The following is a 57,435-nucleotide window of genomic DNA, read 5'->3' as shown; positions in this document are numbered from 1 at the left end:
ATCGTAATAGCTGAGCGTCACCATCCAGAGGCCAAGTCCGAACATGGCATAGACTGCAATAGCAAATATCCAGTGCAAGCTTATGGATATTATTCCATAGCGCCGGGAGGTGTTACGCAATTGCATCAGGATTACCATTATCAAATAAACAGAGCAGTAAAAATGAACGGGAAGGAATGATATTGCAACTGAAATAAGTCGATATTGATTTTTATTTTATTTATTTCAGCGGTTTTGAAAATGATCCGCAAAGGTAATTCAATGTCTTCGTGCAAGACTTAACAAAGGGCTAATTGAGGAATTGTTCTAACTTAAGTAAATATAAAGTAATGTCAATAAATGTCAGGCAGGCTTTCAGTAAAATACAATGTAAATAAAATCAATGATGGCCAGCAGCGCCCACAATAAGATATAGAGCATCAAATGCTCACGAATATTATTGATGAGAAAACCCACAACTTTGCGCATAGCGCCCCGCAAACCGTAACAAAAAGACGGGCTCCGGAACGTCCGAAGCCCGTGGTGGATTATCCGTTAAAACGTGAAAGAGAGAAGGGCGTCAGATCAAACTGCGGTGTAATACCCTGGGCAAACTGCGCGGCAATTTCACCCAGCACCGACGCGAACTTAAAGCCGTGACCGCTCAGACCGGTGATGAGCAATGTGTTCTCATGCCCGGGCAGCGTATCGATAATAAAGTCTTCGTCCGGGGTGTTGTCGTAGGTGCATGCCGCGCCATAGAGTAAGCCACCGACGCCCGGCAGAATATTTCGCAGGAACGAGAAGGCTTCAGAGCCATCCTGTGGGTAGGCGCCAAACGGTTTACGTTCTTCAGGAGAGGAGATAATTTGTCCCCCATTGTGTTTCCCGATTTTGAGCGCGTCTTTATCCGAAGGGAAGCCGTAGAACTGATCGCCGTTGGGTAACTCGCCGGTGAACGCCGGGAATTTATTCTGCGTACTGTAACGGCCATCAGACTGGAACCAGGAGAAGACCTTGCGCACCGGCTGTACGGGCAGGTCTGGCAGCAGACGGGTTACCCAGGTACCTGCACTGATGAGCAATCGGGAGGCCGTGTACTCTCCGTCCAGGGTTGTCACCGTGACGCCGTCAGCGTCATGTTTAATGGCCTCGACCGGGCAATTGAAAAGCTGGGCGCAGCCTGCTTTCGCGGCCAGCGCTATCCAGGTTTTTATTGCTGTTTCGCAATGCAACACCCCAGAATGGGCTTCAAAGAGACCAACATAATCGTCCGGGACGGTGATTTCCGGCCAGCGCGACATGATCCCGGACGCGTCGAGCTTCTCAACGTCCAGGTTAAATGTTTTTGCGCTGCGTTCGACGCTGGCGAGAAAATCAGAGCGGGCAGGACCAAGGTTAATGATGCCCGTGCGTTCGAAAATGCGTTCCTCAGTCTGTTTTGCCAGCTCGTCCCAGAGCGCTTGCGCGCGAAGTACCAGCGGGACATAGCGCTCGCCTTCACCATAGGCGTGACGAATGAGGCGAGTATCGCCATGATGACTTCCCTCTGAATGAGGGGGAAGATGGGCATCTATCATCAGAACCTTGAGGCCAGCCTGGGTGGCATAATATCCGGCGGCAGAACCAACGGAGCCGCTACCAATAATAATCAGATCATATTTCATGGGCATCTCTTAAACTAACGCTTTGTTAGCAGAGTAATTAACATCGGGGGCTTATACAAGGGAGAAATAAATAAGGCACCCCGAGGGTGCCTGTAGAGTGAAAAGTGGGCTAAACGCTAATGCCGTTTATACTCATTTTCCTGGTAGTCGCCAGATTCTATTTTTGCGATGCCTGCTTCCAAAATAGAAATAAACTGACGGGCGACGTCTGTCGTAAGCCACAGCGTCTGTCCAACTTCCGCTTCTTCACGGTTCAGCTGATTTGGGGTCTGGTAGTGCAAACGCAGCATCAGTGCATCGTAGCTGTCTACGGTACTGATATCCCAGCCAACGAGTGGGTGGGTCTGGATGACTTCGCTATTCTTTTCCATTATAACCCCCATAATGCGTGTTAGAAGACAACGACTTCGAGGTTCAATGCATGTTTTTCTGAAGCAACTTCAGTATACAAGTAATAAGGGTTCCTAAGGGAAAAATAAACAGCTAGCAACACATTTTTCTGCTTTTTAGGATTGTTCGAACAATAAAACACCATGTTGTTCACGATTTTTAAAGAAGTTGCCGAATTAATTTGAACTTTCTGGATTTTCAGGCGAAAAAAAGCCGGGGCGACCCGGCAAAAAAACACAATGAGGGAGCAGTGTTAATCTGTGATGAACCAGTCGTCGGCGCTTTCCCACGTTTCCTGCAGGATTTCGGTGATACGCGCTTTATCTTCTTTCGCGCCGCCAATGACGGAGAGGTTGTTTGCGGCCGCGTAACGCACCGTTACGGCACCATCGTTTTCGGGAAAGGTGTTGTTAATACGACGGGATAATTCGCCTGCAAGCGCATCAAGCGCGCCGGCAGGCAGAACAGTAGTTTTGGCTATGGTGACTTCAATACGCATAAATGCCCCCTGTGTAATATACTGTTTATTTATACAGGTATATTATCGGTTTGACAACAAGGGGCACTGATTTTTTAGCGTTTTACCGTCCAGCGAACGGTTTCACCTGCCAGGAATGGGATCAGCGTGTCATCGGTCAGTGGAATGGCTTCCTCAACCTGGCTCTCTTTACGTTCCAGCTCAATGAAGGTCTCATTGACCGGCAACCCATAAAAACGGGGGCCATTGAGTGAGCAGAACGCCTCGAAATGCGGCAGGGCATTCATCTCTTCAAACACGGTTGCATAGCTGGCGAGAGCGGTTGGGGCATTAAAGCAGCCCGCACAGCCGCAGCTTGCTTCTTTGCGATGACGCGCATGAGGTGCGGAATCCGTGCCCAGAAACGCGCGGGAGAAACCGCTGGCAACCAGTTCGCGCAGCGCCTGCTGGTGAATGTTACGCTTGAGGATCGGCAGGCAGTACAGATGCGGACGTACACCGCCAACCAGCATGTGGTTACGGTTAAACATCAAATGCTGTGGCGTGATGGTGGCGGCGATAAGCTCGTTACCGTCGCGGACATACTCAGCGGCATCTTTGGTGGTGATGTGCTCGAAGACCACTTTGAGCGCGGGAAGGCGCTGACGCAGGGGCTCCATCACGGAGTCGATAAAACGGGCTTCACGGTCAAAGATGTCGATCTCGGCATGCGTGACTTCACCGTGAACCAGCAGCGGCATACCCAGTTTCTGCATACGCTCCAGCACCGGCATGATGGCATCAATGCTGGTAACGCCGTGGCTGGAGTTGGTGGTGGCATTGGCCGGGTAAAGTTTCGCAGCGGTGAATACGCCTTCGTTAAACCCGCGCTCCACTTCGTTTGGATCCAGGGAATCGGTCAGGTAGCAGGTCATCAGCGGGGTGAAATCATGGCCCGCCGGGACGGCATCCAGAATGCGCTGGCGATACGCCATTGCGGCATCGACGGTGGTGACTGGTGGCACCAGGTTAGGCATGACAATCGCGCGGCCATAAATTTCGCTGGTATAAGGCACGACGGTTTTGAGCATATCGCCATCGCGCAGATGGATATGCCAGTCGTCAGGGCGGCGGATTTTAAGAACCTGGGGTTGTGCAGTCATGGAAGCTCCGGCTTGTCAGGAATCAGTCATTCGGATGGCTGTTTTTGCCGGACACAAATCATATGCGGAAACGTTTTCGTTTGCACACTTTTCCGTAAAAAAAAGGGCGCCTCGGCGCCCTACGGATTAATCAGTGAAGGGAATAATGATTTCTCCCGGTTTCACCTCTATCCCTTTAGCATACTTTTTCGCAAGCGCTTCACCCTTGCTCTTGTCTTCACTTAAGACATAGGCTGGCTGCTGATTAAAATAGTTACGCAGCGACTGATTCAGATAAGGCATCAGGGTTTGCAGCACAGATTTCATCTTGTCCGGCGTGACTTCCGCATCGACGACTTCCATCTCCTGCAGGTAAATAGCCCCTTTCTCTTTGTTAAAGACCGGCAGCGCTTTTAGCTTCAGCTTGATATTGGCTTTCTGGTTGCCGAAGAGGGAGGTCATATCGAGGTTTGCATCCCCGTTCAGCGTCACTTTGTTTGGCTCTTCACGTCCTATCTGGCTGGTCAGGTTGCTGAGGACGATATGCGCATCGGCAAGCCCGGGCACGCCGATGTCTTTTGAAAAGTTGTTATGTTTTTCCAGCGCCTGATTAATTTCCTGTTCACTGACGGTGTATTGCGTAAGCTGGTTACAGCCCACCAGCAGACCGCTGACAATGAATGCAGCGGCAATGACAATTTTCTTCATAGTGTTCCTCAACGAAAAATCGGCGCTTCTGTCCTGTTACGTCAGTATGTCAGTGTGAAATGGCAGAAACCAGCAGAAAAAACTGAGAAGTGAGGCGGGAGCGACCTCCCGCCAGAGGGAAGGGCTACGCGCCCGGTTCGAGCATACCGCTTGCGCTGCGCTTCTGGCTGAACTGCCACCAGAGGGCCAGCAGCGTCATAAAGCCCACCGCGCCGAGCATCATCCACGGCAGTTCCGGTTGATTCAGCGCTTTGCCTGCATCAAACAGCCAGCCGCCGCCGGCGTAACCCAAAGCCCCACCAAAGGCCAGGCCGAGTCGGCTGAACCCCATATAGCTGCCGCGGGCACGTGCATCTGCAAGCGAGGCGCTCAGCGTCTCACGAGCCGGCTCGGCGATGATAGAGCCGATATAGAAGGTGCAAATCAGCGTAAACAGCTGCTGGAGAGAATTCACCAGACCGATGGGCATCATGCTCAGCGTCATTAAAAACAGCCCGGCCATCAGACGATGCTCCAGGCGAAAACGCCGTTCGCTCCAGCGGGCAATCGGATAGAGCAGCGTCAGCGAAAGCGCGGCTTCGATGGCGTACATCCATTTCACGGCGGCCGGGGTTCCCGCAATATCATTCACCATGATAGGCAGCATCAGCATCACCTGCACGGCAAGCATGTAGTAACCCGTCAGGGTCAATACGTAGGTGACAAAACGTTTGTCGTGCAGGACGCGGCCCAGCCCTTCGCGTACCGGCGCTTTCACCGTCGACAATTTCCATGCGGGCAGATACAGGCCATTAAAGAGGGCGCACAGAATAAAGAGCACCGCGCCAGCCGCGCAGACCAGACGGAAATCGTACTGCAGCAACCAGCTCCCCAGAAGCGCGCCAATTACCGCGCCCGCGCTGTCCTGCATCATCAAAATCGAGAAGAAACGTCCGCGGTGCTGCGGGCGAATTAACTTCACCACCAGCGCGGTGCGCGGCGGGTCAAACAGGGTTCCGCCGATCCCGGAGAGAAAGCAGGAGAACCACAGAAGCCAGGGCTCATGGGCAACCGCCATCGTGGCAAAGCCTGCCGCACGAAGCAGCATACCGGTCACAATCATCGGTTTCGCGCCGAAGCGGTCAGCAATGGCGCCGCCAAACACCCCAAGGCCTTGCTGGACAAACTGGCGTAACCCCAACGCGATGCCAACCATCAGCGCCGCCCAGCCCATCTGATCGACAAAGCGGATCGAGATAAGAGGAAACACGACAAAAAAGCCGAGCACGACCAGCATGTTATCGACTAGCAGGAAATATTTACCCAGGCTCCTCGCCTGTGATACGCGGGACATTTTCCCTCCAGGGAAAACAGGATGGTGAGCACGCTAACATTCTGCGGGGTTAATGCGCGTTTTCCCACCCCTGAGCGTGACAATATTTTTTTATCAAAAGAGCGCTTTGATAGAGAGTTCTCATCGAAAAATGTGAAAAGAGGTCAAAATGGTATGTCACTGTTTTCACAGACGGCGCAGGCACAGGTATAGTAAAGCTAATGGGTCAGCAGAAGTGACGGGAAGGAGTGGTATCGATGTTTGGCTATCGCAGTAATGTGCCAAAAGTGCGTCTGACAACGGACAGGCTGGTCGTTCGTCTGGTGCATGAGCGTGATGCCTGGCGTCTGGCGGATTATTACGCCGAGAATCGCCAGTTTTTAAAACCCTGGGAACCCGTTCGGGATGAGAGCCATTGTTACCCATCCGGCTGGCAGGCGCGCCTCAGTATGATTGCGGAATTTCATAAGCAGGGAAGTGCGTTTTATTTTGCGCTGCTGGATCCTGAAGAAAAAGAGATCATCGGCATCGCCAATTTTTCAAACGTCGTGCGCGGATCGTTTCACGCCTGCTACCTCGGCTACTCCATCGGTCAGAAATGGCAGGGGCAGGGGCTGATGTATGAAGCATTAACGGTGGCGATCCGTTATATGCAACGCACGCAACATATCCATCGTATTATGGCGAACTATATGCCGCATAATCAGCGCAGCGGTAATTTGCTGGCGCGTTTAGGGTTTGAGAAAGAGGGTTACGCCAAAGACTATCTGCTGATAGATGGAGAATGGCGCGACCATGTCCTCACGGCATTAACCACCCGGGACTGGACAGCGGGTCGCTAAGGAGAAGAGATGAAATATCAGTTAAGCGGTGCAGAAGCGCGCGTCGTCGGATGCCTGCTGGAAAAACAGGTCACGACGCCGGAGCAATATCCGCTCTCTGTCAACGCCGTCATGATGGCCTGCAACCAAAAGACCAACCGCGAGCCGGTAATGAACCTCAGCGAGCATGACGTTCAGGATGTGCTGGATGAACTGGTGAAACGCCATTATCTGCGCACCGTCAGCGGCTTCGGAAACCGCGTCACCAAGTACGAACAACGTTTTTGTAATTCCGAATTCGGCGACCTGAAGTTGAGCGCCGCGGAAGTGGCGGTGATCACGACCCTCTTATTGCGCGGCGCACAGACTCCCGGCGAGCTGCGCACGCGGGCTTCCCGTATGCATGAGTTTGCGGATATGCAGGAAGTGGAACAAACCCTGGAAGGGCTTGCAACCCGCGAGGATGGCCCTTACGTGGTGCGTCTGGCACGCGAACCGGGCAAGCGTGAGAGCCGCTATATGCATCTCTTCAGTGGCGAGGTGGATACCGCGACGCTGGCAACGGAACAAGAGTCCACTGTTGTCAGCGGCAGCCTGACGGCGCGCGTGGACGCGCTGGAAGAGGAGGTCGCTGGGCTGAAGCAGCGCCTGGACGCACTGCTGGCACATTTGGGAGATTAACAGTGAAAAAATTACGTGTAGGCGTGGTGGGGCTTGGCGGTATTGCACAAAAAGCCTGGTTACCGGTATTAGGCGCGGCAACGGACTGGACGCTTCAGGGCGCGTGGTCACCTACCCGCGAGAAGGCTGAACGCATCTGCGCAACCTGGCGGATACCATACGCCGCTTCGCTGTCGGATCTTGCCCGCGAGTGCGATGCGGTATTTGTGCATACCTCAACGGCAACGCACTATCAGGTGGTCAGCGAACTGCTGAATGCCGGTGTTCACGTCTGTGTGGATAAGCCCCTGGCGGAGAACGTTCAGGATGCCGAGCGACTGATAGAGCTGGCGGCACGCAAGAACCTGACGCTGATGGTGGGCTTTAACCGCCGCTTCGCTCCGCTTTATCAGCAGCTGAAGGCACAGCCGGGCGCGCTGGCCTCTCTGAGGATGGATAAACACCGTACCGACAGCGTCGGGCCAAACGATCTGCGCTTTACGCTTCTCGATGATTATCTGCACGTGGTGGACACGGCGCTCTGGCTGACAAACGGCCAGGCTCAGCTGAAAAGCGGGACCTTGATGACCAACGATCTGGGCGAGATGGTCTACGCCGAGCACCACTTTGCGCTGGAACATCTGCAGGTGACCACCAGCATGCATCGTCGTGCGGGCAGTCAGCGGGAGTTTGTCCAGGCCGTCACTGACGGTGCGCTGTATGACATCACCGACATGCGGGAGTGGCGTGAAGAGAAGGGCAACGGTGTGGTCACGCTTCCGGCGCCGGGCTGGCAGAGCACTCTGGAGCAACGCGGCTTCGCGGGATGCGCCCGTCACTTCATTAGCTGCGTGCAAAATCAGACGGTTCCGGAAACCGCCGGTGAACAGGCCATCATGGCGCAACGCATCGTGGAACGGCTCTGGCGAGAGGCCATGAGTGAATAACCCTCTGTAACATCTGCCGATAGTAATTCCCTTAAATCCGGGTAGACTAAGCGCCGATTGTTGGTTTCGCCGGGAGGCTTTTCGTCTACCCGGCCTGCAAATCCGAAGGCCTGCGCAAGCGCAACGCCGTCGGGCATTCATTACGCCTGCTCTGCAGGCGTTTTGCCGTATGGTTGTGGAAATTCATATTAATGAACTTATTAAAATCGCTGGCAGCCGTCAGCTCGATGACCATGTTTTCTCGCGTACTGGGTTTTGCGCGCGATGCCATTGTGGCAAGGGTTTTTGGTGCTGGGATGGCAACGGACGCCTTTTTCGTCGCGTTCAAACTGCCGAATTTATTGCGCCGTATTTTTGCTGAGGGGGCTTTCTCGCAGGCCTTCGTTCCAATTCTGGCGGAATATAAAAGCAAGCAGGGCGAAGATGCTACGCGGGTATTTGTCGCCTACGTCTCCGGGCTGCTGACGCTGGCGCTGGCTATAGTGACAGTCCTGGGGATGCTGGCTGCGCCCTGGGTGATTATGGTGACCGCGCCGGGGTTTGCCGACACCGCTGATAAATTTGCGCTTACCACCCAGCTGCTGCGCATTACCTTTCCTTATATCCTGCTGATCTCACTGGCCTCGCTGGTGGGGGCAATCCTCAATACCTGGAACCGCTTCTCCGTTCCGGCGTTTGCGCCGACGTTTTTGAATGTCAGCATGATTGGCTTTGCCCTGTTTGCCGCACCGCATTTCAACCCGCCGGTACTGGCGCTGGCCTGGGCGGTGACCGTGGGCGGCGTCCTGCAGCTGGCATATCAGCTGCCGCATCTGAAGAAAATTGGCATGCTGGTTCTGCCGCGCATTAATTTCCGTGATGCTGGCGCAATGCGCGTCATGAAGCAGATGGGACCTGCAATCCTCGGGGTTTCTGTCAGCCAGATCTCACTTATCATCAATACCATCTTTGCCTCTTTCCTGGTGTCCGGTTCGGTCTCCTGGATGTACTACGCTGACCGTTTGATGGAGTTTCCTTCTGGCGTACTGGGCGTCGCGCTGGGGACGATTCTGCTGCCGTCGCTCTCGAAAAGCTTTGCCAGCGGCAACCATGATGAGTATTGCCGCCTGATGGACTGGGGCTTACGCCTCTGTTTCCTGCTGGCACTGCCAAGCGCGGTGGCGCTGGGGATCCTCGCGAAACCGCTGACCGTCTCGCTGTTCCAGTACGGTAAATTTTCAGCCCATGATGCGTCCATGACTCAGCAAGCGCTGGTGGCGTACTCGGTGGGATTGATGGGGCTGATTGTTGTTAAAGTGCTGGCACCAGGGTTCTACTCCCGTCAGAACATTAAAACGCCGGTGAAGATTGCCCTGGTGACGCTGGTGATGACCCAGTTGATGAACCTGGCGTTTATTGGCCCGCTGAAGCACGCGGGTCTGGCTCTGTCTATTGGTCTGGCGGCCTGTCTGAATGCCGGGCTGTTGTACTGGCAGCTGCGTAAGCAGGATATCTTCACGCCGCAGCCGGGCTGGGCGAGTTTCCTTGTGCGACTGGTTATCGCGGTGCTGGTGATGGCAGCGGCGTTGCTCGGCATGATGCACGTGATGCCGGAGTGGTCGCTCGGCACCATGCCTTATCGTCTGCTGCGACTGATGGCCGTGGTGGGTGTTGGGGTTGTGGCTTACTTTGCCACCCTCGCCGTGTTGGGCTTCAAAGTGAAAGAGTTTGCCCGCCGTACGGCATAAACGCCAAAAGGGGAGTTCACCTTATGGTGCTCCCCACTGCTTGATTTGTCGCTTATGCTTCAAATCGAAATCTTTTTCCCGCCCGTAATACGTGCCGTCGCTGTCTGACCATCCGCACCGTACAGCCCGGTTTCTTTATGCGGCTTTAACACCTCAAGCGCTTGCTGATTACGCTCTATCTGACCTTCAAGCAGCCAGCCGTTATGCTGGTTGAGATCGCGAAGGTGCTGGGTTTTTTCTGTAATAGTCTGCCAGCGCTCAACGATATCGTCGTTAGCACTGCGCTTAGGATCCTGCTCAGCGCGACGTTGCTGCTCAAGGTAATCCAGCGTCGCCAGAAGCGAGCTTTTGTCTTCAGTAATACGCTGCAACGCGCTGCCGTTGATGTGACCGGAAGAGAGGTGCTGTTGCTCAGCGTCCATTACCGTTTTCAGGTCGTTCAGGACAACCGTCATTTGATCCAGTATTTCTGACAGTCGACTCATACGGTTAGTTACTCTGTAAGAAACTCTGCGCTTCCTGAATCAGGGCGTCAGCAATTTTGCTGGTGTCCATTTTCAGCTCGCCGTTACGAATAGCCGTTTTCAGCGCTTCAACGCGTTCCATGTTGATATCGTTGCCGCCTGGCTGCATCAGTTTTGCCTGGGCATCGCTCAGGGTTACGCTGGTGCTGTTAGACGTTGACGGTTTTTCCAGACGCGTTTTCTGCGGCGTAGCGTCATTCGTTTCGCGAGGTTGTACAGCGCTTACCGGCTTCAGGGCTGATGTACGATCAATGCTCATAGTGTTGTCCTCATCGAGGGTTCGCGGCGTGGGCGCCTGACATCATCAATAGTTGAATATTTATCGGCAGCTGCAGCGAAATCTTTAAAAAGATTATAGGTTAATCAGAATATTCCCATCAGAATCGACGGTTCCGCTAACCACCTGCCCTGAAGACATTCTGACGCGGGCATTTTGCGCCACCGCGGCATTGTTTAACGCTTTCCCTTCACTGTTGATACTGAAGCCATCTCCATTGGCCACCACCATCACCTGCTGACCCGCCTTGACGCGCCACGCCTGGCGCAGCATCGACAGCTGTATCGGCTGGCCCGGTGCGACATCACGCAGGCTGACGGCGTCCTGCGCCTGGTTAATTTCAAGCATTGTCCGTGGCGGCAGCTGATCCAGACGGCCGCGTTTCAACGTCACGCTGTTGGCCTGCAGTGCGGTACCCCGGGCAATGGGAACAGCGGCGACAACATAATTGCCTGTCGCCTGGACTGCAACCTGTAAATACCGTTTTTCGTTGGCGCAGCGTGCCAGCACGTTCACGTTCCCCCACAGTCTGGTGGTGCCGGTCACGGTAAATGACGGCTGCTCACAGGAGGGATACAGATTCGGTGGCGTGCGTACCGTGACGACAACTTCATCGCTAAAGCCCGCCAGCTTCTGGGCAAAAAAGGTGTTTAGCTGATCCTGTAAACCATCCGCCTGCACCAGGGGGCTAAAAAGCAAGAAAGTTGCCATCAGGCCACGTTTTAACGTTTGCATCGCAAGTTCCACCGTTTCCAGAATTGAGTGAATTCTACCTGCAGTGGTTTTTCATCAACGCAATAAATAGCGACGCATTTTGCGCTTATTCCGTCGATAAGGCGGATGGGTTGAGATTTAAGCTGTGAACTGAAATTTTGCCATCAGCGGAGGAGACATGCTCGATAAACTCGACGCCGCGTTACGTTTTCAGCAGGAAGCGCTCAATTTACGTGCCCAGCGGCAGGAAATTTTAGCCGCCAATATCGCTAACGCCGATACGCCAGGGTATCAGGCGCGCGATATTGATTTTTCCAGTGAGCTTAAAAAAGTGATGGAGCGTGGACGCGCAGAAGGGAGCGGTGTCGCGCTCGCGCTGACCTCCTCACGCCATATTCCCGCTCAGACGATGACCGCACCAACGACCGATTTGCTTTATCGCATTCCCGACCAGCCTTCACTCGACGGTAATACCGTGGACATGGACCGGGAGCGTACACAGTTTGCCGATAACAGCCTGAAGTACCAGACAGGCCTGACCGTTCTCGGCGGACAAATCAAAGGCATGATGAACGTCCTGCAGGGGGGCAACTGATAAATGGCCTTGCTGAATATTTTTGATATCGCCGGCTCGGCGCTTACCGCTCAGTCCAAACGTCTGAACGTAGCCGCCAGTAACCTGGCGAACGCCGACAGCGTGACCGGACCAGACGGTCAGCCTTATCGTGCGAAACAGGTCGTCTTTCAGGTCGATGCGGCGCCAGGTGCGGCCACCGGCGGTGTGAAAGTCTCTGATGTGGTTGAGAGCCAGGCACCGGACAAGCTGGTGTATGAGCCTGGCAACCCGCTGGCGGATGCGAACGGTTACGTAAAAATGCCTAACGTGGATGTGGTGGGTGAGATGGTGAACTCCATGTCGGCGTCACGCAGTTACCAGGCAAACGTCGAAGTGCTTAATACCGTGAAGAGCATGATGCTCAAAACACTCACTCTCGGCCAGTAAAGGAGACATGCATGTCCATCGCCGTAAATGTGAATGATCCCACGAACTCAGGTGTTAATGGCGCCAAAAGTTCGACGGGTTCCAACGCCCTGACGGGCAGTAACGCGTCCGATCTGCAGAGCAGCTTTCTGACGCTGCTGGTGGCGCAGCTGAAGAACCAGGATCCCACCAATCCGATGCAGAACAACGAGCTGACCACGCAACTGGCGCAGATCAGTACCGTCAGCGGCATTGAAAAACTCAACACCACCCTTGGCTCCGTTTCCGGTCAGATTGACAACAGCCAGTCTCTGCAGGCTGCGAATCTCATTGGTCATGGGGTGATGATCCCGGGGACCACGATCCTTGCCGGCACCAGCACTACCGATGGGACGTCAACCACGACCACCACGCCGTTTGGCGTTGAGCTGCAGCAGCCGGCTGACAAAGTGACTGCGACGATCAGCGATGCGAGCGGGGCAGTGGTACGCACCATTGACATTGGTGAGCTGAAGGCAGGCGTACACACCTTTACCTGGGACGGCAGCCTGACCGACGGCACGAAAGCACCAAACGGTTCTTACAAAGTGGCGATCAGCGCCAGCAACGGAACCACCCAACTGGTGGCGCAGCCGCTGCAGTTCGCGCTGGTTCAGGGCGTGATTAAAGGCGCTGGCGGTAACAAACTGGATTTGGGTACCTCAGGTACCACCACGCTCGACGAAGTTCGGCAGATTATCTAAGCCTTAACACTTATCAGGAGTAAGTCATGGCCTTTTCTCAAGCGGTCAGCGGCCTGAATGCTGCGGCCACCAACCTGGATGTCATTGGCAACAACATCGCCAACTCCGCGACCTATGGTTTTAAATCCGGTTCTGCCTCATTTGCAGATATGTTTGCCGGTTCCAAAGTGGGTCTGGGCGTGAAAGTTGCGGGCATCACTCAGGACTTTACCGACGGTACGACGACCAACACTGGTCGTGGTCTGGACGTTGCCATCAGCCAGAACGGTTTCTTCCGTATGGTCGATTCCAACGGCTCTGTGTTCTACAGCCGTAACGGTCAGTTCAAACTGGACGAAAACCGTAACCTGGTGAACATGCAGGGTCTGCAATTAACCGGTTATCCTGTTGCGGGTACCCCGCCAACGGTTCAGACCGGTGCTAACCCGCAGGCGATCAATATCCCAACGACCTTGATGGCGGCGAAATCCACCACCACCGCGTCCCAGCAGATCAACCTGAACTCCACTGACACCGCGCCAACCACGGCCTTTGATCCGACCAACCCTGACAGCTACAACAAAAAAGGGACGGTGACGGTCTTTGACAGCCAGGGTAATGCGCACAACATGAACCTGTTTTACGTTAAAGACGCGACTCCGGCAAACTCCTGGAAAGTCTATGCCCAGGACGGCAGCGTTGCAGGAAGCACGCCATCCCTGGCGACCACGCTGACCTTCAACACCAGCGGCGTACTGACCGGCGGCGGCAGCATCAATATCACCACCGGCACCGTTCCAGGTGCAACGCCAGCCACGTTTGCGATGAGCTTCGCCAATTCCATGCAGCAGAACACCGGCGCGAATAACATCGTGGCAACCAACCAGAACGGTTACAAACCGGGTGACCTGGTGAGCTACCAGATCAACGACGACGGCACCGTGGTGGGTAACTACTCCAACGAACAGACCCAGGCCCTGGGCCAGATCGTGCTGGCTAACTTCGCCAACAACGAAGGTCTGAAGTCTGAAGGCGATAACGTCTGGTCTGCCACCCAGTCTTCCGGCGTGGCGCTGCTGGGTACCGCGGGCTCCGGTAACTTCGGTACGCTGACCAACGGTGCGCTGGAAGCGTCTAACGTGGATCTGAGTAAAGAGCTGGTGAACATGATCGTCGCGCAACGTAACTATCAGTCGAACGCGCAGACCATCAAAACCCAGGATCAGATCCTCAACACGCTGGTTAACCTGCGTTAAGCGGCTGACAGGAAAGCGCAATGGATCACGCAATATATACCGCGATGGGCGCGGCAAGCCAGACGCTCAATCAGCAGGCTGTTACTGCCAGCAACCTGGCAAACGCCTCTACACCGGGCTTTCGTGCGCAGCTTAATGCGCTGCGTGCGGTCCCGGTGGAAGGGCTCTCCCTGCCGACGCGTACGCTGGTCACGGCCTCTACGCCGGGTGCGGATATGACGCCAGGCCAGATGGATTACACCTCACGCCCGCTGGACGTTGCCCTGCAACAGGACGGCTGGCTGGCGGTGCAGACCGCTGACGGCGGTGAAGGATATACCCGTAACGGTAACATCCAGGTGAGTGCCACGGGCCAGCTGACGATTCAGGGTCATCCGGTAATGGGTGAAGCGGGTCCGCTGACGGTGCCGGAAGGGTCTGAGCTGACTATCGCGGCCGACGGGACCATTTCGGCATTGAACCCGGGCGATCCGGCCAATACCGTTGCGCCCGTCGGGCGTCTGAAACTGGTGAAGGCGGAAGGCAAAGAGGTGCAGCGTGGCGATGACGGGATGTTCCGTCTGACCCAGGCGACCCAGGCCACTCGGGGTGCCACGTTACAGGCCGATCCGAGCATCCGCGTGATGTCCGGCGTTCTGGAAGGCAGTAACGTCAAGCCGGTCGAAGCGATGACCGACATGATCGCCAGTGCCCGTCGTTTTGAAATGCAGATGAAGATTATCAGCAGCGTTGATGAGAACGCGGGCAAGGCTAACCAACTTCTGGCTATGAGTTAACAGGACTCCTTATGATCAGTTCTTTATGGATCGCGAAAACTGGCCTGGACGCGCAGCAAACCAACATGGATGTGATTGCCAACAACCTGGCAAACGTCAGCACCAATGGTTTCAAGCGTCAGCGTGCGGTTTTCGAAGATTTGCTTTATCAAACCATCCGCCAGCCGGGAGCGCAGTCTTCTGAACAAACGACACTGCCATCCGGTCTGCAGATTGGTACCGGTGTTCGTCCGGTAGCCACCGAGCGTCTGCATAGCCAGGGCAACCTGTCTCAGACCAACAACAGCAAAGACGTGGCAATCAAAGGCCAGGGGTTCTTCCAGGTGCAGTTGCCTGACGGTACTTCTGCCTATACCCGCGACGGATCGTTCCAGGTCGATCAGAATGGTCAGCTGGTGACGGCGGGTGGTTTCCAGGTTCAGCCTGCGATTACCATCCCGGCGAATGCCCTGAGTATTACTATCGGGCGTGACGGCGTGGTGAGTGTGACGCAGCAGGGGCAGGCCGCACCTGTTCAGGTTGGACAGCTGAACCTAACCACCTTCATGAACGACACCGGTCTGGAAAGCATTGGTGAGAACCTCTACACCGAAACGCAATCCTCCGGTACGCCAAATGAAAGCACCCCGGGCCTCAACGGTGCGGGTCTGTTGTATCAGGGTTATGTGGAAACCTCGAACGTGAACGTTGCGGAAGAGCTGGTGAATATGATCCAGGTCCAGCGCGCGTATGAAATTAACAGTAAAGCAGTGTCGACGACCGACCAGATGCTGCAGAAACTGACGCAACTCTAAGGTGTAGCCCGGTGCGGTCAACGCCGCGCCGGCTCCCTGTTTTCGAAGATGAAGGCAATGCAAAAAAACGCGGCGTTTCGTTATCCGATACTGACTGTTCTGGCTGTCACCCTCAGCGGGTGTGCCTTGATCCCGTCTAAACCTTTAGTGCAGGGTGCGACTACCGCCCAACCCGTTCCTGGCCCGGCGCCAGTGGTGAACGGCTCCATTTTCCAGACCGCGCAGCCAATCAATTATGGCTATCAACCGCTGTTTGAAGATCGCCGCCCGCGTAATGTCGGCGATACGTTGACCATTGTGCTGCAGGAAAACGTCAGCGCGAGCAAGAGCTCGTCGGCGAATGCCAGCCGCGATGGCAAAACCAATTTCGGTTTCGATACCGTTCCACGCTATCTGCAGGGCCTGTTCGGCAATGCGCGTGCTGATGTCGAGGCCTCTGGCGGCAATACCTTTAACGGTAAAGGTGGCGCGAATGCCAGCAATACCTTTAGCGGCACGCTGACGGTGACGGTTGACCAGGTGCTGGTTAACGGCAATTTACACGTTGTGGGTGAAAAACAGATCGCCATCAATCAGGGCACTGAGTTCATTCGTTTCTCGGGCGTGGTTAATCCTCGCACCATCAGCGGCACCAACACCGTTCCGTCCACCCAGGTGGCGGATGCGCGCATCGAGTACGTCGGTAACGGCTACATCAATGAAGCGCAAAATATGGGTTGGCTGCAGCGTTTCTTCCTTAACTTATCGCCGATGTAAGCGAGGTGACCCATGTTTAAATCGATCTTCGCCGTGGCGCTGGCGCTGGTGGCAACGTTTGCCCAGGCTGACCGTATTCGCGATCTCACCAGCGTTCAGGGCGTACGCGAAAACTCGCTGATTGGCTATGGCCTGGTGGTGGGTCTGGACGGAACGGGCGACCAGACCACCCAGACGCCATTCACGACTCAAAGTTTGAACAACATGCTTTCCCAGCTCGGTATTACCGTCCCGGCGGGAACCAACATGCAGCTGAAAAACGTGGCCGCGGTCATGGTCACCGCCTCCTACCCGGCGTTCGCGCGCCAGGGGCAGACGATTGATGTCGTGGTCTCGTCAATGGGTAACGCCAAAAGCCTGCGTGGCGGCACGCTGCTGATGACTCCGCTGAAAGGGGTCGACAGCCAGGTTTATGCGCTGGCGCAGGGGAACATTCTTGTCGGCGGTGCCGGCGCGTCTGCGGGTGGCAGCAGTGTGCAGGTGAACCAGCTGAACGGCGGGCGTATCACCAATGGTGCAATCATTGAGCGTGAACTGCCGACCCAGTTTGGCGCAGGTAACACCATTAACCTGCAGTTGAATAATGAAGACTTCACAATGGCGCAGCAGATTGCCGACACCATCAACCGTAGCCGCGGCTACGGCAGCGCCACGGCACTGGATGCCCGTACCGTGCAGATCCGCACTTCTACCGGCAGCAGCAACCAGGTCCGTATGCTGGCTGATATCCAGAATATGGAAGTGAATGTTCCGGTTCAGGATGCCAAAGTGATTATCAACTCGCGCACCGGTTCGGTCGTAATGAACCGCGAAGTGTCGCTCGACAGCTGTGCCGTGGCGCAGGGTAACCTCTCCGTGACGGTTAACCGTTCCGCCAACGTCAGTCAGCCTGATACCCCGTTCGGGGGTGGCCAGACCGTGGTGACGCCACAAACGCAGATTGATTTGCGCCAGAGCGGTGGATCGCTGCAGAGCGTACGCTCCAGCGCGAACCTCAATAGCGTGGTTCGGGCCCTGAATGCCCTGGGGGCGACGCCGATGGATCTGATGTCGATTCTGCAATCCATGCAAAGCGCGGGCTGTCTGCGCGCCAAACTGGAAATCATCTGATGCTGACCGATAGCAAGCTGTTGACCGGTGCTGCCTGGGATGCCCAGTCGCTCAACGAACTGAAAACCAAAGCAGGTAAGGACCCGGCGGCGAATATCCGCCCGGTCGCCCGCCAGGTGGAAGGGATGTTTGTACAGATGATGCTGAAAAGCATGCGTGAAACCCTGCCGAAAGACGGGATGTTCAGCAGTGATTCAACCCGTCTTTACACCAGCATGTATGACCAGCAGATTGCGCAGCAGATGACCGCCGGGAAAGGACTCGGTCTGGCTGATATGATTGTCAAACAGACCGAAGCCGCGCAGGGCATCCAGCCGGATGATAAGCCACAGCAGGTGCCGATGAAGTTCGACCTGCAAACGGTGACCAGTTATCAGAATCAGGCCCTGACGCAGATGGTGCGCAAAGCCGTACCGAAGGCCACGAGTACCAGCGATGAGCCACTTTCTGGCGACAGCAAAGACTTCCTGGCGCAGCTCTCGCTGCCGGCACGTCTTGCCAGTGAACAGAGCGGCGTGCCTCACCACCTGATCCTCGCGCAGGCGGCGCTGGAGTCCGGCTGGGGTCAGCGGCAGATCCGTAAAGAAAACGGCGATCCGAGCTTTAACATCTTCGGCGTGAAGGCCACGTCGAGCTGGAAGGGGCCGACCACCGAGATCACCACCACTGAATATGAAAACGGTGCGGCGGTGAAGGTTAAAGCCAAATTCCGCGTCTATAGCTCCTATCTGGAAGCCTTATCCGACTATGTGGGCCTGTTGAGCCGAAATCCGCGTTACACCGCCGTTACACAGGCGGCAACCGCGGAGCAGGGCGCTCAGGCACTGCAGAACGCGGGCTACGCCACCGATCCGAACTATGCGCGTAAGCTCACCAGCATGATTCAGCAGCTGAAATCGATGGGCGAGAAGGTCAGTAAAGCCTATAGCACAGATATCGAAAATCTGTTCTGAAAGTTCTCAAGTCCCGGTGGAGGCTGCCGATAACCTTCATCAGGACTCGTGTCTGAACGTATAAAAGGAACCCCCATGTCCAGTTTGATTAACAGTGCCATGAGTGGCCTCAGTGCTGCGCAGTCGGCACTCAATACCGTCAGTAATAATATTTCAAGCTATAACGTGGCAGGTTATACCCGCCAGACGACAGTGCTGGGCGCGTCGAACAGCACGCTGACCGGCGGTGGCTGGGTAGGTAACGGGGTTTATGTCTCCGGTGTCCAGCGTGAGTATGATGCATTCATTACCAACCAGCTGCGCGCCGCGCAGACCCAGAGCAGCGGCCTGACTACGCGCTATCAGCAGATGTCAAAAATCGACGATGTGCTCTCGGATACCACCAACTCGCTCTCTACCACGCTGCAGGACTTCTTCAAAAGTCTGCAGACGTTGGTGAGCAACGCGGAAGATCCGGCTGCGCGCCAGACGGTGCTGGGCAAAGCGGATGGCCTGGTCAATCAGTTTAAAACCAACGATCAGTATCTTCGCGATCAGGATTCTCAGGTGAATACCGCGATTTCTGCCAGCGTCGATCAAATTAATAACTACGCCAAACAGATTGCGAACCTGAACGATCAGATTTCCCGTCTGACCGGCGTGGGTGCTGGCTCATCACCAAATGACCTGCTCGATCAACGCGATCAGCTGGTGAGCGAACTGAATAAAATTGTCGGTGTTGAAGTTTCTGTGCAGGATGGCGGCACGTATAACGTCTCATTTGGCACCGGTTACAGCCTGGTACAGGGGAGCAAAGCGAACCAGCTGGCTGCGGTGAATTCCAGCGCAGACCCAACCCGTACAACGCTGGCCTATACCGATGACGTTTCCGGGAATATCGAAATTCCTGAGAAGCTGATTACCACCGGCACCCTTGGCGGTTTACTCACCTTCCGCTCTGAAGATCTGGATAAAGCGCGTAATAGCCTTAACCAGATGGCGCTGGCCTTTGCTGACGCGATGAACAAGCAGCATGAAGCGGGTTTTGATGCTAACGGCGATGCTGGCGGCAAGCTCTTTGACTTTGGCTCGCCTGCGGTTGTGTCCAACAGCAAGAATTCAGGTACCGCCGCGCTGACAGCCTCCGTGACTGACAGTACTAAAGTCCAGGCAACCGATTATAAGCTGCAGTTCAACGGAACCGACTGGACCATTACGCGTACGTCGGATAAGACCAGTTTCACGATGAGTCCGGATGCGAGCGGCAATCTGTCTTTCGACGGCCTGAATGTCAACGTGAGCGGTACCGCGAATAACAAAGACAGTTTTGTTGTGAAGCCCGTTTCTGATGTCATCGTAAACATGGAACTCAAGTTTAATGATGAGTCCAAACTGGCGATGGCATCGACAAGCGCCGGTGGCGAAAGTGACAACCGCAACGGTCAAAAATTGCTGGATCTGCAAAATAGCAAGCTTGTCGGCGGGAATAAGTCTTTCAATGATGCTTATGCTTCCCTTGTCAGTACCGTTGGTAGCTCAACAGCGGCACTGAAAACCAGCAGCGAAACGAAAGCGAATGTGGCGACGCAGTTAACCAAACAGCAGCAGTCGATCTCAGGGGTAAACCTTGACGAAGAGTACGGCAATTTGCAGCGCTATCAGCAGTATTACCTCGCTAATGCGCAGGTTCTACAAACTGCCAGCTCGCTCTTTGATGCAATCATTAATATTCGCTAAGGCTGAGGTGAAACATGCGTATTAGCACCCAGATGATGTACGACCAAAACATGCGCGGGATCACCGATTCCCAGAGCAAGTGGTTGAGTTATGGTGAACAAATGTCCACCGGCAAGCGCGTCAATCGCCCGTCGGACGATCCTATCGCGGCGTCGCAGGCTATTGTTCTGTCACAATCACAGTCACAAAATAGCCAGTTTGCGTTGGCAAGATCGTTCGCATCACAAAAAGTTTCTCTCGAAGATAATGTGCTTAACCAGGTCACTGCCGCCATCACCAGTGCTAAAGAGAAATTAGTCTATGCCGGAAACGCAACCTTAAGTGATGACGATCGCCTGTCGCTGGCGAGCGATTTGCAAGGTATTCGCGACCAATTGATGAACCTTGCAAACACCGCGGATGGTAATGGTCGGTTTATTTTTGCCGGCTTTAAGACTGAAGTGCCACCGTTTGATTCCGTTACCGGTGATTACAAAGGCGGTACTGAGGCTATTTCGCAGCAGGTTGATACCGCGCGTAATATGGTCATTAGCCACACGGGTCAGCAGATCTTCGAAAGCATCACCAGTAACGCCAAAGAACTGCCTGGTGGCGGATATGGCGAGACGAACATGTTCAAGATCCTCGATACGGCGATTACCGCGCTTAAGGTTCCCGTCGATACCGACTCTGCTGCAGCTGAAGCGCAGGGGAAAATCATTTCTGATGCTCAAACCGGCATCACAAATACCCAGAACAACATTCTTACTGTTGCTGCTGATGTAGGTACCAAGATGAACGAGCTTGAAAAGCTGGATAACCTTGGTGACGATCGTGCACTGGGCCAGACTAAGCAGATGAGCGACCTGGTTGATGTGGACTGGAACGCAGCGATCTCCTCTTACACCATGCAGCAGGCCGCGCTGCAGGCATCTTATAAAGCGTTTAGCGATATGCAGGGCATGTCCCTGTTCCAGCTGAACAGATAACAACTTGACCTCTTGGAACATGTCTTGAAACTGGGCATGTTTTACTGCCCAATCCGTGTGGATTGGGCATTTTTTTTACGCGATTTCTGCCGGTGCGGAGGCGACGCGTGCACTTTCAATCAGACGTATTGCCAGCGCAATGACACCGCATACCGTTGCCAGGGCAACCACGCCCGTCCAGCCAGCCAGCGTGTAGATTTTACTCCCCGCAGCCGAACCCAGCGCCATGCCGATAAAGACCACCGTAAAGAGCAGGGCATTAAGACGCCCCCTGGCCTGAGGCTCAAGGCTATAGACCAGATTCTGGTGCGCCACCAGACTGGACTGCAGGCCCAGATCAAACCCGATGGCTGAGACAGCAATCAGAATCAGTTGTCCATGAGGACCGAGCGCGGGCATCAGGAACATCAGGGCAAACGAGACGGTAACCAGTGCTGCGCCAAGCTGCGTGACTTTTCCGGCGCCCAGCTTGTCCGCCAGACCTCCCGCCAGCGGGGCGGCTAAGGCCCCCGCGGCCCCTGCAATACCATAACCGCCCGCGACGGCGCTCCCCAGGTGATAGCGCTCCAGCAGCATGACCGCCAGCGTTGACCAGAAGGCGCTAAAGGCAATCGACAGAAAACCCTGTGCCAGTGCTGCACGACGCAGAGCCGGATAACGACGCCACAGATGTTCCATTGAGCGCATCAGGGCGGGATAACTCAGCGTGGAGTGAATGGCAAAACGCGGGAGTACCCGCCACATCACCGCCCCAATAAATGCGATGCTTACAGCGGCCAGCTGATACATGACGCGCCAGCCAAAAGCCTCACCCACCACACCGCTGACGGTTCGCGACAGCAAGATACCCATCAGCAACCCTGTCATCACGGTTCCCACGGTTTTTCCCTGTTTCCCTTCGGGGGCGAGGATAGCCGCTGCGGGAACGATATCCTGTGCCATGGTCGCGGCCATGCCAATCAGCAGGCTTGCCAGCAGCAGTGAGTGCTGCTGCCCGGTCAGGCTGCAACCCAGCAGAAACAGTGCCAGGGCGGCGCTTTTCATCAGGATTAACGTCCTGCGGTCGTGACGATCGCCAAGCGGCAACAGAAACAGAATACCGAGCGCGTAGCCTGCCTGGGTCAGCGTCGGGACCAGTCCCATCCCTTCAATACTAAGATGAAGGTCGGCGCCTATCAGCGGCAGCAGCGGTTGCGCGTAGTAAATGGATGCGACGCTAAAGCCAGCCCCCAGAGCCAGCATAAAAATCACCCAGCGACTGGCGGCATGGGGAGCAGTTGTTGTGTTCATAAGACGTTCCTCACTCATAATGTGCCGCTATTTTTTATCACTACGCCTTGCGACGGTAGAGGGCCTGGTGGTAAAACGCTTATACGTTTGGCGTATAGCAGGGAAAATGATGAAGCGAGTTGAGCGTATAGACAGGGTTGAACTCATGCGCACATTTGTTCGTATTGTGGAAAGCGGATCGCTATCCGGGGCGGCAAGACTGCTTGCGACGAGCCAGGCCACGGTGAGCCGCCGCCTTCAGTCTCTGGAAACGCTGCTGGGGGTACGGCTTTTATTGCGAACCACCCATGCAACAAAACTTACCGATGACGGCGAGCGCTGCTATCAACATGCCCGGCGGGTTATTGATAGCTGGCTGGCACTGGAAGATGAAATCGGTCAGACAGAGGACGAGCCGGTCGGGGTGTTACGGGTACGTGCACCGCACGCCTTTGGGCAGGATCAGCTTCTGAGGCCGTTAACGGAGTTTTTGCAGCGTTATCCTCAGCTGTCGGTGGAGTGGATGCTCAACGATAAGTCGGTGGATTTTCTGAGCGACAATCTGGATTGTGCTATTCGAGTTGGCGCAGAGGTGGATCCGGCAACCGTCTCCGTGCTGCTGGCGGAAGTGCCACGCTGTGTGGTGGCTTCGCCTGCGCTGCTGGACCAGTTTGCGCCGGTTCACACACCGGAGGATCTGCATGCGCTGCCCTGGATTGCCATCAGCACGTTCTATCAGCGACATGTGGAGTTGTGGGATGATCTTGCTCAGGTAAAACGTATCTCCATTGCGCCACGGTTAAGTACGGATAGCCTGCATGTTGCGCGCAATACCGCCCTGACAGGGTTAGGGGTGGCGATGGTTTCAAGCTGGACGGTCAAGCAGGATATCCAGGAAGGGCGCTTAGTGCATTTGCTTCCACAGTGGCAGCCCGCCGCGCTCCCGGTTCATCTGGTTTATCCGTGGTCGCGTTATTATCCGGCGCGTTTACGCCGTTTTCTGGAGATGATGAAGAGGGTGATGCCGGACATTGCGGGTATGAGAAAGCCGGCACGCGAGCAATAAAAAAGCCGACCCGAAGGTCGGCTTTTTACGCTATGTGTCGTTACTCAACAGACTGCGGACGGGTAGCCGGTGCTGTCGCCTGATGCGTTGCACTGTGGCCACCGGCAGAGCCTTTACCGTCAAAGTTGAACGCAGGGCGGACCCAGTCACTGTGACGCGGCGCTTCCGGCACATATTCCGGCGCTGGTGCGCGAGTCATCGGGGCTGTCGCAACGTGAGCAGGGGCCGGCGCTGTGATTACCGGCTCGGCTTTCACTTCTGGCTCTTCTGCTTTCGCGGCTTCACGCACCGGTTCGACGTCAATTTCAACGTCCTGAACCACGTCTTCAGTCACGGTTTCGACAACCACGTCCGGGGTCTCTTCTACCGCTGCTGCTGGCTGAACCTCAGCAACAACGTCTTCAGCGACCACGGTGTCTTCTTCAGCAATAAGCTGCGGTGCGGCGTCAACCGGCGCGGCAATCACTTCAGGGTGCGTGGTTTCAACGTCTACTGCATGAGGCGCTTCTGACTCAACGGCCTGTGGCTCAACCACGATAGCGGCTTCATTTACCGCTTCTTCAGTTGCGGCTACCGGGGCAATCACCTCTTCGGTGACAGCCTGTTCTTCCACAACCTGCTCCTGACGAGCAACCGGGTAGCGGATCCAGACTTTACCGGATGCCATTTCAGGAGACGCGCACGCCACGGTTAATGGCATTGGCGACTGTGTCGGGTAACGCTCATCGCGATAACGACGACGACGTTGACCGCTGACGCGCAGGTGACGCGGAGAGCGGCGTGAACGACGTGGCATACCCGCGTTATCACGGCCTTCACCGTTATCGTCTTGCTCAGCGTTGCTTTCGACGACGGCCGGCAGATCCACTTTCGCCAGTTGAGTGCCTGGTGCAGTGTCACTTGCTTCTGCAGGGATGATGACGGTCTCTTCCACCGGCAGGGCGCCTACACGCACTTTCTGTGACAGCTGGCGCTGCTTACGACGCGGCATAACCTGAGTACGTTCTTCCTGCTCGCTTTCCTGTTGTTCAACAGGCTCTTCGCGGTTCAGGTTTTTGACTTCCTGCTGCGCCTGGCGCTTCTCGTCGTTACGACGACGGCTACGCTCACGGCGTGGCTGCTGCTCGTCGCGCTGTTTGCTCTTCTCAGACTCATCGCCCGCCTGCTGGCGAATTTCACGATCTTCAACATTCTGCGGTTGCTTCTCGCGACGGTTGCGACGGTTGTCTTCGCGTTGCTCACGACCCTCATTATTGTCCGAACGGTTGTCACGGCGTTCGTTACGGTCATTACGATCGTTACGGTCACGGCGGTTGTTCTGACGTTTACGACGGTCCTGCTGACGTTCAGGTTTCGCTTCTTTCGGTGCTTCTTTCGGTTGCTCAGGCTGCTGGACTTCTTCGCCTGCAAACATCTTCTTCAGCGCACCGAAGAGGCGGCTCAGCAGACCCGGTTGTTCTGGCTGGGCTTTGACCGCAACGGCTTCTGGTTTTTGCGCAACCGGTTTGGTCACAGGTTTTTCCAGTGCCGTTTCTGGCGGAGCTTCAGGCATGATGAAGGTCGCTAAGGCTGGCTGCTCTGGCAGTTTGCGCTCGGCAGGTTCTTCATCGGAAGGCAGCGCCATCTCTTCTTCATGCAGCTTAGGCAGCAGATAGCTGAGCGTGCTGGTCTCTTCACCCTTACGGACACGCAGCACGTGGTAGTGCGGGGTTTCCATCTGATCGTTAGGCACGATGATGCAGCGAACATCGCCCTGGCGTGATTCAATTGCGCTGACGGCCGCACGTTTTTCGTTCAGCAGGTAGGACGCAATTGGCACAGGAACAATGGCATGAACCTCTTTGGTGTTCTCTTTCAGCGCTTCTTCTTCAATCAGACGCAGAATAGAGAGGGACAGAGATTCGTTATCACGAACGGTACCGGTACCGGAGCAGCGCGGACAGACGTGATGGCTGGATTCACCGAGTGAAGGGCTCAGACGCTGACGGGACATCTCCAGCAAGCCGAAGCGTGAGATATGGCTAATCTGGATACGAGCACGATCCTGGCGTACCGCTTCGCGCAGACGGTTTTCAACCGCACGCTGGTGGCGAACAGGGGTCATGTCGATAAAGTCGATAACAATCAGACCACCCAGGTCACGCAGGCGGAGCTGGCGGGCGATTTCATCAGCGGCTTCAAGGTTGGTGTTGAAGGCGGTCTCTTCGATATCACCGCCGCGCGTAGCACGTGCGGAGTTGATGTCGATGGCGGTCAGCGCTTCGGTCGTATCAATAACGATAGAACCACCGGATGGCAGACGCACTTCACGCTGGAAAGCGGATTCAATCTGCGATTCGATCTGATAATGGCTGAACAGCGGGATTTCACCGGTGTACAGTTTGATTTTGCTGGTGAAATCCGGACGACCCAGCGCAGCAATGTGCTGGCGCGCCAGCTCAAGCACTTTCGGGTTATCGATCAGAATCTCACCGATGTCCTGACGCAGGTAGTCACGGAAGGCACGCACAATCACGTTGCTTTCCTGGTGAATCAGGAACGGCGCTGCGCGGCTTTCTGCCGCTTTCTGGATTGCTTCCCAGTGCTTCAGACGGAAGCTTAAGTCCCACTGCAGCGCTTCGGCAGATTTGCCGACGCCTGCGGTACGTACGATAAGCCCCATGCCGTCAGGCAGCTCAAGACTTGCCAGCGCTTCTTTCAGTTCGGTACGGTCATCACCTTCGATACGGCGAGAGATACCACCGGCACGCGGGTTGTTTGGCATCAGAACCAGGTAACTTCCCGCAAGACTGATAAAGGTGGTCAGTGCGGCACCTTTGTTGCCACGCTCTTCTTTATCAATCTGAACAATGACTTCCTGACCTTCACGCAGCACATCTTTGATGTTTGGGCGGCCATGGGAGTTATAGTTTGCAGGGAAATATTCGCGGGCGATTTCTTTCAGAGGGAGGAAACCGTGACGCTCAGCACCGTAATCGACAAATGCAGCTTCAAGGCTTGGTTCAATGCGGGTGATTTTACCTTTGTAAATGTTCGCTTTTTTCTGTTCGTGTCCAGGACTTTCGATATCCAGATCGTACAGGCGCTGCCCATCCACAAGGGCGACACGCAACTCTTCTTGCTGAGTTGCGTTGATTAACATTCTTTTCATCGTAACTTACTCGTTATTCTTACATTGACGACAAAGCTGCGGGCAAGGTGACGCTTTCCGGGGTATGAACCGATGGCCTCGTGTCTATTCACGTCGCCAACCTCACGGTTGTCGCTCGCTTAAGAGGCGCAGAGTGTCGGTTGCCTGTATTTCATACGGAAACACAGCGCAATTATCAGGGGAATTGCCTGGGTAGAACTCTCCAGAGAACAATCCTTATACCGGGAAGTACTGCAACCCGCAGCCCGCTAACTGCCTGAAAGATCAATACGTCTTACGCCATTGCTGCGTGGATGATCGGTCAGACAAAATTGGTCATTCCGTCGAGATCCTTACTTAACCAGGATTTAACACGGAAAACGAGTTCATTATTCCACTGCTCGCCGGGTTATAGCAAGATGACTTTTACCAATTATCACCCGGTTACTCACAGTTTCTTCACTTCAAGGCGGTGATTGGTTTAATAACCACCAAATCGATTGCGTGAAACAGGGGGCAGGCCGGATAAAAGTAAATATAAGCATAGAAAAATGAGTGGCGCTAATGGCTGACGATATTTAGAATCGCCAACCATGAAAACAGAGACTCCAGCCGTAAAAATGGTTGCCATCGCGGAAGATGACGCGGGGCAACGTATCGATAACTTTTTGCGCACCCAACTCAAAGGCGTGCCAAAGAGCATGATTTACCGCATCCTGCGCAAGGGTGAAGTGCGGGTTAACAAAAAACGCGTGAAGCCTGAGTACAAACTCGAAGCCGGTGATGAAGTGCGTATCCCGCCGGTCCGTGTTGCGGAACGCGAAGAAGAGGTCGTTTCACCCAGGTTGCAGAAAGTGGCTGCCCTGAGTGACGTTATCCTTTATGAGGATGATCATATCCTGGTGCTGAATAAACCGTCAGGTACCGCTGTCCATGGCGGGAGTGGTCTCAGCTTTGGCGTGATTGAAGGCCTGCGTGCGCTGCGTCCCGAAGCCCGTTTCCTCGAACTGGTTCACCGTCTCGATCGCGATACCTCCGGCGTGCTGCTGGTCGCAAAAAAACGTTCTGCCCTGCGTTCCCTGCATGAGCAGCTGCGTGAAAAAGGGATGCAGAAGGATTATCTGGCGCTGGTTCGCGGCCACTGGCAGTCCCACGTTAAGGCAGTGCAGGCACCTTTGCTGAAGAATATTTTGCAAAGCGGTGAGCGCATTGTACGTGTGAATCAGGAAGGGAAGCCGTCTGAGACGCGTTTCAAAGTGGAAGAGCGCTATGCGTTCGCCACGCTGGTGCGCTGCAGCCCGGTAACCGGCCGTACCCACCAGATCCGCGTACATACGCAGTATGCCGGTCATCCGATCGCATTTGATGACCGCTATGGCGACAGGGAGTTTGATAAGCAACTGGCGGGCACCGGGTTGTCACGCCTGTTCCTGCATGCGGCGGCACTGACGTTCACTCACCCGAATACCGGCGAAACAATTCGCATTGAAGCCCCCCTTGATGAGCAGTTAAAACGCTGCCTGAAGGTGCTGCGCGGCTGATTTGGCTGGCACTTACCGACCTGAGGTCTCTCAGGCCGGTGAGTGATGCATCAATCGTAATACTCACATCTTCAGCGGATTACACTCCTCGCGTCTGAGCATCTGGCACAATGCTATCAACGGCAACCCAACCAGCGTGTTTGGGTCACGTCCGTCCAGCTTGTCGAACAGGGCAATCCCCAGACCTTCACTTTTGAAGCTTCCGGCGCAATTGAGCGGTCGCTCCCGACGCACATAGTCGGCGATTTCCTGCTCACTAAGATGGCGAAAATGGACGTCGAAAGGTTCGCATTCGGTTTGCAGGTGACCCGAGGCGGAGTTGTAGAGTGCCAGACCCGTATAAAAGGTGACGATATTGCCCCGCGCTTGCATAAGCTGCTGACAGGCATTCGCTTCAGTGTGCGGCTTTCCGGTGATAACACCGTCCAGCACACAAACCTGATCGGAGCCTATAATCAAATGCGAAGGGTAGCGTGCGGCAAGTGATTGCGCTTTCTCCTTCGCAAGACGGGTGACCAGGTGACGCGGTGATTCGCCCGGCTGCGGCGTCTCGTCAACTTCCGGCGCCGCGCATTCAAACGGGATCCCGAGCTTTTCCAGCAACATTCGGCGGTAGGGTGAGGTGGAGGCAAGAACGAGATTTGGCATATTTTTATCACCAGATATAGCGTATCGATGCCAGCCATTTTAAACTACAGGCCGCAATGTGTGCGAATAATTGGCAAAAGGCAGCTGTGGTTGCCTTTTTCTTTGACTATATGACGTTACAAAGTTAATATGCGCGCCCTATGCAAAAGGTAAAATTACCCCTGACTCTTGATCCGGTTCGCACGGCTCAAAAACGCCTCGATTACGAAGGTATTTATACTTCCGATCAGGCTGAGCGTGTTGCCGAATCCGTAGTCAGTGTGGACAGTGATGTAGAATGCTCCATGTCGTTCGCTATCGATAACCAGCGTCTCGCCGTTTTAACCGGCGATGCAAAGGTGACGGTAACCCTCGAATGTCAGCGTTGCGGGAAACCGTTTGTACAGCATGTTCACACAACGTATTGTTTCAGTCCGGTCCGTTCTGACGAACAGGCTGAAGCACTCCCGGAAGCGTATGAACCGATTGAAGTTAATGAATTCGGTGAAATCGATCTTCTGGCTCTGGTTGAAGATGAAATCATCCTCTCCTTGCCAGTCGTTCCGGTGCATGAATCTGAACACTGTGAAGTGTCCGAGGCGGACATGGTCTTTGGGGAACTGCCTGATGAAGCGCAAAAACCAAACCCATTTGCCGTATTAGCCAGCTTAAAGCGTAAGTAATTGAGGAGTAAGGTCCATGGCCGTACAACAGAATAAACCAACCCGTTCCAAACGTGGCATGCGTCGTTCCCATGACGCGCTGACTGCAGTTACCAGCCTGTCTGTAGACAAGACTTCTGGTGAGAAACACCTGCGTCACCACATCACCGCTGACGGTTTCTACCGCGGCCGCAAGGTTATCACTAAGTAATCACGCGTCAGCGTGATTAGGCTTAGTGAGGATTTCCCCGTGCAAACGGGGAATTTACCGAACCAGGCTGTGACGATACCTTGACACGTCTAACCCTGGCGTTAGATGTCATGGGAGGGGATTTTGGCCCTTCCGTGACAGTGCCTGCAGCTTTGCAGGCACTGAATTCTAATTCGCAACTCACACTTCTTTTAGTCGGCAATCCCGACACAATCACGCCATTACTTGCAAAAGCTGACTTCGAACAACGTTCGCGTCTGCAGATTATTCCTGCGCAGTCAGTTATTGCCAGTGATGCACGTCCATCGCAGGCGATTCGCAATAGCCGGGGCAGTTCTATGCGAATGGCGCTGGAGCTGGTGAAGGAAGGACGCGCGGAGGCTTGCGTCAGTGCGGGAAATACCGGCGCGCTGATGGGGCTGTCGAAATTGTTGCTCAAACCTATTGAAGGTATTGAGCGTCCGGCGCTGGTGACGGTATTACCGCATCAGCAGAAGGGCAAGACCGTGGTGCTCGATTTGGGTGCTAACGTCGATTGTGATAGTACAATGCTGGCTCAGTTTGCCGTGATGGGGTCGGTGCTGGCAGAAGAAGTGGTCGGGATAAACAATCCCCGTGTTGCGTTATTGAACATCGGTGAAGAAGAGACCAAAGGCCTGGACAGTATTCGCGAAGCTGCCGAATTGCTCAAACAGGTTCCCTCCATCAACTATATTGGTTATCTCGAAGCCAATGAGTTGCTGACGGGGAAAACGGATGTTCTGGTGTGTGATGGCTTCACCGGGAACGTAACGTTGAAGACCATGGAAGGGGTCGTGCGAATGTTTCTTTCACTGCTTAAATCGCAGGGAGAAGGCAAAAAAAGCGCCTGGTGGTTGATTTTATTAAAGCGTTGGTTACAAAAAAGCCTGACGCGGCGATTCAGTCACCTCAACCCCGACCAGTATAATGGCGCCTGTCTGTTAGGATTGCGCGGCATCGTGATTAAGAGTCATGGTGCCGCCAATCAGCGAGCATTTACTGTCGCCATTGAACAGGCAGTGCAGGCGGTGCAGCGACAAGTCCCTCAGCGGATTGCCGCTCGCCTGGAATCTGTATTAGCTAAAAGTGACTGAGCGTACATGTATACGAAGATTTTAGGTACCGGCAGCTACCTGCCAAAACACGTGCGTACCAACGCCGATCTTGAAAAAATGGTAGATACGTCTGACGAGTGGATTGTCACGCGCACAGGTATCCGTGAACGTCGTATTGCCGCGCCAGACGAAACCGTTTCGACCATGGGTTACGAAGCCGCGCAGCGTGCTATCGAAATGGCGGGCATTGATAAAGATCAGATTGGCTTGATCGTGGTTGCCACGACCTCTGCCACGCATGCCTTCCCAAGCGCAGCGTGCCAGGTGCAAAACATGCTCGGCATTAAAGGCTGCCCGGCATTTGACGTTGCCGCAGCGTGCGCAGGGTTCACCTATGCGCTGAGCGTTGCCGATCAGTATGTTAAATCCGGTGCCGTGAAATATGCGCTGGTCATCGGTGCTGACGTGCTGGCACGTACCTGCGATCCAACCGATCGTGGGACGATCATTATTTTTGGTGATGGTGCGGGCGCGGTACTGCTCGGTCAGTCCGAAGAGCCGGGCATCATCTCTACGCATCTGCATGCCGATGGCAGCTACGGCGAATTACTGACCCTGCCTAACGCCGATCGCGTTAATCCGGATAACGCTATTTACCTGACGATGGCAGGTAATGAGGTGTTCAAGGTGGCGGTGACTGAGCTTGCGCACATTGTCGATGAAACGCTGGAAGCGAATAACCTTGACCGCTCCGCACTCGACTGGCTGGTGCCACATCAGGCAAACCTGCGTATCATCAGCGCGACCGCTAAAAAGCTGGGCATGTCGATGGATAACGTTGTGGTGACGCTGGATCGTCACGGCAATACCTCTGCGGCGTCAGTACCGTGCGCATTTGATGAAGCGGTACGTGACGGACGAATCAAACGGGGCCAGTTGGTCTTGCTTGAAGCCTTTGGTGGCGGGTTCACCTGGGGTTCCGCGCTGGTTCGTTTCTAGTATAAGGATTAAATAATGACGCAATTTGCTTTTGTGTTCCCGGGCCAGGGTTCTCAGGCCGTTGGGATGTTGTCTGAAATGGCAGCAAAGTATCCGGTTATCGAAGAGACTTTCCGTGAAGCTTCCGCTGCGCTGGGTTATGATTTGTGGGCGCTGACCCAACAGGGACCAGCCGAAGAGCTGAACAAAACCTGGCAGACTCAGCCAGCGCTGTTGACGGCGTCCGTTGCGCTGTGGCGTGTCTGGCAGCAGCAGGGCGGTAAAGCGCCAGCGCTGCTCGCGGGCCATAGCCTGGGTGAATACTCTGCGCTGGTGTGTGCCGGTGTTATCGCGTTTGCTGACGCGGTGCGTCTGGTTGAACTGCGCGGTAAGTTCATGCAGGAAGCAGTACCTGAAGGCACCGGTGGCATGTCTGCTATCATCGGCCTCGATGATGCTGCGATTGCAAAAGCGTGTGAAGAATCCGCTGAAGGTCAGGTGGTGTCTCCCGTTAACTTCAACTCGCCAGGGCAGGTGGTTATCGCCGGTCATAAAGACGCGGTTGAACGTGCTGGTGCAGCCTGTAAAGCTGCAGGGGCGAAACGCGCTCTGCCGCTGCCCGTCAGCGTACCGTCCCACTGCGCACTGATGAAACCTGCTGCCGATAAACTGGCCGTTGAGCTTGAAAAAATTACTTTTAACACACCGACAATCTCCGTTGTGAACAACGTCGATGTGAAATGCGAAACCTCGCCGGACGCTATCCGTGATGCGCTGGTTCGCCAGCTCTACAGCCCGGTACAGTGGACCAAAACCGTTGAGTTTATGGCCTCTCAGGGCGTTGAGCATCTGTATGAAGTCGGCCCAGGTAAAGTCCTCACCGGTCTGACAAAACGTATTGTTGACACCCTGACTGCTTCGGCAATTAACGAGCCGGACGCGATGTCAGCGGCACTCTCGCAATAAAAGAGGAATACCATGAGTTTTGAAGGAAAAATTGCCCTGGTCACTGGCGCAAGCCGCGGTATCGGGCGTGCAATTGCTGAAACACTGGTTGCGCGCGGCGCGAAAGTGATTGGTACAGCAACCAGCGAGAATGGCGCTAAGGCCATCAGCGAGTATCTGGGTGCGAACGGTAAAGGTTTGGTTCTGAATGTGACCGAACCTGCATCTATCGAATCTGTTCTGGAAAATATTCGCGCAGAATTTGGCGAAGTGGATATTCTGGTAAATAATGCCGGGATCACTCGTGATAACCTGTTAATGCGAATGAAAGACGACGAGTGGAACGATATCATCGAAACCAACCTGTCATCTGTATTCCGTCTGTCAAAAGCGGTAATGCGCGCTATGATGAAAAAGCGTCATGGTCGTATTATCACTGTCGGTTCTGTGGTTGGTACCATGGGAAATGCTGGTCAGGCTAACTACGCTGCGGCGAAAGCAGGTCTGATCGGTTTCAGTAAGTCGCTGGCACGTGAAGTTGCGTCCCGCGGTATTACTGTAAACGTTGTTGCTCCGGGCTTTATTGAAACGGACATGACGCGTGCGCTAACTGATGAGCAGCGTGCGGGTACGCTGGCAGCTGTTCCAGCGGGCCGCTTAGGCGACCCTAAAGAAATTGCCAGTGCGGTTGCATTTTTAGCCTCTGACGAAGCGGGTTACATCACTGGTGAGACCCTCCACGTCAACGGCGGGATGTACATGGTTTAATCACGATGAAAAATATTTGCGTTATTAGGGCGAATGGCCTCAAAATAACGTAAAATCGTGGTAAGAACTGCCGGGATTTAGTTGCAAATTTTTCAACATTTTATACACTACGAAAACCATCGCGAAAGCGAGTTTTGATAGGAAATTTAAGAGTATGAGCACTATCGAAGAACGCGTTAAGAAAATTATCGGCGAACAGCTGGGCGTTAAGCAGGAAGAAGTTGTGAACTCCGCTTCCTTCGTTGAAGACCTGGGCGCAGATTCTCTTGACACCGTTGAGCTGGTAATGGCTCTGGAAGAAGAGTTTGATACTGAGATTCCGGACGAAGAAGCTGAGAAGATCACCACCGTTCAGGCTGCCATTGATTACATCAACGGTCACCAGGCGTAAGTGAACATCTCCAGGCGGTCATTCGACCGCCTGAGTTTTATCTTTTTTGTCCCACGAATCCCTTTTTTATCCCTCCCTGGAGGACAAACGTGTCTAAGCGTCGTGTAGTTGTGACCGGACTTGGCATGTTGTCTCCTGTCGGCAATACCGTAGAGTCCACCTGGAAAGCTCTCCTTGCCGGTCAGAGCGGCATCAGCCTAATCGACCATTTCGATACTAGCGCCTATGCAACGAAATTTGCTGGCTTAGTAAAGGATTTTAACTGTGAAGAGATCATCTCGCGCAAAGAACAGCGCAAGATGGATGCCTTCATTCAATATGGAATTGTCGCTGGCGTTCAGGCCATGCAGGATTCTGGCCTTGAAATTACGGAAGAGAACGCAACCCGTATCGGTGCCGCTATCGGTTCCGGGATTGGCGGTCTGGGTCTGATCGAGGAAAACCATACATCTCTGATGAATGGCGGCCCGCGTAAAATCAGCCCGTTCTTCGTTCCGTCCACGATTGTTAATATGGTGGCAGGTCATCTGACCATCATGTTCGGCCTGCGTGGGCCAAGCATTTCTATCGCTACCGCATGTACCTCTGGCGTGCATAACATCGGCCAGGCCGCGCGCATGATTGCGTACGGCGATGCAGATGCTATGGTTGCGGGCGGTGCGGAAAAAGCCAGTACTCCGCTGGGAGTGGGTGGCTTTGGTGCAGCGCGTGCGCTGTCTACCCGCAACGATAACCCGCAGGCGGCAAGCCGTCCGTGGGACAAAGACCGTGATGGTTTTGTGCTGGGTGACGGTGCGGGTATGATCGTACTTGAAGAGTACGAACATGCTAAAAAACGTGGCGCGAAGATTTATGCTGAAATTGTCGGCTTCGGGATGAGCAGCGATGCATACCACATGACGTCACCACCAGAAAATGGTGCGGGTGCCGCGCAGGCAATGGCCAACGCGATTCGCGACGCGGGTCTTACCCCGGAGCACATCGGTTACGTTAACGCGCACGGTACTTCTACGCCTGCAGGCGATAAAGCAGAAGCTCAGGCTGTTAAGTCTATCTTCGGCGAATACGCCAGCCGCGTGCTGGTGAGCTCCACGAAATCCATGACCGGTCACCTGTTGGGTGCGGCGGGTGCAGTAGAGTCTATCTACTCTATCCTTGCGCTGCGCGATCAGGCTGTTCCGCCAACCATCAACCTGGATAATCCGGATGAAGGTTGTGACCTGGACTTCGTTCCTCACGAAGCGCGTCAGGTAAGTGGTATGGAGTACACTTTGTGTAACTCCTTCGGCTTTGGTGGTACTAACGGTTCACTGATCTTTAAAAAGATCTGAGCCTGACTGCATCATGGCGATTAAAAAAGGTCCGCTTGTCGGGCCTTTTTTATTCAGCCTAATCTTCTTGTCGGCTGCATGGCATCCTGCCAGACTAAATGCCCACGCATAAGGAGCCACCATGTTTTTAATCAATGGCCTTGAGCAAAACACGCTTCCTGCTGGTGACAGGGCAACTCAGTTTGGTGATGGCTGCTTTACGACAGCGCGCATTCTCGACGGCAATGTCTGCCTGCTCGAGGCGCACCTTCGTCGTCTTCAGCAGGGTTGTGAAGCCTTGATGATCCCCTTCACGCACTGGGACACATTGCGTCAGGAGATGTGCCAGCTGGCGGCCGGGAAGCAAAGCGGTGTTCTGAAGGTGATTATCAGCCGCGGTAGCGGTGGCCGGGGATACAGCGGTACAGCTTGCCAGCACCCAACGCGGATCCTTTCGGTGTCTGCCTGTCCTGCTCATTATCTGCGCTGGCGTGAAGAGGGCGTTACGCTAACGCTCAGCCCGGTACGTCTGGGGCGAAACCCTATGCTTGCCGGTATAAAACACCTCAACCGCCTTGAACAGGTACTGATTCGCACTCATCTTGAACAGACGGACGCTGATGAGGCGCTGGTTCTTGACAGCGAAGGGTTTATTACGGAATGCTGTGCGGCTAATTTACTCTGGCGGCAGGGGAACGATGTTTATACGCCGTCGCTCGAGCAGGCCGGCGTCAACGGGATTATGCGTCAGTTTTGTTTGCAGCAGCTGGCACACTCTGGCTTTCGCGTTGTCGAAGTGAGCGCGAGAGAAGAGGCGCTGCACCAGGCTGATGAAATTATCATCTGTAATGCGCTGATGCCGGTTGTACCCGTCCGCGCGTATGGTCAATACAGCTTGTCCTCGCGCGAGCTGTTTCAGTTTTTAGCCCCGATATGTGAGCAAACCCGATAGTCATGAAGAAAATGTTGCGCTTTGTCCTCCTCCTTATCGTTGCGCTGGGTCTTGCCGGCGGAGCGGGAGTGTGGAAAGTTCGTCAGCTGGCGAACAGTAAGATCCTGATTAAAGACGAGACGATTTTTACCCTGAAAGCGGGGACGGGCCGCCTGGCGCTTGGCGAACAGCTTTATGGCGACAAGATCATTAACCGTCCGCGCGTGTTTCAGTGGCTGTTACGTATCGAGCCTGAACTGTCTCATTTCAAAGCCGGTACCTATCGCTTTACGCCGGGGATGACCGTCAAAGAGATGCTTCAGCTGCTGGAAAGCGGTAAAGAAGCGCAGTTCCCGCTGCGTTTTGTTGAGGGGATGCGCCTGAGCGATTATCTCGAGCAGCTGCGCGATGCTCCGTACATTAAGCATACCCTGAAAGATGACCGCTATCAGACGGTGGCCGAGGTACTGAAATTTGAACACCCTGAGTGGGTGGAAGGCTGGTTCTGGCCAGACACATGGATGTACACCGCAGGCACGACCGATGTGGCTATCCTCAAGCGGGCGCATAAAAAGATGGTTGCAGCCGTCGATTCCGCCTGGGAAGGGCGCATGGACGGTCTGCCATACAAAGATCAAAACCAGTTTGTCACGATGGCCTCAATTATTGAGAAAGAGACGGCCGTCGCCGCCGAGCGCGATCAGGTGGCATCGGTCTTCATTAACCGTCTGCGTATCGGCATGCGTCTGCAAACGGACCCCACCGTCATCTACGGAATGGGCGAGAGTTATACCGGTAAGATTTCAAGAAAAGATCTGGAGACGCCAACGGCGTATAATACCTACGTGATTAGCGGTCTGCCGCCGGGCCCGATTGCCACGCCGAGCGAGGCTTCCCTGCGTGCGGCTGCGCATCCTGCTAAAACACCGTATCTCTATTTTGTGGCTGATGGAAAAGGGGGGCATACCTTTAACACCAACCTTGCCAGCCATAATCGCTCCGTTCAGGACTATCTGAAGGCACTTAAGGAAAAAAATGCGCAGTAAATACATTGTCATTGAGGGACTCGAAGGGGCGGGTAAAACCACGGCCCGCAACGTGGTGGTGGATACGCTCAAATCGCTTGGCGTTGCGGACATGGTATTTACCCGCGAGCCCGGCGGTACGCAACTGGCCGAAAAGCTGCGAAGCCTGGTGCTGGATATCAAATCCGTAGGTGACGAGGTCATCACAGATAAAGCCGAAGTATTGATGTTCTACGCGGCGCGCGTGCAGCTGGTAGAGACGGTCATTAAACCGGCCCTGGCTAATGGCAAGTGGGTAATTGGCGATCGTCACGATCTGTCGACCCAGGCTTATCAGGGCGGTGGGCGTGGTATTGACCAGACGATGCTGGCCACGCTGCGCGATGCGGTGCTGGGTGATTTTCGCCCTGACCTGACGCTCTATCTGGATGTGACGCCGGAAGTGGGTCTCAAGCGCGCCCGTGCTCGCGGTGAGCTGGACCGCATTGAGCAGGAGTCCCTTGATTTCTTTAACCGTACCCGCGCGCGCTATCTGGAACTGGCGGATCAGGATGGCAGTATTCGCACCATTGATGCGACGCAATCCCTGGAAGAGGTCACCCGCGCAATTCAGAAGACGGTTACGCAGTGGCTACAGGAGCAACAGGCATGAAATGGTACCCATGGTTGCGCCCGCATTTTGAAAAGCTGATCGAAAGCTATCAGGCTGGTCGGGGGCATCATGCGTTACTGATTCAGGCACTGCCGGGAATGGGGGATGATGCATTGATTTACGCCATCACCCGCTTCCTGATGTGTCAGCAGCCGGAAGGCCATAAAAGCTGTGGTAAATGCCGTGGCTGCCAGTTAATGCAGGCGGGCACGCACCCTGACTATTACACGCTCGAGCCCGAGAAGGGCAAAAGCGCGCTCGGTATTGATTCCGTGCGTGAAGTCAGTGAAAAATTGTACGAACATGCGCGGCTCAGCGGCGCTAAAGTCGTCTGGCTCAAAGACGCAGCACAGCTTACCGAGGCGGCGGCGAATGCGCTGCTTAAAACGCTGGAAGAACCGCCGGAGAAAACGTGGTTCCTTCTCTCCTGTCGTGACCCGGGGCGTTTGCTGGCAACGCTGCGCAGCCGTTGTCGTCTTCATCACCTCGCGGTGCCTCAGGAATCATGGGCGCTGAGCTGGCTTGAGCGAGAAGTGACAACGTCACAGGAAGGGGCGCTCTCTGCGTTGCGCCTGAGCAGCGGTGCGCCCGCGGCGGCGCTGGCATTACTGCAGCCAGAGGTCTGGTCACAGCGAGACGCGCTCTGCCGGGCCGTTGAGTCTTCCATCACCAGCCGCGACTGGCTAAGTTTATTGCCTGCGCTTAACGGCGAGCAGGCCGCGGAACGTCTGCACTGGCTGGCTTCCTTACTTCTGGATGCGCTCAAACTCCAGCAAGGGGCAACGCTACTGACCAACCCGGACGTCTGGCCGCTGGTTAACACGCTGGCGAACAGCCTGTCAGGTGCATCATTACACGCTATCCTTCACGATATCTGTCAGAGTCGTGAACAACTTTTAACAGTGACCGGTCTTAATCGCGAGCTTTTACTGACCGACCAGTTGCTGCGTATCGAACATTACCTGCAACCAGGCGTAACACCGCCTGTTTCCCATCTCTGAGAGAGACATTATGTTTTTAGTCGACTCACACTGCCATCTTGATGGCCTGGATTATCAATCCCTGCATAAAAACGTGGACGACGTGCTGGCCAAAGCCGCTGCCCGTGATGTGAAGTTTTGCCTTGCCGTGGCAACAACGCTACCGGGGTATCGCGCCATGCGTGAGCTGGTGGGCGAGCGCGAGAACGTTGTTTTCTCCTGTGGCGTGCATCCGCTCAATCAGGATGAAGAGTACGACGTTGAGGAACTGCGCCGGCTGGCCGCAGAAGAGGGCGTCGTGGCGATGGGGGAAACCGGGCTGGATTACTACTACACGCCGGAAACGAAACCGCGCCAGCAAGCATCCTTCCGCCATCATATTCGCATTGGTCGCGAGCTCAACAAGCCGGTGATTGTCCATACCCGTGATGCGCGCGCCGATACGCTGGCGATCCTGAAGGAAGAAAAGGTGACGGATTGCGGTGGCGTACTACACTGTTTCACAGAAGACAGAGAAACAGCGGGTAAACTGCTTGATTTAGGGTTTTATATCTCGTTTTCGGGGATCGTGACGTTCCGTAACGCTGAGCAACTCCGCGAGGCTGCGCGCTATGTTCCGCTCGATCGCATCCTCGTGGAAACAGACTCTCCGTATCTGGCACCGGTGCCGCATCGCGGTAAAGAAAATCAGCCAGCCATGACGAGAGACGTAGCCGAATACTTGGCCGTGCTTAAAGGCGTCAGCATTGAAGAGCTGGCCCGCGTCACGACGGACAACTTCTCTACGCTGTTCCATATCGACCCCGCCCGCCTGCAATCTGTTTGATACGCCTGTTTTTTTTAGGCTCGTAATTAATACATAAAACGAGTAAAGTTCACCGCCTCATTTGGGGCGGTGAAGGTGTATTTAGACACATCCAGAAACGCTTTTTGTAAATAACTGAAAGTTTTTCGACCGTCTTAAGCTGAAACGTGATAGCCGTCAAACAAACTCAGAGGGAATTATTTTACTCTGTGTAATAAATAAAGGGCGCTTAGATGTCCTGTCCACGGCACGGTACTCCCCCCGGGCCAATGCGTGAAAGCGTAAAAAAAGCACAAATACTCAGGAGCACTCTCAATTATGTTTAAGAATGCATTTGCTAACCTGCAAAAGGTCGGTAAATCGCTGATGCTGCCAGTATCCGTACTGCCTATCGCAGGTATCCTGCTGGGTGTCGGTTCTGCTAACTTCAGCTGGCTGCCAGCCGTAGTTTCCCACGTGATGGCCGAAGCAGGCGGTTCCGTCTTTGCTAACATGCCTCTGATCTTCGCTATCGGTGTGGCGCTGGGCTTCACCAATAACGACGGCGTTTCTGCGCTGGCTGCAGTTGTTGCCTACGGCATCATGGTGAAAACCATGGCAGTGGTTGCGCCACTGGTTCTGCATTTACCGGCAGAAGAGATCGCTGCGAAACACCTGGCAGACACCGGTGTTCTGGGCGGTATCATCTCCGGTGCGATTGCAGCGTACATGTTCAACCGCTTCTATCGCATCAAGCTGCCTGAGTATCTGGGCTTCTTCGCGGGCAAGCGTTTTGTTCCGATTATTTCTGGTCTGGCAGCGATTTTCACTGGCGTGATCCTGTCCTTCATCTGGCCACCAATCGGTTCCGCTATCCAGACCTTCTCTCAGTGGGCTGCTTATCAGAACCCGGTTGTGGCGTTTGGTATCTACGGCTTCATCGAGCGTTGCCTGGTACCATTTGGTCTGCACCACATCTGGAACGTTCCATTCCAGATGCAGATTGGTGAATTCACCAACGCTGCAGGTCAGGTATTCCACGGTGATATCCCACGTTACATGGCGGGTGACCCAACTGCAGGTAAACTGTCTGGTGGCTTCCTGTTCAAAATGTACGGTCTGCCGGCAGCGGCAATTGCTATCTGGCACTCTGCTAAACCAGAGAACCGTGCAAAAGTGGGCGGTATCATGATCTCCGCAGCGTTGACCTCGTTCCTGACCGGTATCACCGAGCCGATCGAGTTCTCCTTCATGTTCGTTGCGCCGATCCTGTACATCATTCACGCGGTTCTGGCGGGTCTGGCGTTCCCAATCTGTATCCTGCTGGGTATGCGTGACGGTACGTCCTTCTCTCACGGCCTGATCGACTTCATCGTTCTGTCCGGTAACAGCAGCAAACTGTGGCTGTTCCCAATCGTTGGTGCGTGCTATGCCGTTGTTTACTACACCATCTTCCGCGTGCTGATCAAAGCACTGGACCTGAAAACACCAGGTCGTGAAGATGCGTCAGAAGACAGCAAAGCCACCGCGACAAGCGAAATGGCTCCGGCTCTGGTTGCCGCATTCGGCGGGAAAGAAAACATCACTAACCTGGACGCGTGCATTACTCGTCTGCGTGTTAGCGTTGCCGACGTCGCGAAAGTAGACCAGCCGGGTCTGAAAAAACTGGGTGCAGCAGGGGTTGTTGTTGCTGGTTCGGGCGTTCAGGCAATCTTCGGGACTAAATCCGATAACCTGAAAACCGAAATGGATGAGTACATCCGCAACAGCTAAGCTGTGACCTGGGGAGACTAAGGCAGCCGAATGGCTGCCTTTTTTATGGGTAGAAACTTAAAAAGAGTAATTCGCGCTGACGGAGACGTTCAGCGGCGCGCCATAGACAACGTATGACCCGACGTAGTCGTAGTATTTTTTATCAAACAGGTTGTTAACGTTGGCCTGCAAGGCCAGATCCCTGGTGACCTGATAACGGCTGAAGAGATTCACCAGCGCATAGCTGCCCTGTTCTGCACGGGACTGGCCTGCCGGGCCACCCTCCACATCCGTCCACACTTTATTCTGCCAGTTCACCCCGCCGCCCACCGCCAGTTCCGGCAGCATAGGCAATTGATAACGGGTAAACAGCTTCATGGTCGTACGTGGCTGATCGGAACTGATGGCATTCCCGCGCTTATCTTCTGCAATAAACCGTGTCGCCCCGAAGGTTAACTGCCAGTTGTCGGTCAGTGCACCGTTTAGCTCAAATTCAATCCCTTTGCTGACCACGCCATCCAGTGATTCATAAATAGATTCGCCGCTCGGCATATAGGTGTAGGTATTGCTTGCCACGTTATCCTGTTCAATACGGAAAACGGCCAGTGAGGTGGTCAGGCGGGTGTTGAACCAGTCCGCTTTCACCCCCGCTTCGTAGCTTTTCCCGGTCGTAGGGTCGAGGTAACGGCCGCTCGCGTCACGCTTGTCCTGTGGCTGGAAAATAGAGGTGTAGCTGACATAGGTCGACCAGTCTTCATTGATGTCATAAACCAGTCCTGCATAAGGCGTTACGTCATCTTTGGAACTTTCCAGACGGGTATCCGGGGAGCCTGCCGGGTTATAGCGAATGTTATAGTTGGTGTAACGCGCGCCAAGGATCAGGTGCAGCGGGTCGGCCAGCGAGAATCGGGCCGAGGTATACGCCGATGACTGGCGAATGTCGTCCTGGCTATAGAGCTTCCACGGTGTCCACTGCGGGTCGGCGATAGTGCCATTCCAGTTTTTAAAATTACCCACATCCACCATACCGTATAACGCATCCGGCATGCTGTTATCGTAATGGTTACGCTGGCGGCTGAAGCTCCCGCCAAACATCATCTCATGCTGACGACCAAAAAGGCTGAAATCGCCACGCAGGAAGGCGTCGATGGCATCCTGCTTACGTTCACCACGGTTCCAGCCGCCGTAGCCGACCATGCCCGCCCCGGTCTCTTTATCCGGATAGCCTGACATATACATCAGTTTGCTGTCGAAATGGGTTTCCGCATGCATGCCGTTGATGTGCGCTTCCCAGCCGTTGTCAAAACGTTGGGTCAGGTTGGCAAAGATACGGGTGTTGTCTTTATCCGAGTAAGCCCAGTCAGGCGCAACGGTCTGGCTGCGGTCGTAATGGGTTTTGCTTCCGTCGCTATACCAGGTTGGCAGACCGCCCCAGGTAGGATCGGCGGTGTAACTTTCCTGATATTCATAGCCTACGGAGAGGGTCGTGCTATCGGTGACGTCGGCATCCACCACGCCATAGAGGAATTTTTTACGGTAGTGGTAGTTATCCACAGCGCTGTCGTTGTCCTGGTAACCGGTGATCAGACGACCGCGCACCTTGCCGGATTCTACCAGCGGGGCCTGTAAATCCAGCACATAGCGCTGCTTGTCCCAGCTGCCGTAGCTGGCGGAGACGTTCCCTTTGAATACGTTACTGTCTGCGTGCTTGCGCACCATATTGACGTAGGCGGATGGGTTACCGGTGCCGGACATCAGCCCGGTAGCGCCGCGAACCACCTCTATACGGTCATAAATGGCGGTGTCGGCGGCGGTGTCGCCAAAGTTCCATACTTCGCTGATGGAGGTCGGCAGGTCATCGAACGCATAGTTACTGACGAAGAATCCGCGCGAGTAAAATACGGTGCGGTCGCTGTCCTGCACCTGGGCCGTTACGCCGGTGGTGTTGGTTAACACCTGGCCGACTGACTGCAGGTTCTGATCTGCCATGCGCTGCTGGCTAATCACGCTGACGGACTGGGGGATATCGCGGGGAACAAGTAACAGTTTGGTCCCGGTGGTGGTGGTTTTTACGCTGTAGTCCTGATCCTGTCCGCTGGAGGGATCCTGTGCGTTATCAAAGCCACCCTCCACAACTACCGTATCTTCGGTCGTGGAGGCGGCAAAACTGACGGTTGGCATCAATGCCATAGCAATACAGGCTGCCAGCAACGAAGGTGTTGCGACAGGCTGGCGTTGCCCATCCCTGGTATGAGTAATGAAAGACATCATCAAACCCTTAATGAATGGTGAAGGTGGTCTGCATCAGTCCCGCATGTACGGGCTGATGTCGTTTTCTATGTTGAAAATACGCATGAAAATGCAAATGCGAAATATACGCATTGAGATTAACGGTGTAAACAGATGTGTCAAAAGGAACTGAAATAATGTTTCAGGCGATCGCGACGCGTCAGCGCTCACTCTCCAGGCAGCTGGAGGACATTCAGGAAAGAAATCGGTGGAGAAGGTTGAAAGGACAGGAGAATCTCGCTCATACTCTTGTGTTGTGTCACACAGTAATACTGAGAATGTGTTAATGGCGGCGCACTACGCCAGATTAAACAAAAAAGGAAAAGGTCATGGCTGAAGAAACGATTTTTAGTAAAATTATCCGCCGCGAAATCCCTTCGGATATCGTTTATCAGGATGAGCTGGTGACGGCTTTCCGGGACATTTCTCCTCAGGCTCCGACACATATCCTTATTATTCCTAATATTCTGATTCCGACCGTAAACGACGTAAAAACCGAGCATGAAGTAGCGTTAGGTCGTATGCTGACAGTGGCCGCAAAAATTGCTGAGCAGGAAGGGATTGCTGAAGACGGTTACCGTCTCATCATGAACTGTAATCGCCACGGTGGTCAGGAAGTTTATCATATTCACATGCATCTGCTGGGTGGACGTCCTCTGGGGCCGATGCTGGCACATAAAGGTCTTTGACATGCTTAAAGGGCGTATTGCAGCGCTGGTAATGACGATGTTGATCGTAGGGTGCAGCACGCGTCCGGCGATCCCCGTCAGCGATGAACAGACGCTGGTGATGGAATCCTCCGTACTTGCTGCGGGCATCACGGCGCAACAACCTGCGTTGTCGATCAGTGAAATCAACTCTTCTGCTTCCTCTACGCTCTTTAATGAAAGACAAGAACCAGTGACGGTGCACTACCGTTTTTTCTGGTATGACGTACGAGGTCTTGAAATGCATCCGCTGGAAGCGCCGCGCAGCGTCACTATTCCGGCAAGATCGTCGGTAACGCTCTATGGCAGCGCCAACTATCTGGGTGCACATAAGGTGAGACTTTATCTTTATTTGTAAGGGGTGAACCTTGATTAAAAATTTGAGCCGTTATGCGCTCGTGACTGCTTTCGCTCTGTTCCTCGCAGGGTGTGTGACCCGAACTGAAGAACCTGCGCCTGTGGAAGAGGCCAAACCGGGTACCGAGCAGCCGACACAGCCAACGCAGCCGCCGCCAACCGTACCGACTGTGCCGTCTATTCCGTCGCAGCCTGGTCCAATTGAACATCCGGATCAGACATCGCAGCCTGCGCCGCGCGTGCGCCATTACGACTGGAACGGTGCGATGCAACCGATGGTCGGCAAAATGTTGCAGGCTCAGGGTGTGACCGCGGGCAGCGTATTGCTGGTTGATAGCGTGAATAACCGTACCAACGGTTCGCTGAACGCGGGCGAAGCGACAGAAACCCTGCGCAATGCCCTGGCCAATAACGGTAAGTTTACGCTGGTCTCGGCACAGCAGCTCGCGGTAGCCAAGCAGCAGTTGGGCCTGTCACCGCAGGACAGCCTCGGTTCACGCAGCAAGGCGATTGGGATTGCCCGTAACGTCGGTGCGCAGTATGTGCTTTACTCCAGTGCCACCGGTAACGTGAACACGCCAGCCCTGCAGATGCAGCTGATGCTGGTTCAGACAGGCGAGATTATCTGGTCAGGTAAAGGTGCCGTTACGCAACTCTGACAGTACGCGTGAAGAGATCCTGACGCGTTATTTTCCACAGTATCGCCTTATCGCGCCGCAGGCCCCTTCCGGGCTTGGCGGCGCGAGTTGCATTATAGAGCAGGGCGAGCAACGTCTGATATTGCGGCAGAATCACGATCCCTTAGCGTCATCATCCCATTTCCGCCGTCAGTTTCGGGCACTGAAACGCCTTCCTGCGGATCTGGTGCCAAAGCCCTGTTTTTACCGCCAGGGCTGGATGGCCGTGGAGTATCTGGCAGGGGAGATCGGCAACACGCTACCGGAAACGGCAGTGCTTGCGGCTATGCTCTGTCATCTGCACCGGCAACCGCGTCTGGGGTGGCGGGTGACGCTGCTGCCGTTGCTTGAACAATACTGGCAGCAGGCTTCAGCCGACAGGCGAACTCCATTCTGGCTGGCACAGCTAAAACGGCTGCGTAAAACGGGCGAACCGCAGCCGCTTCGGCTCTCGCCGCTGCATATGGATGTTCATGCCGGAAATATTGTTCATACGTCCCTCGGTGCGAGGCTTATCGACTGGGAGTATGCCGGTGACGGAGACGTGGCGCTGGAGCTGGCGGCCGTCTGGTCGGAAGATGATGCTGCGCGGCAGCGGCTCATCACCGACTACGCCCGGATAGCGCACATGAATGCCGATGCCCTGAGGCGTCAGGTGAGGCGCTGGCGACCGTGGGTCGTCATGCTGATGGCTGGCTGGTTTGAAATGCGCTTTCAGCAATCCCGAGACAAACAATTTATTGCGCTGGCAGATGATGCCTGGCGTCAGTTACAAACTAAAGGATAAGAGAGGTTGGTGTGGGTCCAGTCATGTTGGATGTAGAAGGGTTTGAACTGGATGCGGAGGAGCGTGAAATACTGGCGCACCCGCTGGTGGGAGGCTTGATCCTGTTCACCCGCAACTATCACGATCCGGCGCAGCTGCGAGAACTGGTGCGCCAGATCCGTGCTGCATCGCGCAATCATCTGGTGGTGGCCGTCGATCAGGAAGGCGGACGCGTACAGCGTTTCCGCGAAGGCTTTACTCGCCTGCCTGCCGCCCAATCTTTTGCGGCATTACTGGGCACGGAAGAGGGTGGCAAACTGGCGCAAGAGGCCGGCTGGCTGATGGCCAGCGAGATGATTGCCATGGATATCGACATCAGTTTTGCGCCGGTTCTGGACGTGGGGCATATCAGCGCCGCCATTGGCGAACGCTCATACCATGAAGATCCGCGTATTGCGCTGGCGATAGCGAGCTGTTTCATTGACGGTATGCACGACGCGGGAATGAAAACCACCGGGAAACATTTCCCGGGACACGGTGCGGTGACCGCCGACTCGCACAAAGAGACGCCGCGCGATCCGCGTCCGGAAGCTGACATTCGTGCCAAAGATATGTCGGTGTTCCGCTCCCTGATTACCGATAACAAGCTGGACGCTATCATGCCAGCGCACGTGATTTACAGCGACGTCGACCCGCGTCCTGCAAGCGGGTCCGCGCACTGGCTGAAAACCGTTTTGCGTCAGGAGCTGGGGTTTAATGGCGTGATTTTCTCAGACGATTTGTCGATGGAAGGGGCGGCGATTATGGGCAGCTACGCCGAGCGCGGTCAGGCGTCGCTGGACGCAGGTTGCGATATGATCCTCGTCTGCAATAATCGTAAAGGTGCCGTCAGCGTGCTGGATAACCTGTCGCCGATCAATGCACAGCGTGTTACACAATTGTATCATAAAGGTTCATTTAGCCGTCAGGAGCTGATGGACTCGGCGCGCTGGAAGACAGTCAACGCGCAGCTTGAAGCCCTGAATGAACGCTGGCAGGCACATAAAGCCAGCCTGTAAATCCTCCCGGAAGGCGTAGCGTGGTGAGAAGACAATGATCATCTATTTACACGGTTTTGACTCAAACAGTCCTGGTAATCATGAGAAGGTCCTGCAGCTGCAGTTTATCGATCCGGATGTCCGGCTGATCAGTTACAGCACACGCCATCCAAAGCATGACATGCAGCACCTGCTCAAAGAGGTGGACAAGATGTTGCAGCTCAACATCGATGAACGTCCGCTGATTTGTGGCGTGGGATTAGGTGGCTACTGGGCAGAGCGGATTGGATTCCTGTGCGATATCCGCCAGGTGGTGTTCAATCCTAATCTTTTCCCGAATGAGAACATGGAAGGCAAAATTGACCGCCCTGAAGAGTATGTCGATATTGCCACCAAGTGCGTCAGTAATTTTCGGGAGAAAAACCGCGACCGTTGTCTGGTGATCTTGTCGCGTAATGATGAAGCCCTTAACAGCCACCGGGCGGCTGAGCTGCTGCATCATTACTATGAAATTGTCTGGGATGAAGAACAGACCCACAAATTCAAGAACATCTCCCCGCATTTGCAGCGGATCAAAGCCTTCAAAACCCTGGGCTAAGCCACTGCGTACGTCCTGCCAGGCCCGGCCGCGAAAGCGCGCCGGGCTTTCTTTTTGTCCAGAATTGTCTACTTTTAAGCCATCAAAACTTGATGCATATCAATTTTGGTATGACCAATGCGCCTGACGTGGTATTCTCAATGCACCTGAATGGTTTCAGTGCTGTAACCTGTTGTTAATTAAGGGTTATTTTTATAACTTTTACTTAACAATTGGTTAATAATTTGAGGGGGTCACGTTGACTACGCCATTGAAAAAGATAGTGATTGTCGGCGGTGGTGCTGGCGGGCTGGAGCTGGCTACACAGTTAGGCAAGAAGCTCGGTCGCGGCAAAAAAGCCAAAATTACGCTGGTGGATCGTAACCACAGCCATCTGTGGAAACCGCTGTTGCACGAAGTGGCGACCGGTTCACTGGATGAGGGCGTGGACGCGCTGAGCTATCTGGCACATGCGCGCAATCACCATTTCCAGTTCCAGCTGGGCTCCGTGGTGGATATCAATCGTGAGAGCAAAACCATTACCCTGGCAGAGCTGCGCGATGAAAAAGGGGAACTGCTGGTTCCTGAGCGCAAACTGCCGTATGACACGCTGGTCATGGCGCTGGGCAGTACCTCCAATGACTTCAACACACCAGGTGTAAAAGAGCACTGTATCTTCCTCGATAACCCACATCAGGCACGTCGTTTCCACCAGGAAATGCTGAACCTGTTCCTGAAGTACACCAGCAATATGGGTGCGAACGGGAAGGTTAATATCGCGATTGTTGGTGGGGGGGCGACGGGCGTCGAGCTTTCTGCTGAGCTGCACAACGCGGTGAAACAGCTGCACAGCTACGGCTATAAAGGCTTAACCAATGACGCGCTGAACGTGACGCTGGTTGAAGCGGGTGAACGTATCCTGCCGGCGCTGCCTCCGCGCATTTCCGGTGCGGCGCATAATGAACTGACCAAGCTGGGCGTGCGGGTTCTGACCCAAACCATGGTAACCAGCGCGGACGGCGGCGGCCTGCATACCAAAGATGGCGAGTACATCAAAGCAGACCTGATGGTCTGGGCTGCTGGCATCAAAGCACCTGATTTTATGAAAGAGATTGGCGGGCTGGAAACGAACCGTATTAACCAGCTGGTGACCGAGCCGACCCTGCAAACCACACGCGATCCGGACATTTTCGCCATCGGCGACTGTGCTTCCTGCGCGCGTCCGGAGGGCGGTTTTGTGCCTCCGCGTGCTCAGGCAGCGCACCAGATGGCAAGCCTGGTACTGCACAATATTCTGGCGCAGTACAAAGGTAAGCCGATGAAAGCCTATGTCTATAAAGACCATGGTTCTCTGGTATCGCTCTCGAACTTCTCTACCGTCGGCAGCCTGATGGGTAACCTGATGCGCGGCTCCATGATGGTGGAAGGGCGTATTGCACGCTTTGTCTATATCTCGCTCTATCGTATGCACCAGATTGCCCTGCACGGTTACTTCAAAACCGGGCTGATGATGCTGGTGGGACGAATCAACCGCGTTATTCGACCACGCCTGAAGCTGCACTAATATTCTCTCCCTCCGGGGCCTCCGGAGGGAATTTTTAGCATATCATGCTGCTCATCGTACATTGAGTGCTTAAGAGTTCTCCTAAACACGATATATCTCTCCTCCACGTCCACTTTTTGATCCTTTGTCTTATTGGCGAAGCGCGACCTGCATTGCAAAATTGTTACCAATAGCAACAAAGGAGGAAGTCCCGTGAATAAATCAATGTTGGCGGGTATAGGGATTGGCGTCGCTGCTGCGTTAGGTGTGGCTGCCGTTGCCAGTCTCAACGTACTGGATCGCGGCCCACAATACGCACAGGTCGTGTCTGCTACCCCGATTAAAGAAACCGTGAAAACGCCTCGTCAGGAGTGCCGCAACGTCTCCGTGACCCATCGCCGTCCGGTACAGGATGAAAACCGTATCGCCGGTTCAGTACTGGGTGCGGTTGCCGGTGGTGTGATTGGCCATCAGTTTGGTGGTGGTCGTGGTAAAGATGTGGCGACCGTGGTCGGCGCGCTGGGCGGCGGCTATGCCGGTAACCAGGTGCAGGGCGCTATGCAGGATAACGACACGTACACGACGACTCAGCAGCGCTGCAAAACCGTCTATGACAAGTCGGAGAAAATGCTGGGTTACGACGTGACGTACAAAATTGGCGATCAGCAGGGCAAGATCCGTATGGATAAAGACCCGGGTACTCAAATTCCGCTGGATGGAAACGGCCAGCTGGTACTGAATAACAAAGTGTAAAAAAGATGTTCTCTGAACTTAGCTCCTCAAGCGCTCAGGCTGAGGAGCTTTTTTTTTTGCGTCAGATTTTGAGCAGTTCAGGCCACAGTTTCAGCGTGGTCGCGGTAATGGTTTGCAGTTTTTCCAGCGTAGCCCCTTCACGAGCGCTTATCGACATACCCTGCAAAATACAGTTCAGGTATTGCGCCAGCATCTGTGGATTGCAATGCGCAGGAATTTCACCTCGTTGTTGGCGCTGAGACAGGAACGCGCTTAGCGTCTCTTCCTGCATGGCATGGCGCGATTTCACCGTGTTGGCAATCTCTTTTGAGGAGGCCGCAAGGGTGGCAGAGGTGTTAATCATAAAGCAGCCCGCAGGGGTATCTTTACTGGTGAAGCAGGTCGCGACGGTGGTGAAATAGTCCCGTAGCGCCTGTTCGACGCTTTTCTCTTCACAAAACAGCTGGGCTTCGTGTTTCGCCGCAAAGCGCGAAATGTATCTGTCCAGCACTGCCCTGAACAGCCCCTCTTTATTGGTGAATTCAGCATACAGCGTGGGTGCTTTGGCACCGGTAGCTTCCACCAGATCGGAAAGCGAGGTCGCTTCATACCCATGTTGCCAGAAGAGAGTCATGGCCTTATCAAGCGCTGCATCCCTGTCGAACACTTTTGGTCGGCCACGGCTTTTCTTCGCGCAACTCGTCACGTCGGTTGTCATTTGCCGTTGGTCCTCTGTTGGTTTGTTGAATAATCATTATAAAAATAATCGCGGGTGACCACCAGCACTGATGAGAGAAAAATAAATTAATCATATGGGTATGAAAAATAACGAATTTAAAATTTAATTAATGTTCGTTATAAAAAGATGTTGACGCGTGAGCTGGATCACATTTATGATTTACCTATCGATCGTTAACTAAATGGCTAACGACCTCCAAATCATCTGCCAAAGGTAAAAATCATGAAAAACGTAAAAACCCTCATCGCTGCTGCTGTTCTGAGTTCACTTTCTTTCGCAAGCTTCGCTGCTGTTGAAGTGCAATCAACCCCTGCTGACCAGCATAAAGTCGGGACTATCTCTGCTTCTGCCGGGACTAACCTGGGCTCACTGGAAGATCAGCTGGCGCAGAAAGCTGACGAGATGGGTGCAAAATCTTTCCGCATCACCTCCGTGACCGGTCCTAACACCCTGCACGGCACCGCTGTTATCTACAAATAAGCCTGGCTAAACCCTCATTTATGCCACTGCGATGCCACTGTAAAAAAGCCCTGCTCAGCAGGGCTTTTTTTATTGGGGATCACATCGACTGCTGGGTGACATCCTGATGCCGGGTGACATCGGTGGGCATCCCGGAACGCGCCTCCATCGCGCGCTCCATCACGATGCCATCCGTGCGGGCATTCGTTTTAAAGCTCACCATCGCGGCATTCAGATTAATTGGCAGTGTCTGCGGATCGTCGCCAATGTTTTTCGATAACGGCTGGTGAATTTCAACCAGTCTTACGCCACCCGGCTCCTCAGAAACCTTAATGGGCGTATTAATAATATTCACTCGGGTACCAGGCGTGATCACGCTATAGAGCGTCTTGATATCATCATCGCGCAGACGAATACAGCCGGAACTGACGCGCATCCCGATACCGAAATCCGCATTTGTTCCATGCAGAAGGTAAACGCCACCATAGGCCGCAAGACGGATCGCGTGGTGACCCATCGGATTCTCCGGACCCGCTGGCACCACAGCCGGCAAATCAATCCCCTGTGCTTTATAGCGAGCACGAATATTAGCCGTTGGCGTCCAGGTTGGGTTGGCACGTTTATCCGATACGGTGGTGACCATTGTTGGGGTCAGCGTGTCGCCGCCCAGCTGGCCAATACCGATTGGATAAACGGTGACTTCATTTTTACCCGGTGGGTAATAGTAAAGACGCAGCTCGGCAAGGTTTATCACGATCCCTTCGCGCGCTACATCCGGGAGAAGGGTCTGCAACGGGATGGTCAGGACGCTGCCAGCGCGTGGCACATAGGGGTCGACGCCAGGGTTAGCCTGCAGCAGAGCCAGAAAGCCTACGTTATATTTTTTGGCAATCGCTTCGAGCGATCCTCCATTATTTTCAACCACATGAAAACGGTTTTCGCCCACGACCTTGCTGCCAGCAGGGGGAAGAGGCCAGGTATTTGCGCGTGCAGGAAGCGCAACAGCGACCGTTGCTGCCAGCGCAAACACGGTTATCCAGCGGGTAAAACGCGAAGAGGTCATCATCACCATAATCCATATAAATAATAAGGTTATTGTTTTATAAGGCGTTAACGATAATTATGGCGAATGGGTATGTCGGGAAATCCAGGTGAAGTGCAAAGAGTTTGTAAATTGTCCCCCCGTAAGCATTGCGCCAACGGGGGGAAGGGGGAATTATGCAACAGCGTTCTCTTCCAGCTGACGCATAAAGTGACGAACCCACTCCATCCGGTTTTTACGATCCGTCAGCTCCTGCGTAAATTTCAGACGCGTTGGACCATCCAGACGGAAATGCTGCGGCTGTTTCTGGAGCAGACCGATTAGCCACATCGGATTAACGTGATTCTTCTCGGCAAATTCAATCACGCCACCTTTTTCATTGCCTTCGAGCTTACGAATGCCCAGCTTCTGTGCCTGCTGGCGCAGCCTCGCAATATCCAGCAGGTTTCTCGCGGCATCCGGCAACAGGCCAAAGCGATCGATCAGCTCTACCTTAATTTCATCCAGTTCGTTCTCATTTTTCGCACTGGCGATACGTTTGTAGAACGACAGACGTGTGTTGACATCCGGAATAAAATCATCCGGTAGCAGGGAAGGCATGCGCAGTTCCACCTCAGTTTGCTGGCTGGTCAGATCTTCCAGCGATGGCTCACGTCCGGCCTTCAGGGCATCGACCGCATTTTCCAGCAGCTCCATATAGAGCGAGAAGCCGATGGTTTCCATCGAGCCGCTCTGGTCTTCGCCCAGAAGTTCACCTGCACCGCGGATCTCAAGGTCGTGTGTCGCCAGCGCGAAGCCCGCGCCCAGATCTTCCAGCGATGCGATAGCCTCCAGACGTTTTTGCGCATCGGTGGTCATCGCTTTCGGATGCGGGGTCAGCAGCCAGGCGTAGGCCTGATGGTGCGAGCGGCCAACGCGGCCACGCAGCTGGTGAAGCTGCGCCAGTCCAAAGTGATCCGCGCGCTCAATAATGATGGTATTGGCCGTCGGAATATCGATCCCGGTCTCAATGATGGTGGTACACACCAGGACGTTAAAGCGCTGGTGGTGGAAATCGTTCATCACCCGCTCCAGCTCGCGCTCGCGCATTTGACCGTGACCGATAGCGATGCGCGCTTCCGGCACCAGTTCTGCCAGCCTGTCCGCCGCTTTCTGGATATTTTCCACGTCGTTATAGAGATAATAGACCTGACCCCCGCGCAGTACTTCACGCAGAATAGCCTCGCGGACGACCAGGTTGTCGTACTCACGAACAAAGGTTTTTACCGCCAGACGACGTGCCGGCGGCGTGGCGATAATCGACAGGTCGCGCATGCCGCTCATCGCCATATTCAGCGTTCGCGGAATCGGTGTGGCGGTCAGGGTGAGAATATCGACGTCGGCACGCATCGCTTTAATACGCTCTTTATGACGGACCCCGAAGCGGTGTTCTTCATCGACGATCAACAGCCCCAGATCTTTCCACTTCACATCACTCTGCAGCAGCTTGTGGGTGCCGATCAGAATATCGATCTTACCCTCGCTGGCCTGTTCCAGAATCTGCGTCTGCTCTTTGGTACTGCGAAAACGTGACAGCATCTCAATACGAACCGGCCAGTTGGCGAAACGGTCGCGGAAGTTGTCAAAATGCTGTTGGGCGAGCAGGGTGGTAGGCACCAGCACCGCGACCTGTTTGTTGTTTTCTACCGCGAGGAAGGCGGCGCGCATCGCCACTTCGGTTTTGCCGAAGCCGACATCGCCGCAAACCAGCCTGTCCATCGCCAGCGGCTGGCACATGTCGCTCAGCACAGCATTAATGGCCTGGGCCTGATCCGGCGTGGTTTCAAACGGGAAGCTATCGCAGAACATCTGGTACTGTTGTTTATCATGCCTGAAGGCAAAGCCTTCTTTGGCCGCGCGTTGGGCGTAGATATCCAGCAGTTCTGCCGCCACATCACGCACTTTTTCCGCGGCTTTCTGCCGCGCGCGCGCCCAGGCGTCGCCGCCCAGTTTATGTAATGGCGCATGGTCTTCTGCACCGCCGGCATAGCGGCTGATGAGATGCAGGGAAGAGACCGGCACATAGAGTTTGGCGTCATTGGCGTAGGTCAGCATCAGGTATTCGCCCTTGATGCCACCGGCTTCCAGCGTCGTCATGCCCTGATAACGGCCAACTCCGTGCTCGAGGTGAACAATCGGCTGGCCGGGGTGCAGTTCGGCGAGGTTACGGATCAACGTGTCCGGATTAATGGTGCGACGGCTGTCCTGACGGCGGCGCGCCACGCGTTCCCCCAGCAGGTCGCTTTCGCAAATCAGCGCCAGATTGTTGAGGGTATCCACAAACCCGTGCTCGGCGGAGCCAATCATCAGATAACGGCCATTACCGGTGGCTTCACTCAGGCGCAAAATACGTTTCGGGGCAATTTTGATCCGCCCCAGCAGTTCACCCAGCGCTTCCCGGCGGCCTTCGCTTTCAACGGAAAACACGACCGGCCCGGTAAAGGACTCGAGGAACTTGCGCAGATTATCCAGCGGCGACTTCTGCTGCGCCTGAACGGATAAATCCGGTAGCGTGCGGAAGGCAAGGTTGGTATTGGCGGCCTTGTCGGCGAGCGAATCGGTTTTGAGCTGCATACGCGGCCAGCGTTTCAGCTCGGCGTTCAGCTCATCAGTGCGCAGCCACAGCACCTCCGGTGGCAACAGCGGACGCATCGGGTCCACGCCCCGGTTTTCAAAGCGGGCGCGAGTTTCGCTCTCAAAACGGCTGGCGCTGGCGTCGATATCACCGGTGTTAACAATCAGCGTATTGGCCGGGAAATAGCTGAACAGCGCGGGCAGAGGCTCGTTAAAGAACAGCGGCTGCCAGTATTCAATCCCCGCCGGCAGCGTCCCTTTGCTGACCTGCTGATAGATATGTTCGGCATCGCGTTTGACGTCGAATCTGTCGCGCCACTGGCTGCGGAACAGCTCGATTGCGGTTTTGTCTGTCGGGAACTCATGTGCGGGCAGTAAATTGATGGAGTCCACTTCTTCCAGCGTGCGCTGCGTGTCGGCGTCGAATACGCGCAGGCTGTCGATTTCATCATCGAAGAAATCCAGACGATACGGCTGGTCGCTGCCCATCGGGTAAAGATCGAGCAGTGCACCACGCGTGGCATATTCCCCGTGCTCCATCACCTGATCGACATGGCGATAACCGGCGCTGTCGAGCTGCGCGCGCAGGGCGTCCCGGGACAGGCGCTGGCCTTTTTTCATCACCAGCGCATGGCCATGAAGATAGCTGTGCGGACAGACGCGCTGCATCAGGGTGTTTACGGGGACGATCAGCACGCCGCGCTGCATCGTCGGTAACTGATACAGGGTCGACAGACGAGAGGAGATGATCTCCTGGTGCGGCGAGAAACTGTCATACGGCAGCGTTTCCCAGTCGGCCAGACTGAACACCAGATTGTCAGTGAACTGGCGGATTTCATCATGCAGACGCAGGGCATTTTGCATATCCGGGGCAACCAGTACCACCGGACCCGGGTGCCGCTCAGCGATTTCTGCCACCAGCGTGGCGCACGCCGCGCCAGTAAGTTCGCCCAGCTGGCGCTGATCGCCCGCTTTGACAGGCAAGGAATATCGATAGTGTTCAGGCATGGCTATGTCAGAGTCTCTTGGGGATATACCAACAGTATTGGGGCATATCACTGATACGCAATGTCTTTATTATCCTCGATCGTTTTACATAATCAAACCGGAACCGCACAGGGAGGAAATTCGCCCCCAAAAGGGGGCGAAAAGCGCATCAGCGGCTGGCCGATGACGGAGAAAGCGTGGAAGGCGGGGAGAAGAACACATCACCAAACAGTGCGGTGGAGACCTTACGCACCCCAAGCCCGGCAACGGTGCAGAGCAACAGGCTGGCAAACGGGTAGACCAGAATCAACGTCAGCTCCGCCCAGACCGGCCAGTATGCGGCATTCATCTCACCAATCAGGAACAGGCTAAAGGCCTCAATCAGGATGCGATGGGTGGTATAAATCGCGATGGTATTAGAACCGATCACGTTAAGCAGATTATTAGGATGGACGGCATAACGTTGCTCAATGCTGTAGAAAAGCTTCATGATCAACACAATCGACAGCAGGGAGAGCAGCAGCGGGACGTTAGCAAACCACAGCACCACAGAAATGGCAGCGAACGCGGCTAACGCCAGCCAGGCGCGACGCAGATTGAACCCTTTCATCCACGCCATCAGCTCAGCGCCATACCACGCGCCGAGGCTGTAGTAGATCATGTTGCGCACCACGCTGTTCATTCCCCACCACGGCAGCGGCAGGAAGTTTATCGCGACGCTCGCCAGTGCCAGCAGCCCCAGTACCGGCAGCTTCCAGCGGCTCAGCAGTTTACACAGCGTGAAATAGACCACCAGGGCATACAGATACCAGAGACTGGTGCTGGCGGTGAGCATTCCCTTCACAAACCCGGAAAGGGAATCGGCATAGGCCGCATTGGAGGAAGTGGCCAGTTCACGCTCGGGAGCAAGCCAGGCGTTGAGGTGGCTCAGCGCCTGCCATTGCAGAACGCCCCACAGCGCCAGTACCCAGACAATGCTCCAGATCCGTTTATCGAGACTGGTACGCCAGTCCACCTCATCGATGTAACGTCGAATCAGATAGCCGGAAATGAAGAAAAACACCGGCATGCGGAAGGGAGCAAGATAGAGATTAAAATAGACCCAACATTTGGCGAGAAGACCGGATAACGGATGTTGTAACCCATTGAGATGGGGATAAAAGGTGATGACTGAATGGTAGATAACCACCAGGCAGATACACAGCCCTTTTATCTGGTTAATCCATAATGCTTTTTGCTTCATTGTTCGCGACTACCTTTTTGCCATAAACGAACGAACAATTGTTGTTAAACAAAACCGTGATGTAACGGGTAACAGTCTGTATCAGGAGGTTTTTCGGAAAAGGTGGAGGCCGTACAGGGAGGTTTCAGAGAGTAGTACCCTGATTTATCTGAATTTTTCAGAAAAATGATTACCAAAGCTTACGGTTTCAGTCATTTACGCTTAAGGGATT

General features: G+C 54.5%; 59 protein-coding genes (1 of these 59 cut by a window edge). 40 read left to right on the top strand and 19 right to left on the bottom strand.

Features of this window, described 5'->3' with window-relative positions; genetic code table 11:
- The 8 genes from AB6731_RS07550 to mdtH form a co-directional block, all read right to left on the bottom strand.
- Positions 1-126 carry the 5' end (the start) of a cytochrome b gene (locus AB6731_RS07550; protein WP_371006098.1) on the bottom strand. The gene continues 441 nt to the left of window position 1, outside the view, so the window shows 126 of its 567 coding nt (coding positions 1-126); it begins with the start codon at positions 124-126; its stop codon lies off the left edge, out of view.
- A gap of 228 nt (positions 127-354) precedes the next feature.
- Positions 355-468, bottom strand: a complete 114-nt coding sequence (locus AB6731_RS07545; protein WP_032670549.1) for a DUF2770 family protein — start codon at positions 466-468, stop codon at positions 355-357.
- A 59-nt stretch (positions 469-527) separates the two neighbouring features.
- Entirely contained in the window at positions 528-1,646 is a 1,119-nt protein-coding gene (gene solA, locus AB6731_RS07540) for an N-methyl-L-tryptophan oxidase (protein WP_047357227.1), read from the bottom strand.
- 116 nt (positions 1,647-1,762) lie between these two features.
- Positions 1,763-2,017: a biofilm formation regulator BssS gene (bssS, locus tag AB6731_RS07535; protein WP_008500827.1), complete on the bottom strand. Its 255-nt coding sequence runs from the start codon at positions 2,015-2,017 to the stop codon at positions 1,763-1,765.
- A 272-nt stretch (positions 2,018-2,289) separates the two neighbouring features.
- Complete coding sequence (dinI, locus tag AB6731_RS07530; RefSeq protein ID WP_020884687.1) at positions 2,290-2,535, bottom strand: DNA damage-inducible protein I; 246 nt, start codon at positions 2,533-2,535, stop codon at positions 2,290-2,292.
- 74 nt (positions 2,536-2,609) lie between these two features.
- Entirely contained in the window at positions 2,610-3,656 is a 1,047-nt protein-coding gene (pyrC, locus tag AB6731_RS07525; protein ID WP_020884686.1) for a dihydroorotase, read from the bottom strand.
- Positions 3,657-3,782: 126 nt separating this feature from the next.
- Positions 3,783-4,343: a lipoprotein gene (locus tag AB6731_RS07520; protein WP_020884685.1), complete on the bottom strand. Its 561-nt coding sequence runs from the start codon at positions 4,341-4,343 to the stop codon at positions 3,783-3,785.
- Positions 4,344-4,467: 124 nt separating this feature from the next.
- Entirely contained in the window at positions 4,468-5,676 is a 1,209-nt protein-coding gene (gene mdtH, locus AB6731_RS07515) for a multidrug efflux MFS transporter MdtH (RefSeq protein WP_014169547.1), read from the bottom strand.
- Positions 5,677-5,912: 236 nt separating this feature from the next.
- On the opposite strand from mdtH, the gene rimJ reads away from it, so the two are divergent.
- The 4 genes from rimJ to murJ all read left to right on the top strand — a co-directional run bounded on the left by rimJ (position 5,913) and on the right by murJ (position 9,810).
- Entirely contained in the window at positions 5,913-6,497 is a 585-nt protein-coding gene (rimJ, locus tag AB6731_RS07510; protein ID WP_013097146.1) for a ribosomal protein S5-alanine N-acetyltransferase, read from the top strand.
- A 9-nt stretch (positions 6,498-6,506) separates the two neighbouring features.
- Positions 6,507-7,157, top strand: a complete 651-nt coding sequence (locus tag AB6731_RS07505; protein WP_020884684.1) for a YceH family protein — start codon at positions 6,507-6,509, stop codon at positions 7,155-7,157.
- A gap of 2 nt (positions 7,158-7,159) precedes the next feature.
- A complete protein-coding gene (locus AB6731_RS07500; protein ID WP_025204464.1) occupies positions 7,160-8,083 on the top strand; it encodes a Gfo/Idh/MocA family protein in 924 nt (307 codons plus the stop codon).
- A 191-nt stretch (positions 8,084-8,274) separates the two neighbouring features.
- Positions 8,275-9,810: a murein biosynthesis integral membrane protein MurJ gene (gene murJ, locus AB6731_RS07495; protein ID WP_020884681.1), complete on the top strand. Its 1,536-nt coding sequence runs from the start codon at positions 8,275-8,277 to the stop codon at positions 9,808-9,810.
- A gap of 59 nt (positions 9,811-9,869) precedes the next feature.
- On the opposite strand, the gene flgN is transcribed toward murJ, so the two are convergent.
- From flgN to flgA, 3 genes are all read right to left on the bottom strand, one after another.
- Entirely contained in the window at positions 9,870-10,295 is a 426-nt protein-coding gene (gene flgN / locus AB6731_RS07490) for a flagella biosynthesis chaperone FlgN (protein ID WP_025204463.1), read from the bottom strand.
- Between the two features lie 4 nt (positions 10,296-10,299).
- Complete coding sequence (flgM, locus tag AB6731_RS07485) at positions 10,300-10,593, bottom strand: flagellar biosynthesis anti-sigma factor FlgM (protein ID WP_014169554.1); 294 nt, start codon at positions 10,591-10,593, stop codon at positions 10,300-10,302.
- Between the two features lie 93 nt (positions 10,594-10,686).
- A complete protein-coding gene (gene flgA, locus AB6731_RS07480) occupies positions 10,687-11,346 on the bottom strand; it encodes a flagellar basal body P-ring formation chaperone FlgA (RefSeq protein WP_020884679.1) in 660 nt (219 codons plus the stop codon).
- 157 nt (positions 11,347-11,503) lie between these two features.
- On the opposite strand from flgA, the gene flgB reads away from it, so the two are divergent.
- From flgB to flgL, 11 genes are all read left to right on the top strand, one after another.
- Positions 11,504-11,920, top strand: a complete 417-nt coding sequence (flgB, locus tag AB6731_RS07475) for a flagellar basal body rod protein FlgB (RefSeq protein WP_014169556.1) — start codon at positions 11,504-11,506, stop codon at positions 11,918-11,920.
- Positions 11,921-11,923: 3 nt separating this feature from the next.
- The gene (gene flgC, locus AB6731_RS07470) at positions 11,924-12,328 is read left to right on the top strand and encodes a flagellar basal body rod protein FlgC (protein WP_013097138.1); all 405 of its coding nucleotides are present in this window, start codon (positions 11,924-11,926) and stop codon (positions 12,326-12,328) included.
- Between the two features lie 11 nt (positions 12,329-12,339).
- Entirely contained in the window at positions 12,340-13,050 is a 711-nt protein-coding gene (gene flgD, locus AB6731_RS07465; RefSeq protein WP_322415805.1) for a flagellar hook assembly protein FlgD, read from the top strand.
- 26 nt (positions 13,051-13,076) lie between these two features.
- Positions 13,077-14,285: a flagellar hook protein FlgE gene (gene flgE, locus AB6731_RS07460; protein WP_014169558.1), complete on the top strand. Its 1,209-nt coding sequence runs from the start codon at positions 13,077-13,079 to the stop codon at positions 14,283-14,285.
- A 20-nt stretch (positions 14,286-14,305) separates the two neighbouring features.
- Complete coding sequence (locus AB6731_RS07455) at positions 14,306-15,061, top strand: flagellar basal body rod protein FlgF (RefSeq protein WP_014169559.1); 756 nt, start codon at positions 14,306-14,308, stop codon at positions 15,059-15,061.
- Positions 15,062-15,072: 11 nt separating this feature from the next.
- Positions 15,073-15,855, top strand: a complete 783-nt coding sequence (flgG, locus tag AB6731_RS07450) for a flagellar basal-body rod protein FlgG (protein WP_008500810.1) — start codon at positions 15,073-15,075, stop codon at positions 15,853-15,855.
- A gap of 57 nt (positions 15,856-15,912) precedes the next feature.
- Positions 15,913-16,611 carry a flagellar basal body L-ring protein FlgH gene (flgH, locus tag AB6731_RS07445; RefSeq protein WP_023311139.1) on the top strand — a complete coding sequence of 233 codons (699 nt, stop codon included), beginning with the start codon at positions 15,913-15,915 and terminating at the stop codon, positions 16,609-16,611.
- Between the two features lie 12 nt (positions 16,612-16,623).
- Positions 16,624-17,721: a flagellar basal body P-ring protein FlgI gene (locus AB6731_RS07440; RefSeq protein ID WP_014169561.1), complete on the top strand. Its 1,098-nt coding sequence runs from the start codon at positions 16,624-16,626 to the stop codon at positions 17,719-17,721.
- Entirely contained in the window at positions 17,721-18,674 is a 954-nt protein-coding gene (gene flgJ, locus AB6731_RS07435) for a flagellar assembly peptidoglycan hydrolase FlgJ (protein ID WP_014169562.1), read from the top strand. The genes AB6731_RS07440 and flgJ overlap by 1 nt, the downstream gene beginning before the upstream one ends.
- Positions 18,675-18,749: 75 nt before the next feature.
- Positions 18,750-20,390: a flagellar hook-associated protein FlgK gene (flgK, locus tag AB6731_RS07430; protein WP_025204461.1), complete on the top strand. Its 1,641-nt coding sequence runs from the start codon at positions 18,750-18,752 to the stop codon at positions 20,388-20,390.
- Positions 20,391-20,404: 14 nt separating this feature from the next.
- Complete coding sequence (flgL, locus tag AB6731_RS07425; RefSeq protein ID WP_014169564.1) at positions 20,405-21,358, top strand: flagellar hook-associated protein FlgL; 954 nt, start codon at positions 20,405-20,407, stop codon at positions 21,356-21,358.
- A gap of 75 nt (positions 21,359-21,433) precedes the next feature.
- Here the strand turns inward: flgL and AB6731_RS07420 are convergent, their stop codons facing one another.
- Positions 21,434-22,648 (bottom strand): MFS transporter, encoded by a 1,215-nt coding sequence (locus tag AB6731_RS07420; RefSeq protein WP_371006097.1) that lies wholly within the window; start codon positions 22,646-22,648, stop codon positions 21,434-21,436.
- Between the two features lie 19 nt (positions 22,649-22,667).
- Between AB6731_RS07420 and AB6731_RS07415 the strand changes: the two genes are divergently transcribed.
- A complete protein-coding gene (locus tag AB6731_RS07415; RefSeq protein ID WP_371006136.1) occupies positions 22,668-23,693 on the top strand; it encodes a LysR family transcriptional regulator in 1,026 nt (341 codons plus the stop codon).
- 40 nt (positions 23,694-23,733) lie between these two features.
- Here the strand turns inward: AB6731_RS07415 and rne are convergent, their stop codons facing one another.
- Complete coding sequence (gene rne, locus AB6731_RS07410) at positions 23,734-26,844, bottom strand: ribonuclease E (protein WP_040017141.1); 3,111 nt, start codon at positions 26,842-26,844, stop codon at positions 23,734-23,736.
- A gap of 572 nt (positions 26,845-27,416) precedes the next feature.
- On the opposite strand from rne, the gene rluC reads away from it, so the two are divergent.
- Complete coding sequence (gene rluC, locus AB6731_RS07405) at positions 27,417-28,364, top strand: 23S rRNA pseudouridine(955/2504/2580) synthase RluC (RefSeq protein ID WP_014169568.1); 948 nt, start codon at positions 27,417-27,419, stop codon at positions 28,362-28,364.
- 63 nt (positions 28,365-28,427) lie between these two features.
- On the opposite strand, the gene AB6731_RS07400 is transcribed toward rluC, so the two are convergent.
- Positions 28,428-29,012: a nucleoside triphosphate pyrophosphatase gene (locus AB6731_RS07400; protein WP_032677877.1), complete on the bottom strand. Its 585-nt coding sequence runs from the start codon at positions 29,010-29,012 to the stop codon at positions 28,428-28,430.
- Between the two features lie 140 nt (positions 29,013-29,152).
- Between AB6731_RS07400 and yceD the strand changes: the two genes are divergently transcribed.
- The 14 genes from yceD to ptsG all read left to right on the top strand — a co-directional run bounded on the left by yceD (position 29,153) and on the right by ptsG (position 41,477).
- Positions 29,153-29,674 carry a 23S rRNA accumulation protein YceD gene (gene yceD, locus AB6731_RS07395; RefSeq protein ID WP_014169570.1) on the top strand — a complete coding sequence of 174 codons (522 nt, stop codon included), beginning with the start codon at positions 29,153-29,155 and terminating at the stop codon, positions 29,672-29,674.
- 16 nt (positions 29,675-29,690) lie between these two features.
- Positions 29,691-29,864: a 50S ribosomal protein L32 gene (rpmF, locus tag AB6731_RS07390; protein ID WP_003857964.1), complete on the top strand. Its 174-nt coding sequence runs from the start codon at positions 29,691-29,693 to the stop codon at positions 29,862-29,864.
- Positions 29,865-29,944: 80 nt separating this feature from the next.
- Entirely contained in the window at positions 29,945-30,979 is a 1,035-nt protein-coding gene (gene plsX, locus AB6731_RS07385; RefSeq protein WP_014169571.1) for a phosphate acyltransferase PlsX, read from the top strand.
- 6 nt (positions 30,980-30,985) lie between these two features.
- Entirely contained in the window at positions 30,986-31,939 is a 954-nt protein-coding gene (locus AB6731_RS07380; RefSeq protein ID WP_014169572.1) for a beta-ketoacyl-ACP synthase III, read from the top strand.
- A 15-nt stretch (positions 31,940-31,954) separates the two neighbouring features.
- The gene (gene fabD / locus AB6731_RS07375) at positions 31,955-32,884 is read left to right on the top strand and encodes an ACP S-malonyltransferase (protein WP_014169574.1); all 930 of its coding nucleotides are present in this window, start codon (positions 31,955-31,957) and stop codon (positions 32,882-32,884) included.
- A 12-nt stretch (positions 32,885-32,896) separates the two neighbouring features.
- Positions 32,897-33,631 (top strand): 3-oxoacyl-ACP reductase FabG, encoded by a 735-nt coding sequence (gene fabG / locus AB6731_RS07370; RefSeq protein ID WP_014169575.1) that lies wholly within the window; start codon positions 32,897-32,899, stop codon positions 33,629-33,631.
- A 154-nt stretch (positions 33,632-33,785) separates the two neighbouring features.
- Entirely contained in the window at positions 33,786-34,022 is a 237-nt protein-coding gene (gene acpP / locus AB6731_RS07365; RefSeq protein ID WP_003857954.1) for an acyl carrier protein, read from the top strand.
- Positions 34,023-34,111: 89 nt separating this feature from the next.
- The gene (gene fabF / locus AB6731_RS07360) at positions 34,112-35,353 is read left to right on the top strand and encodes a beta-ketoacyl-ACP synthase II (RefSeq protein ID WP_371006096.1); all 1,242 of its coding nucleotides are present in this window, start codon (positions 34,112-34,114) and stop codon (positions 35,351-35,353) included.
- Positions 35,354-35,474: 121 nt separating this feature from the next.
- On the top strand, positions 35,475-36,284 hold the full coding sequence (pabC, locus tag AB6731_RS07355; protein WP_078773890.1) for an aminodeoxychorismate lyase: 810 nt from the start codon (positions 35,475-35,477) through the stop codon (positions 36,282-36,284).
- A 2-nt stretch (positions 36,285-36,286) separates the two neighbouring features.
- Positions 36,287-37,309, top strand: a complete 1,023-nt coding sequence (yceG, locus tag AB6731_RS07350; RefSeq protein WP_020884666.1) for a cell division protein YceG — start codon at positions 36,287-36,289, stop codon at positions 37,307-37,309.
- The gene (gene tmk, locus AB6731_RS07345; RefSeq protein ID WP_014169579.1) at positions 37,299-37,940 is read left to right on the top strand and encodes a dTMP kinase; all 642 of its coding nucleotides are present in this window, start codon (positions 37,299-37,301) and stop codon (positions 37,938-37,940) included. The genes yceG and tmk overlap by 11 nt, the downstream gene beginning before the upstream one ends.
- The gene (gene holB, locus AB6731_RS07340; protein WP_371006095.1) at positions 37,937-38,941 is read left to right on the top strand and encodes a DNA polymerase III subunit delta'; all 1,005 of its coding nucleotides are present in this window, start codon (positions 37,937-37,939) and stop codon (positions 38,939-38,941) included. The genes tmk and holB overlap by 4 nt, the downstream gene beginning before the upstream one ends.
- A 10-nt stretch (positions 38,942-38,951) precedes the next feature.
- The gene (locus AB6731_RS07335; protein ID WP_371006094.1) at positions 38,952-39,746 is read left to right on the top strand and encodes a metal-dependent hydrolase; all 795 of its coding nucleotides are present in this window, start codon (positions 38,952-38,954) and stop codon (positions 39,744-39,746) included.
- Positions 39,747-40,043: 297 nt separating this feature from the next.
- A complete protein-coding gene (gene ptsG / locus AB6731_RS07330) occupies positions 40,044-41,477 on the top strand; it encodes a PTS glucose transporter subunit IIBC (protein WP_014169582.1) in 1,434 nt (477 codons plus the stop codon).
- Positions 41,478-41,534: 57 nt separating this feature from the next.
- Here the strand turns inward: ptsG and fhuE are convergent, their stop codons facing one another.
- The gene (gene fhuE, locus AB6731_RS07325; protein WP_150343972.1) at positions 41,535-43,724 is read right to left on the bottom strand and encodes a ferric-rhodotorulic acid/ferric-coprogen receptor FhuE; all 2,190 of its coding nucleotides are present in this window, start codon (positions 43,722-43,724) and stop codon (positions 41,535-41,537) included.
- Positions 43,725-44,074: 350 nt separating this feature from the next.
- On the opposite strand from fhuE, the gene hinT reads away from it, so the two are divergent.
- From hinT to AB6731_RS07285, 8 genes are all read left to right on the top strand, one after another.
- Positions 44,075-44,434 carry a purine nucleoside phosphoramidase gene (hinT, locus tag AB6731_RS07320; RefSeq protein WP_006809243.1) on the top strand — a complete coding sequence of 120 codons (360 nt, stop codon included), beginning with the start codon at positions 44,075-44,077 and terminating at the stop codon, positions 44,432-44,434.
- A gap of 1 nt (position 44,435) precedes the next feature.
- Entirely contained in the window at positions 44,436-44,810 is a 375-nt protein-coding gene (locus tag AB6731_RS07315; protein ID WP_014169585.1) for a YcfL family protein, read from the top strand.
- A 10-nt stretch (positions 44,811-44,820) separates the two neighbouring features.
- Entirely contained in the window at positions 44,821-45,468 is a 648-nt protein-coding gene (gene lpoB / locus AB6731_RS07310) for a penicillin-binding protein activator LpoB (RefSeq protein ID WP_014169586.1), read from the top strand.
- Positions 45,449-46,273 (top strand): thiamine kinase, encoded by an 825-nt coding sequence (gene thiK / locus AB6731_RS07305; protein ID WP_371006093.1) that lies wholly within the window; start codon positions 45,449-45,451, stop codon positions 46,271-46,273. Before lpoB ends, thiK begins: the two co-directional genes overlap by 20 nt.
- An 11-nt stretch (positions 46,274-46,284) precedes the next feature.
- Positions 46,285-47,310 carry a beta-N-acetylhexosaminidase gene (gene nagZ / locus AB6731_RS07300; protein ID WP_020884661.1) on the top strand — a complete coding sequence of 342 codons (1,026 nt, stop codon included), beginning with the start codon at positions 46,285-46,287 and terminating at the stop codon, positions 47,308-47,310.
- Between the two features lie 34 nt (positions 47,311-47,344).
- Positions 47,345-47,887, top strand: a complete 543-nt coding sequence (gene ycfP / locus AB6731_RS07295; protein ID WP_032677889.1) for an alpha/beta hydrolase YcfP — start codon at positions 47,345-47,347, stop codon at positions 47,885-47,887.
- Positions 47,888-48,125: 238 nt separating this feature from the next.
- Positions 48,126-49,430, top strand: a complete 1,305-nt coding sequence (locus AB6731_RS07290) for an NAD(P)/FAD-dependent oxidoreductase (protein ID WP_014169589.1) — start codon at positions 48,126-48,128, stop codon at positions 49,428-49,430.
- Positions 49,431-49,622: 192 nt separating this feature from the next.
- Positions 49,623-50,162, top strand: a complete 540-nt coding sequence (locus AB6731_RS07285; protein WP_008500779.1) for a glycine zipper 2TM domain-containing protein — start codon at positions 49,623-49,625, stop codon at positions 50,160-50,162.
- Positions 50,163-50,223: 61 nt separating this feature from the next.
- On the opposite strand, the gene comR is transcribed toward AB6731_RS07285, so the two are convergent.
- Positions 50,224-50,859, bottom strand: a complete 636-nt coding sequence (gene comR / locus AB6731_RS07280; RefSeq protein ID WP_014169591.1) for a TetR family copper-responsive transcriptional repressor ComR — start codon at positions 50,857-50,859, stop codon at positions 50,224-50,226.
- Positions 50,860-51,102: 243 nt separating this feature from the next.
- Between comR and bhsA the strand changes: the two genes are divergently transcribed.
- Positions 51,103-51,360: a multiple stress resistance protein BhsA gene (gene bhsA, locus AB6731_RS07275; protein ID WP_013097102.1), complete on the top strand. Its 258-nt coding sequence runs from the start codon at positions 51,103-51,105 to the stop codon at positions 51,358-51,360.
- Between the two features lie 79 nt (positions 51,361-51,439).
- On the opposite strand, the gene AB6731_RS07270 is transcribed toward bhsA, so the two are convergent.
- From AB6731_RS07270 to AB6731_RS07260, 3 genes are all read right to left on the bottom strand, one after another.
- A complete protein-coding gene (locus AB6731_RS07270; RefSeq protein ID WP_044858705.1) occupies positions 51,440-52,405 on the bottom strand; it encodes a L,D-transpeptidase family protein in 966 nt (321 codons plus the stop codon).
- A 150-nt stretch (positions 52,406-52,555) separates the two neighbouring features.
- Positions 52,556-56,002 carry a transcription-repair coupling factor gene (mfd, locus tag AB6731_RS07265; protein WP_025204447.1) on the bottom strand — a complete coding sequence of 1,149 codons (3,447 nt, stop codon included), beginning with the start codon at positions 56,000-56,002 and terminating at the stop codon, positions 52,556-52,558.
- A gap of 148 nt (positions 56,003-56,150) precedes the next feature.
- Positions 56,151-57,224, bottom strand: a complete 1,074-nt coding sequence (locus AB6731_RS07260) for an acyltransferase family protein (protein ID WP_032677891.1) — start codon at positions 57,222-57,224, stop codon at positions 56,151-56,153.
- Positions 57,225-57,435: the final 211 nt, after the last annotated feature.

The organism is Enterobacter sp. RCC_40 (assembly GCF_041360735.1).
Taxonomy (GTDB): domain Bacteria; phylum Pseudomonadota; class Gammaproteobacteria; order Enterobacterales; family Enterobacteriaceae; genus Enterobacter; species Enterobacter ludwigii.
This window is presented reverse-complemented; position numbering and strand designations above follow the sequence as displayed.

Coding starts and splice junctions, on each gene's coding strand:
- acpP (WP_003857954.1), top strand. CDS start 33,786: ATGAGCACTATCGAAGAACGCGTTAAGAAAATTATCGGCGAACAGCTG.
- yceG (WP_020884666.1), top strand. CDS start 36,287: ATGAAGAAAATGTTGCGCTTTGTCCTCCTCCTTATCGTTGCGCTGGGT.
- comR (WP_014169591.1), bottom strand. CDS start 50,859: ATGACAACCGACGTGACGAGTTGCGCGAAGAAAAGCCGTGGCCGACCA.
- flgM (WP_014169554.1), bottom strand. CDS start 10,593: ATGAGCATTGATCGTACATCAGCCCTGAAGCCGGTAAGCGCTGTACAA.
- flgK (WP_025204461.1), top strand. CDS start 18,750: ATGTCCAGTTTGATTAACAGTGCCATGAGTGGCCTCAGTGCTGCGCAG.
- rne (WP_040017141.1), bottom strand. CDS start 26,844: ATGAAAAGAATGTTAATCAACGCAACTCAGCAAGAAGAGTTGCGTGTC.
- fabD (WP_014169574.1), top strand. CDS start 31,955: ATGACGCAATTTGCTTTTGTGTTCCCGGGCCAGGGTTCTCAGGCCGTT.
- pabC (WP_078773890.1), top strand. CDS start 35,475: ATGTTTTTAATCAATGGCCTTGAGCAAAACACGCTTCCTGCTGGTGAC.
- AB6731_RS07545 (WP_032670549.1), bottom strand. CDS start 468: ATGCGCAAAGTTGTGGGTTTTCTCATCAATAATATTCGTGAGCATTTG.
- hinT (WP_006809243.1), top strand. CDS start 44,075: ATGGCTGAAGAAACGATTTTTAGTAAAATTATCCGCCGCGAAATCCCT.
- AB6731_RS07455 (WP_014169559.1), top strand. CDS start 14,306: ATGGATCACGCAATATATACCGCGATGGGCGCGGCAAGCCAGACGCTC.
- AB6731_RS07505 (WP_020884684.1), top strand. CDS start 6,507: ATGAAATATCAGTTAAGCGGTGCAGAAGCGCGCGTCGTCGGATGCCTG.
- solA (WP_047357227.1), bottom strand. CDS start 1,646: ATGAAATATGATCTGATTATTATTGGTAGCGGCTCCGTTGGTTCTGCC.
- AB6731_RS07440 (WP_014169561.1), top strand. CDS start 16,624: ATGTTTAAATCGATCTTCGCCGTGGCGCTGGCGCTGGTGGCAACGTTT.
- holB (WP_371006095.1), top strand. CDS start 37,937: ATGAAATGGTACCCATGGTTGCGCCCGCATTTTGAAAAGCTGATCGAA.
- AB6731_RS07415 (WP_371006136.1), top strand. CDS start 22,668: ATGTGCCGCTATTTTTTATCACTACGCCTTGCGACGGTAGAGGGCCTG.
- dinI (WP_020884687.1), bottom strand. CDS start 2,535: ATGCGTATTGAAGTCACCATAGCCAAAACTACTGTTCTGCCTGCCGGC.
- tmk (WP_014169579.1), top strand. CDS start 37,299: ATGCGCAGTAAATACATTGTCATTGAGGGACTCGAAGGGGCGGGTAAA.
- rimJ (WP_013097146.1), top strand. CDS start 5,913: ATGTTTGGCTATCGCAGTAATGTGCCAAAAGTGCGTCTGACAACGGAC.
- flgH (WP_023311139.1), top strand. CDS start 15,913: ATGCAAAAAAACGCGGCGTTTCGTTATCCGATACTGACTGTTCTGGCT.
- mdtH (WP_014169547.1), bottom strand. CDS start 5,676: ATGTCCCGCGTATCACAGGCGAGGAGCCTGGGTAAATATTTCCTGCTA.
- AB6731_RS07400 (WP_032677877.1), bottom strand. CDS start 29,012: ATGCCAAATCTCGTTCTTGCCTCCACCTCACCCTACCGCCGAATGTTG.
- AB6731_RS07520 (WP_020884685.1), bottom strand. CDS start 4,343: ATGAAGAAAATTGTCATTGCCGCTGCATTCATTGTCAGCGGTCTGCTG.
- flgD (WP_322415805.1), top strand. CDS start 12,340: ATGTCCATCGCCGTAAATGTGAATGATCCCACGAACTCAGGTGTTAAT.
- bhsA (WP_013097102.1), top strand. CDS start 51,103: ATGAAAAACGTAAAAACCCTCATCGCTGCTGCTGTTCTGAGTTCACTT.
- flgB (WP_014169556.1), top strand. CDS start 11,504: ATGCTCGATAAACTCGACGCCGCGTTACGTTTTCAGCAGGAAGCGCTC.
- AB6731_RS07270 (WP_044858705.1), bottom strand. CDS start 52,405: ATGATGACCTCTTCGCGTTTTACCCGCTGGATAACCGTGTTTGCGCTG.
- pyrC (WP_020884686.1), bottom strand. CDS start 3,656: ATGACTGCACAACCCCAGGTTCTTAAAATCCGCCGCCCTGACGACTGG.
- AB6731_RS07380 (WP_014169572.1), top strand. CDS start 30,986: ATGTATACGAAGATTTTAGGTACCGGCAGCTACCTGCCAAAACACGTG.
- bssS (WP_008500827.1), bottom strand. CDS start 2,017: ATGGAAAAGAATAGCGAAGTCATCCAGACCCACCCACTCGTTGGCTGG.
- fabG (WP_014169575.1), top strand. CDS start 32,897: ATGAGTTTTGAAGGAAAAATTGCCCTGGTCACTGGCGCAAGCCGCGGT.
- AB6731_RS07315 (WP_014169585.1), top strand. CDS start 44,436: ATGCTTAAAGGGCGTATTGCAGCGCTGGTAATGACGATGTTGATCGTA.
- ycfP (WP_032677889.1), top strand. CDS start 47,345: ATGATCATCTATTTACACGGTTTTGACTCAAACAGTCCTGGTAATCAT.
- fhuE (WP_150343972.1), bottom strand. CDS start 43,724: ATGTCTTTCATTACTCATACCAGGGATGGGCAACGCCAGCCTGTCGCA.
- flgL (WP_014169564.1), top strand. CDS start 20,405: ATGCGTATTAGCACCCAGATGATGTACGACCAAAACATGCGCGGGATC.
- mfd (WP_025204447.1), bottom strand. CDS start 56,002: ATGCCTGAACACTATCGATATTCCTTGCCTGTCAAAGCGGGCGATCAG.
- yceD (WP_014169570.1), top strand. CDS start 29,153: ATGCAAAAGGTAAAATTACCCCTGACTCTTGATCCGGTTCGCACGGCT.
- flgE (WP_014169558.1), top strand. CDS start 13,077: ATGGCCTTTTCTCAAGCGGTCAGCGGCCTGAATGCTGCGGCCACCAAC.
- flgA (WP_020884679.1), bottom strand. CDS start 11,346: ATGCAAACGTTAAAACGTGGCCTGATGGCAACTTTCTTGCTTTTTAGC.
- AB6731_RS07260 (WP_032677891.1), bottom strand. CDS start 57,224: ATGAAGCAAAAAGCATTATGGATTAACCAGATAAAAGGGCTGTGTATC.
- flgJ (WP_014169562.1), top strand. CDS start 17,721: ATGCTGACCGATAGCAAGCTGTTGACCGGTGCTGCCTGGGATGCCCAG.
- flgG (WP_008500810.1), top strand. CDS start 15,073: ATGATCAGTTCTTTATGGATCGCGAAAACTGGCCTGGACGCGCAGCAA.
- flgC (WP_013097138.1), top strand. CDS start 11,924: ATGGCCTTGCTGAATATTTTTGATATCGCCGGCTCGGCGCTTACCGCT.
- flgN (WP_025204463.1), bottom strand. CDS start 10,295: ATGAGTCGACTGTCAGAAATACTGGATCAAATGACGGTTGTCCTGAAC.
- ptsG (WP_014169582.1), top strand. CDS start 40,044: ATGTTTAAGAATGCATTTGCTAACCTGCAAAAGGTCGGTAAATCGCTG.
- murJ (WP_020884681.1), top strand. CDS start 8,275: ATGAACTTATTAAAATCGCTGGCAGCCGTCAGCTCGATGACCATGTTT.
- rpmF (WP_003857964.1), top strand. CDS start 29,691: ATGGCCGTACAACAGAATAAACCAACCCGTTCCAAACGTGGCATGCGT.
- AB6731_RS07420 (WP_371006097.1), bottom strand. CDS start 22,648: ATGAACACAACAACTGCTCCCCATGCCGCCAGTCGCTGGGTGATTTTT.
- AB6731_RS07335 (WP_371006094.1), top strand. CDS start 38,952: ATGTTTTTAGTCGACTCACACTGCCATCTTGATGGCCTGGATTATCAA.
- rluC (WP_014169568.1), top strand. CDS start 27,417: ATGAAAACAGAGACTCCAGCCGTAAAAATGGTTGCCATCGCGGAAGAT.